Annotated in this window: 55 protein-coding genes (2 of these 55 cut by a window edge); 20 read left to right on the top strand and 35 right to left on the bottom strand. The window is 34.4% G+C overall.

All coding sequences use genetic code 11. The features are described from left to right. Together M666_RS13810 and M666_RS13805 are read left to right on the top strand one after the other, a co-directional pair. Window positions 1-459 carry the 3' portion of a hypothetical protein gene (locus tag M666_RS13810; RefSeq protein ID WP_029446334.1) on the top strand. Its footprint begins 15 nt before the window's first position, so 459 of the gene's 474 nt are visible here — the last part of the coding sequence; its start codon lies off the left edge, out of view; its stop codon occupies window positions 457-459. 12 nt (window positions 460-471) lie between these two features. Further along, the gene (locus M666_RS13805; protein ID WP_024480604.1) at window positions 472-2,946 is read left to right on the top strand and encodes a TonB-dependent receptor; all 2,475 of its coding nucleotides are present in this window, start codon (window positions 472-474) and stop codon (window positions 2,944-2,946) included. 92 nt (window positions 2,947-3,038) lie between these two features. On the opposite strand, the gene M666_RS13800 is transcribed toward M666_RS13805, so the two are convergent. Beyond that, a complete protein-coding gene (locus M666_RS13800; RefSeq protein WP_024480603.1) occupies window positions 3,039-3,218 on the bottom strand; it encodes a hypothetical protein in 180 nt (59 codons plus the stop codon). 144 nt (window positions 3,219-3,362) lie between these two features. Here M666_RS13800 and fumC point away from each other — a divergent pair, with 144 nt between their 5' ends. After that, window positions 3,363-4,760 carry a class II fumarate hydratase gene (gene fumC / locus M666_RS13795; RefSeq protein WP_029446333.1) on the top strand — a complete coding sequence of 466 codons (1,398 nt, stop codon included), beginning with the start codon at window positions 3,363-3,365 and terminating at the stop codon, window positions 4,758-4,760. A gap of 79 nt (window positions 4,761-4,839) precedes the next feature. On the opposite strand, the gene M666_RS13790 is transcribed toward fumC, so the two are convergent. Next, the gene (locus tag M666_RS13790) at window positions 4,840-5,727 is read right to left on the bottom strand and encodes a DUF8428 domain-containing protein (RefSeq protein ID WP_024480601.1); all 888 of its coding nucleotides are present in this window, start codon (window positions 5,725-5,727) and stop codon (window positions 4,840-4,842) included. 152 nt (window positions 5,728-5,879) lie between these two features. On the opposite strand from M666_RS13790, the gene M666_RS13785 reads away from it, so the two are divergent. After that, window positions 5,880-6,344, top strand: a complete 465-nt coding sequence (locus tag M666_RS13785; protein WP_029446332.1) for a GNAT family N-acetyltransferase — start codon at window positions 5,880-5,882, stop codon at window positions 6,342-6,344. A gap of 8 nt (window positions 6,345-6,352) precedes the next feature. Further along, a complete protein-coding gene (locus tag M666_RS13780; RefSeq protein WP_029446331.1) occupies window positions 6,353-7,147 on the top strand; it encodes an MBL fold metallo-hydrolase in 795 nt (264 codons plus the stop codon). A gap of 209 nt (window positions 7,148-7,356) precedes the next feature. Here M666_RS13780 and ettA read toward each other — a convergent pair whose 3' ends face one another. The 3 genes from ettA to M666_RS13765 form a co-directional block, all read right to left on the bottom strand. Next, window positions 7,357-9,048 (bottom strand): energy-dependent translational throttle protein EttA, encoded by a 1,692-nt coding sequence (gene ettA, locus M666_RS13775; RefSeq protein WP_024480598.1) that lies wholly within the window; start codon window positions 9,046-9,048, stop codon window positions 7,357-7,359. A 48-nt stretch (window positions 9,049-9,096) separates the two neighbouring features. Further along, window positions 9,097-9,273 (bottom strand): CAL67264 family membrane protein, encoded by a 177-nt coding sequence (locus tag M666_RS20505; protein WP_091624683.1) that lies wholly within the window; start codon window positions 9,271-9,273, stop codon window positions 9,097-9,099. An 84-nt stretch (window positions 9,274-9,357) separates the two neighbouring features. Next, entirely contained in the window at window positions 9,358-10,341 is a 984-nt protein-coding gene (locus M666_RS13765) for a Gfo/Idh/MocA family protein (RefSeq protein ID WP_029446330.1), read from the bottom strand. Between the two features lie 76 nt (window positions 10,342-10,417). Between M666_RS13765 and M666_RS13760 the strand changes: the two genes are divergently transcribed. Then, window positions 10,418-12,046: an acyl-CoA carboxylase subunit beta gene (locus M666_RS13760; protein WP_025614998.1), complete on the top strand. Its 1,629-nt coding sequence runs from the start codon at window positions 10,418-10,420 to the stop codon at window positions 12,044-12,046. On the opposite strand, the gene M666_RS13755 is transcribed toward M666_RS13760, so the two are convergent. The 5 genes from M666_RS13755 to menC form a co-directional block, all read right to left on the bottom strand. After that, window positions 12,043-13,389, bottom strand: a complete 1,347-nt coding sequence (locus M666_RS13755) for a M24 family metallopeptidase (protein ID WP_029446329.1) — start codon at window positions 13,387-13,389, stop codon at window positions 12,043-12,045. The genes M666_RS13760 and M666_RS13755 overlap by 4 nt on opposite strands. Window positions 13,390-13,484: 95 nt before the next feature. Continuing rightward, the gene (locus M666_RS13750; protein ID WP_158400246.1) at window positions 13,485-13,937 is read right to left on the bottom strand and encodes a TonB-dependent receptor plug domain-containing protein; all 453 of its coding nucleotides are present in this window, start codon (window positions 13,935-13,937) and stop codon (window positions 13,485-13,487) included. Between the two features lie 89 nt (window positions 13,938-14,026). Then, on the bottom strand, window positions 14,027-15,106 hold the full coding sequence (locus M666_RS13745; RefSeq protein WP_029446327.1) for an AMP-binding protein: 1,080 nt from the start codon (window positions 15,104-15,106) through the stop codon (window positions 14,027-14,029). Further along, window positions 15,090-16,049, bottom strand: coding sequence for a CPBP family intramembrane glutamic endopeptidase (locus M666_RS13740; RefSeq protein ID WP_029446326.1), 960 nt, complete (start codon window positions 16,047-16,049; stop codon window positions 15,090-15,092). Before M666_RS13740 ends, M666_RS13745 begins: the two co-directional genes overlap by 17 nt. Continuing rightward, window positions 16,040-17,092, bottom strand: coding sequence for an o-succinylbenzoate synthase (menC, locus tag M666_RS13735; protein WP_029446325.1), 1,053 nt, complete (start codon window positions 17,090-17,092; stop codon window positions 16,040-16,042). The genes M666_RS13740 and menC overlap by 10 nt, the downstream gene beginning before the upstream one ends. A 48-nt stretch (window positions 17,093-17,140) precedes the next feature. Here menC and M666_RS13730 point away from each other — a divergent pair, with 48 nt between their 5' ends. Continuing rightward, on the top strand, window positions 17,141-17,935 hold the full coding sequence (locus tag M666_RS13730) for an SDR family oxidoreductase (protein ID WP_024480590.1): 795 nt from the start codon (window positions 17,141-17,143) through the stop codon (window positions 17,933-17,935). 2 nt (window positions 17,936-17,937) lie between these two features. Here the strand turns inward: M666_RS13730 and M666_RS13725 are convergent, their stop codons facing one another. The 10 genes from M666_RS13725 to M666_RS13680 form a co-directional block, all read right to left on the bottom strand. Beyond that, complete coding sequence (locus M666_RS13725) at window positions 17,938-18,618, bottom strand: metal-dependent hydrolase (RefSeq protein ID WP_029446324.1); 681 nt, start codon at window positions 18,616-18,618, stop codon at window positions 17,938-17,940. 25 nt (window positions 18,619-18,643) lie between these two features. Continuing rightward, window positions 18,644-20,626, bottom strand: coding sequence for a sensor histidine kinase (locus M666_RS13720; protein WP_024480588.1), 1,983 nt, complete (start codon window positions 20,624-20,626; stop codon window positions 18,644-18,646). A gap of 440 nt (window positions 20,627-21,066) precedes the next feature. Beyond that, window positions 21,067-21,831 (bottom strand): LytR/AlgR family response regulator transcription factor, encoded by a 765-nt coding sequence (locus M666_RS13715; RefSeq protein WP_024480587.1) that lies wholly within the window; start codon window positions 21,829-21,831, stop codon window positions 21,067-21,069. 36 nt (window positions 21,832-21,867) lie between these two features. Continuing rightward, window positions 21,868-22,776 carry a 1,4-dihydroxy-2-naphthoate octaprenyltransferase gene (gene menA / locus M666_RS13710; RefSeq protein WP_024480586.1) on the bottom strand — a complete coding sequence of 303 codons (909 nt, stop codon included), beginning with the start codon at window positions 22,774-22,776 and terminating at the stop codon, window positions 21,868-21,870. A 2-nt stretch (window positions 22,777-22,778) separates the two neighbouring features. Further along, on the bottom strand, window positions 22,779-23,378 hold the full coding sequence (locus M666_RS13705) for a sporulation protein (RefSeq protein ID WP_024480585.1): 600 nt from the start codon (window positions 23,376-23,378) through the stop codon (window positions 22,779-22,781). Between the two features lie 158 nt (window positions 23,379-23,536). Next, complete coding sequence (locus tag M666_RS13700) at window positions 23,537-24,367, bottom strand: CvfB family protein (RefSeq protein WP_029446323.1); 831 nt, start codon at window positions 24,365-24,367, stop codon at window positions 23,537-23,539. Between the two features lie 109 nt (window positions 24,368-24,476). Beyond that, window positions 24,477-24,821, bottom strand: coding sequence for a DUF2853 family protein (locus M666_RS13695; RefSeq protein ID WP_024480583.1), 345 nt, complete (start codon window positions 24,819-24,821; stop codon window positions 24,477-24,479). A 39-nt stretch (window positions 24,822-24,860) separates the two neighbouring features. After that, window positions 24,861-26,615 carry a 2-succinyl-5-enolpyruvyl-6-hydroxy-3-cyclohexene-1-carboxylate synthase gene (gene menD / locus M666_RS13690; protein ID WP_029446322.1) on the bottom strand — a complete coding sequence of 585 codons (1,755 nt, stop codon included), beginning with the start codon at window positions 26,613-26,615 and terminating at the stop codon, window positions 24,861-24,863. A 24-nt stretch (window positions 26,616-26,639) separates the two neighbouring features. Next, a complete protein-coding gene (locus M666_RS13685) occupies window positions 26,640-27,746 on the bottom strand; it encodes a chorismate-binding protein (protein ID WP_029446321.1) in 1,107 nt (368 codons plus the stop codon). Between the two features lies 1 nt (window position 27,747). Beyond that, on the bottom strand, window positions 27,748-28,170 hold the full coding sequence (locus M666_RS13680) for a PaaI family thioesterase (protein ID WP_024480580.1): 423 nt from the start codon (window positions 28,168-28,170) through the stop codon (window positions 27,748-27,750). A gap of 117 nt (window positions 28,171-28,287) precedes the next feature. Here M666_RS13680 and M666_RS13675 point away from each other — a divergent pair, with 117 nt between their 5' ends. After that, the gene (locus M666_RS13675; RefSeq protein ID WP_029446320.1) at window positions 28,288-28,932 is read left to right on the top strand and encodes an alpha/beta hydrolase; all 645 of its coding nucleotides are present in this window, start codon (window positions 28,288-28,290) and stop codon (window positions 28,930-28,932) included. Further along, window positions 28,933-29,505 (top strand): GNAT family N-acetyltransferase, encoded by a 573-nt coding sequence (locus tag M666_RS13670; protein WP_029446319.1) that lies wholly within the window; start codon window positions 28,933-28,935, stop codon window positions 29,503-29,505. An 80-nt stretch (window positions 29,506-29,585) separates the two neighbouring features. On the opposite strand, the gene M666_RS13665 is transcribed toward M666_RS13670, so the two are convergent. From M666_RS13665 to M666_RS13635, 7 genes are all read right to left on the bottom strand, one after another. Next, entirely contained in the window at window positions 29,586-29,867 is a 282-nt protein-coding gene (locus tag M666_RS13665) for a hypothetical protein (protein ID WP_316932425.1), read from the bottom strand. Window positions 29,868-30,069: 202 nt separating this feature from the next. Beyond that, window positions 30,070-30,987, bottom strand: a complete 918-nt coding sequence (locus tag M666_RS13660) for a hypothetical protein (protein WP_029446317.1) — start codon at window positions 30,985-30,987, stop codon at window positions 30,070-30,072. 6 nt (window positions 30,988-30,993) lie between these two features. Beyond that, a complete protein-coding gene (locus M666_RS13655; RefSeq protein WP_151198064.1) occupies window positions 30,994-31,662 on the bottom strand; it encodes a hypothetical protein in 669 nt (222 codons plus the stop codon). A gap of 201 nt (window positions 31,663-31,863) precedes the next feature. Next, window positions 31,864-32,805 (bottom strand): hypothetical protein, encoded by a 942-nt coding sequence (locus tag M666_RS13650; RefSeq protein WP_029446315.1) that lies wholly within the window; start codon window positions 32,803-32,805, stop codon window positions 31,864-31,866. Between the two features lie 215 nt (window positions 32,806-33,020). After that, window positions 33,021-34,925 (bottom strand): molecular chaperone DnaK, encoded by a 1,905-nt coding sequence (dnaK, locus tag M666_RS13645; RefSeq protein ID WP_025614982.1) that lies wholly within the window; start codon window positions 34,923-34,925, stop codon window positions 33,021-33,023. A 180-nt stretch (window positions 34,926-35,105) separates the two neighbouring features. Next, window positions 35,106-36,371, bottom strand: coding sequence for a Y-family DNA polymerase (locus M666_RS13640; RefSeq protein WP_029446314.1), 1,266 nt, complete (start codon window positions 36,369-36,371; stop codon window positions 35,106-35,108). After that, window positions 36,368-36,736, bottom strand: coding sequence for a S24 family peptidase (locus M666_RS13635; protein ID WP_024480572.1), 369 nt, complete (start codon window positions 36,734-36,736; stop codon window positions 36,368-36,370). The genes M666_RS13640 and M666_RS13635 overlap by 4 nt, the downstream gene beginning before the upstream one ends. A gap of 120 nt (window positions 36,737-36,856) precedes the next feature. Here M666_RS13635 and M666_RS13630 point away from each other — a divergent pair, with 120 nt between their 5' ends. The 3 genes from M666_RS13630 to M666_RS13620 all read left to right on the top strand — a co-directional run bounded on the left by M666_RS13630 (window position 36,857) and on the right by M666_RS13620 (window position 39,803). After that, window positions 36,857-38,281: an L-serine ammonia-lyase gene (locus M666_RS13630; RefSeq protein ID WP_024480571.1), complete on the top strand. Its 1,425-nt coding sequence runs from the start codon at window positions 36,857-36,859 to the stop codon at window positions 38,279-38,281. Window positions 38,282-38,536: 255 nt separating this feature from the next. Beyond that, window positions 38,537-39,313: a DUF3050 domain-containing protein gene (locus M666_RS13625; protein WP_029446313.1), complete on the top strand. Its 777-nt coding sequence runs from the start codon at window positions 38,537-38,539 to the stop codon at window positions 39,311-39,313. A gap of 4 nt (window positions 39,314-39,317) precedes the next feature. Further along, window positions 39,318-39,803, top strand: coding sequence for a GyrI-like domain-containing protein (locus tag M666_RS13620; protein ID WP_029446312.1), 486 nt, complete (start codon window positions 39,318-39,320; stop codon window positions 39,801-39,803). A 21-nt stretch (window positions 39,804-39,824) separates the two neighbouring features. Here the strand turns inward: M666_RS13620 and M666_RS13615 are convergent, their stop codons facing one another. Continuing rightward, complete coding sequence (locus tag M666_RS13615) at window positions 39,825-40,388, bottom strand: hypothetical protein (protein ID WP_029446311.1); 564 nt, start codon at window positions 40,386-40,388, stop codon at window positions 39,825-39,827. A gap of 195 nt (window positions 40,389-40,583) precedes the next feature. Here M666_RS13615 and panB point away from each other — a divergent pair, with 195 nt between their 5' ends. The 4 genes from panB (at window position 40,584) to M666_RS13595 (ending at window position 43,208) form a co-directional block, all read left to right on the top strand. Further along, window positions 40,584-41,402: a 3-methyl-2-oxobutanoate hydroxymethyltransferase gene (gene panB / locus M666_RS13610; RefSeq protein WP_024480567.1), complete on the top strand. Its 819-nt coding sequence runs from the start codon at window positions 40,584-40,586 to the stop codon at window positions 41,400-41,402. 64 nt (window positions 41,403-41,466) lie between these two features. Further along, window positions 41,467-41,946 (top strand): signal peptidase II, encoded by a 480-nt coding sequence (lspA, locus tag M666_RS13605; RefSeq protein WP_029446310.1) that lies wholly within the window; start codon window positions 41,467-41,469, stop codon window positions 41,944-41,946. Next, the gene (locus M666_RS13600; RefSeq protein WP_029446309.1) at window positions 41,946-42,644 is read left to right on the top strand and encodes an RluA family pseudouridine synthase; all 699 of its coding nucleotides are present in this window, start codon (window positions 41,946-41,948) and stop codon (window positions 42,642-42,644) included. Before lspA ends, M666_RS13600 begins: the two co-directional genes overlap by 1 nt. 30 nt (window positions 42,645-42,674) lie before the next feature. Then, window positions 42,675-43,208, top strand: coding sequence for a DUF4252 domain-containing protein (locus M666_RS13595; RefSeq protein ID WP_029446308.1), 534 nt, complete (start codon window positions 42,675-42,677; stop codon window positions 43,206-43,208). A gap of 1 nt (window position 43,209) precedes the next feature. Here the strand turns inward: M666_RS13595 and M666_RS13590 are convergent, their stop codons facing one another. After that, window positions 43,210-44,073 (bottom strand): DMT family transporter, encoded by an 864-nt coding sequence (locus M666_RS13590; protein ID WP_029446307.1) that lies wholly within the window; start codon window positions 44,071-44,073, stop codon window positions 43,210-43,212. A 10-nt stretch (window positions 44,074-44,083) separates the two neighbouring features. Further along, window positions 44,084-45,628, bottom strand: coding sequence for a hypothetical protein (locus M666_RS13585; RefSeq protein ID WP_025614975.1), 1,545 nt, complete (start codon window positions 45,626-45,628; stop codon window positions 44,084-44,086). Between the two features lie 146 nt (window positions 45,629-45,774). Here M666_RS13585 and M666_RS13580 point away from each other — a divergent pair, with 146 nt between their 5' ends. Continuing rightward, window positions 45,775-46,947 (top strand): 2-isopropylmalate synthase, encoded by a 1,173-nt coding sequence (locus tag M666_RS13580; protein ID WP_025614974.1) that lies wholly within the window; start codon window positions 45,775-45,777, stop codon window positions 46,945-46,947. Then, window positions 46,947-48,065, top strand: coding sequence for a 3-isopropylmalate dehydrogenase (gene leuB / locus M666_RS13575; RefSeq protein WP_029446306.1), 1,119 nt, complete (start codon window positions 46,947-46,949; stop codon window positions 48,063-48,065). Before M666_RS13580 ends, leuB begins: the two co-directional genes overlap by 1 nt. Window positions 48,066-48,128: 63 nt before the next feature. On the opposite strand, the gene M666_RS13570 is transcribed toward leuB, so the two are convergent. After that, on the bottom strand, window positions 48,129-49,367 hold the full coding sequence (locus M666_RS13570; protein WP_029446305.1) for a peroxiredoxin family protein: 1,239 nt from the start codon (window positions 49,365-49,367) through the stop codon (window positions 48,129-48,131). Window positions 49,368-49,643: 276 nt separating this feature from the next. Here M666_RS13570 and pheT point away from each other — a divergent pair, with 276 nt between their 5' ends. After that, window positions 49,644-52,070: a phenylalanine--tRNA ligase subunit beta gene (gene pheT, locus M666_RS13565; protein ID WP_029446304.1), complete on the top strand. Its 2,427-nt coding sequence runs from the start codon at window positions 49,644-49,646 to the stop codon at window positions 52,068-52,070. 38 nt (window positions 52,071-52,108) lie between these two features. On the opposite strand, the gene M666_RS13560 is transcribed toward pheT, so the two are convergent. After that, window positions 52,109-52,660 carry a fasciclin domain-containing protein gene (locus tag M666_RS13560; RefSeq protein ID WP_024480557.1) on the bottom strand — a complete coding sequence of 184 codons (552 nt, stop codon included), beginning with the start codon at window positions 52,658-52,660 and terminating at the stop codon, window positions 52,109-52,111. Window positions 52,661-52,888: 228 nt separating this feature from the next. On the opposite strand from M666_RS13560, the gene M666_RS13555 reads away from it, so the two are divergent. Further along, window positions 52,889-53,605, top strand: coding sequence for a hypothetical protein (locus tag M666_RS13555; RefSeq protein ID WP_029446303.1), 717 nt, complete (start codon window positions 52,889-52,891; stop codon window positions 53,603-53,605). Between the two features lie 65 nt (window positions 53,606-53,670). Here the strand turns inward: M666_RS13555 and bshB1 are convergent, their stop codons facing one another. The 3 genes in view from bshB1 to ccsA are tightly spaced (at most 51 nt apart) and all read right to left on the bottom strand, a layout consistent with a single transcriptional unit that may run on beyond the window. Then, a complete protein-coding gene (gene bshB1, locus M666_RS13550; protein ID WP_025614969.1) occupies window positions 53,671-54,393 on the bottom strand; it encodes a bacillithiol biosynthesis deacetylase BshB1 in 723 nt (240 codons plus the stop codon). Window positions 54,394-54,437: 44 nt separating this feature from the next. After that, window positions 54,438-55,592 (bottom strand): trans-sulfuration enzyme family protein, encoded by a 1,155-nt coding sequence (locus M666_RS13545; RefSeq protein ID WP_029446302.1) that lies wholly within the window; start codon window positions 55,590-55,592, stop codon window positions 54,438-54,440. Between the two features lie 51 nt (window positions 55,593-55,643). Further along, window positions 55,644-57,671, bottom strand: partial view of a cytochrome c biogenesis protein gene (ccsA, locus tag M666_RS13540; protein WP_029446301.1) — the 3' portion only. 1,155 nt of this gene lie beyond the right edge of the window; the window shows 2,028 of its 3,183 coding nt (coding positions 1,156-3,183); its start codon lies beyond the right edge, outside the window — the gene reads right to left on this strand; it ends in the stop codon at window positions 55,644-55,646.

Genomic DNA, 57,671 nt, shown 5'->3' with positions numbered 1-57,671 from the left:
AACTCTTTAATTGCAATTTTAGCTTTAATAGTGTCCTCTGTAGAGGTGAATGCACAATACGGTAATGGTTACGGAAACGGTAGCGGAAATGGTTATGGTAGACAACGAAATTCTATACCACAAGCACAAACGCCACAAGAAGAACCAAAAGCTTTAACTGCAGAAGAAATTGTAGATAATGAAATGCCTAACATCACGGAATCTGTAGGATTAAATCCTTTTGAAGAGGCTATTGTTAGAAGTATTTTAACCAAAAGTGTACAGAAACGAATTGAATTGCAAATTTTAAAATTGGCTCCTGAAAAATCAAGAGAGGCCATGGAGAAAATTGTGAAAGAGCAAGAAGAAGAATTAAGAGCAGGCTTACCGGAAGATAAGTATGAAGCTTTTGAAAAATTACAAAAAGACAGATTCAAAACAAAAAAGAAAAAAAAGAAAAAAAAGAAAAACAAAGATTAACTAAAAAACAGCATGAAACTACTACTACCAATTACCCTTCTACTATCATTATTTAGCTTAACTGCTCAAAGACCACAAGAGCAAAACCCCATTAAAATAACAGGAACTGTAGTAGAACAAGATACAGGACAACCTTTAGAATACGCAACACTTGTTCTGCAAAGTGTTGAAGATCCTAGTAAAATTTCTGGTGGCATTACCAATGAATCTGGAAAATACGAGGTAGAAGCACTACCTGGAAAATATAACGTAAGTATTGAATATATAGGATACAAGACCTATAGACTTCCCAATCAAACGCTTTCAAAATCTATAAATTTAGGAACTATTAAACTAAATCCTGATGTTTCTCAATTAGAAGGTGTTGAAGTCGTTGCCGAAAAAACAACTGTTGAGGTTCGGCTAGATAAAAAAGTGTACAATATTGGTAAAGATCTTACGACAAGCGGTGCTAATGTAAGTGATGCTCTTAATAACGTACCCTCTGTAACTGTAGATGTAGATGGCGCCATTAGCTTAAGAGGGAATGAAAATGTTAGAATCTTGATCAATGGAAAGCCTTCTGCTATGGCTGGTTTTGGCTCTACAGATGCCTTACGCCAACTTCCTGCAGATGCTATTGAAAAAGTAGAAGTAATTACGAGCCCGTCTGCTAGATATGATGCTGAAGGTACCGCAGGTATTTTAAACATCATTTTACGAAAAGAAAAAACTTTAGGATTTAATGGCTCTATAAACACTACTATAGGCCACCCTACTTCTAGTCAAATTAGTAGTAATTTAAACTTACGTACTGACAAGTTTAATATTTTTAACACTTTAGGCTATTCGTACCGTACTTCTCCGGGTAATGCCTATTTTGATAACACCTACACGACGGGCGATTATGATCGTATTTTTGAAGATAGAGATATCACTAGAAAAGATAAATCTTTCAATGCCAACATAGGACTTGAATATTTCTTGACCGAAAAATCATCTATAACGGCTAGCGTTTTTGGGCGTTTTTCTGATGAATCTGATATTACGGAAAACGAAAGTCAGCGTTATGAAGGCACTACCGTGACGAATGAAACCTTCCGTACCGAAGATGAAGGGCAAGATGATAAAAGTTATCAAGTGTCCTTAAACTACACTAATAATTTTAATGACAAAGGGCATAAGTTAACTTCAGATTTTCAATATTCTTATGATGTTGAGGATATCTTGACCACCATAGTAGAAAACAATACTATCCCTGATACAGCACTCTTAGCTAGGGAAAACATATACGAAGATGAAACTCAGAATGAATACTTATTTCAGGTAGATTATGTACTTCCAATGGGCGATGCTCAATTTGAAGCTGGATATCGTGGAAATTTTGAACAAAGCATTACAGATTATCAACTAGACACGTTAAATCAGGAGACCAATCAATTTGCTACCAATTTAGATTTGACAAATAAGTTTACGTATGACGAAAATATAAATGCCTTTTACTCTCAATATGGTAATAAATATGGCCAGTTCTCTTTTCTTTTAGGTTTACGATTAGAAAATACCCAATTAAAAGGTAAGGTAGATTCTGAATACGATGAAGAAGCGTTACAAGAAGTTCTAGGATCTGAGATAGATTTAAATTTTGACAAAAACTACTTAGGCCTCTTCCCTACTGTAAACTTAATCTTCGAATTAAGTGATATGGAAAGCATCTCTTTAGGGTACAATAGAAGAATTAACAGGCCTAGAGGTCGTTATATCAATCCTTTCCCATCAAGATCTAGTAGAACAAATGTATTTCAAGGAAATCCAGACTTAGATCCTGCTTATGCGAATGCATTTGATTTAGGATACCTAAAGCGATGGAAAAAATTAACCTTAACTTCTTCTATATATTATCAAAAGGAAACGAATTCCTTTGAAAGAATCCAAGAGGAGACCGGTGAGCTTACTTCTGATGGTATTAGTATCATAAGATCATTGCCTATTAATTTATCTTCTAACCAACGTATTGGTGCTGAGTTAGGGATCTTGTATAATCCTGCAAAGTGGCTGCGTTTAAACGGAAGCTTCAATTTCTTTCAATTTGAAACAGAAGGAATTTTTAATGAGGTAGATTATGGTGCTAAAAACACAAGTTGGTTTTCTAGATTCAGTTCTAAAGTATCTTTACCTGCTAGTATTGATTGGCAAACTAATGTATTTTACAGAGGCCCATCAGAGAATTCACAAACAGAAAGCAAGAGCATGACTTTTGTAAGTCTTGCCTTTAGTAAAGATGTATTTGGAGATAATGGAACACTATCATTTAACGTAAGTGACTTATTCAATTCTGCTAAAAGAAGATCTTTCACAGAAACAGAATTTTTTACTTCAGAGAGTGAGTTTCAATGGAGAAGAAGACAAATTACACTTGGTTTGGTTTATAGATTTAATCAACCTAAAGGAAAAACGAAACAGCGAGGACAACAAAGAAATGACGATGATGGTGGGGATGAATTTTAAAAACCACCTCACCTATAGAAACAAAAAAAGAAGCCAAATGGCTTCTTTTTTTTATGATAAAAACTAAGAATTTAGAAATGAATTGAAGTTTCTTATTCCTCGTTATTTAATTTTGCTTTTCTAGCATCACGCTTTTCTTTGAAAAATTCTATAAGATTTCCTCCTAACCAGTAAGGTATTACAAAAGTTAATAAGAAAATCATTAGCCAAAAACCGATTGTTAAGATGGTTAAAAACGCTAAAAAACCTAAATATTGGTCAAATTCAAACATGCTATTAATTTTTATTATTGCAAAGATACTTTGAAAATGATGAATAGTACAAATGAATTTAAAAAAAATCTATAAAAAATTTCTAGAGACTCCAAAAAAAAATCACAATACAATATCTTTGTACTATACATTAATAAATTTCTTATGAGTTATAGAATAGAAAAAGATACGATGGGCAACGTAGAAGTCCCTTCCGACAAATACTGGGGCGCACAAACACAACGCTCAAGAAACAACTTTAAGATAGGTCCTGTAGGCTCTATGCCATTAGATATTGTCTATGGTTTTGCTTATTTAAAAAAAGCTGCTGCCTACGCCAACCATAAATTAGGTGTTCTTACTGAAGAAAAAAGAGATCTAATCGCAAAAGTCTGTGATGAAATTCTATCTAAAAAACATGACGATCAATTTCCTTTAGTTATTTGGCAAACAGGTTCTGGTACCCAAAGTAATATGAACGTTAATGAAGTTATTGCCAATAGAGCGCAAGAACTTGCTGGTAAGGTTATTGGTGAAGGCGACAAGGTAATACAACCCAATGACGATGTTAACAAATCTCAATCTTCTAATGATACGTTTCCTACCGGGATGCATATTGCCGCTTATAAGAAAATAGTTGAGGTCACTATTCCTGGAATTACACAATTAAGAGATACGTTACATAAAAAAACTATCGAATTTAAAAACGTTGTAAAAATTGGACGTACCCATTTAATGGATGCCACTCCCCTAACCTTAGGACAAGAATTTTCTGGATATGTATCTCAATTAGATCACGGATTAAAAGCATTAAAAAATACATTACCACATTTAGCAGAACTTGCTCTTGGAGGAACTGCTGTAGGAACTGGTTTAAATACGCCGGAAGGATATGATGTGATGGTGGCAGATTTTATTGCAGAGTTTACAGGATTACCTTTTGTAACTGCTGAAAATAAATTTGAGGCTCTAGCTGCGCATGATGCTATTGTTGAAAGCCATGGTGCCTTAAAACAATTAGCTGTTTCTTTAAATAAAATTGCTAATGATATTAGAATGATGGCATCAGGACCACGCTCAGGTATTGGAGAAATCATTATCCCTGCTAATGAACCAGGAAGTTCTATTATGCCAGGAAAAGTAAACCCTACGCAATGTGAAGCACTAACTATGGTTTGTGCACAAGTTATGGGTAACGATGTTGCTATTAGTGTTGGTGGCACTCAAGGACATTATGAACTTAATGTTTTTAAACCTATGATGGCTGCAAACATTTTACAATCTGCCGAATTAATTGGAGATGCTTGTGTAAGTTTTGAAGAAAATTGTGCGGTAGGTATTGAGCCAAATCATGAAGTTATTAAGCAATTACTTAATAATTCATTAATGCTCGTTACGGCTTTGAATACTAAAATAGGATATTACAAAGCTGCTGAAATCGCGAACACAGCTCATAAAAACGGAACTACTTTAAAAGAAGAAGCCGTTAATTTAGGTTATGTATCTGCTGAAGACTATGATGATTGGGTAAAACCAGAAGAAATGGTTGGAACATTAAAATAGTAACTAAGAAATATAGTATAAAAAGAAAGGGGTACTCTTATGAAAGATTACCCCTTTTTTGTTAATGGTTAGTCTAAGACTATTTTAAAGTGAACTTGCTAGTTCCTAATAATTTAAGCTTGTTGTCATAAACATTAACCATATAGTTTCCTTTTTGGAAATCACCTGATGGCTTATTGATATAATCACAAACATCTAAAGCTTTGTTCTCATAGTAGAAAGAAGTTGCTTTACTATACGTTACAGAAGCTCCAGCATCACTAGTTTTAGTAAAACTCTCTCCTAATACATTTCCTTGAGGATCTAATACCTCAATATAAAAAGCTTTATCACCTGCTTGAGCAATGGTATTGTTTGTTAATGTAAAACAAACTTTAAATTTATCTGTTGCACCAGCTCTAGAAGTAGATACTAATTTACCACTATTACGCTCTTTTACTGCATCTACAGCTAATTTAGAAATGTTTAATGCTGAACCTCTTTCAACAACATTTGCTAATTGTGTATTTTGAACTACTAAAGAATCGTTGAAAACTGTTTGCTTTTCTAATTCTGTGAAAGTACTATCTCTTTCCATTACTAATCTTCCGTTAGAACGTGTAAGAGAATCTACTTTTCTGATTAATTGTTGTCTTTCTTTAGTTAAAATACTCACTTGTCTTCTGTATTTTCCTAAAGCAGAAATATCAAGTTTCATCGTTTTTACAGAATCTATGTATTTTGCAATATTATCTCTTGCACTAACTAATTCTTCATTAGTTGCATTGCTTTCTAAAATTGCTTTGTCATATTCAGAACGTAAGCTTGTTAAATCTTCAACAACTAATTCTTTTTCTTTGCTAAGCTTGTCTGTGTTGTCTTGCTTTTCTTTATAAAGACTCACGGTATAAATTACCAATCCAACCAACAATACTAGTAATAGACCAGCTATTACTTTTAATCCATTGTTACTTTTTGTTTCTGCCATAATTTAAAAAATTAAAGTTCTTTTTAGTTTTCCTCTTACGAGGGCGTTTGTTTGTATCAGAAATATATACGTTTTAAACTTATTTTTAGATTTTTTAGGCAAAAAATAGTTCACAAATGCCTTAATTTTAAGGTGTTTTAAAACAATAAAATATGGCAATCACTATAATACCCTATGAACCAATACATTCCAAAGCCTTTCACGATTTGAATGTAGAATGGTTAAAAAAATATTTTTATGTAGAAGAAAAGGATAAAGAACTTCTTAATGATTGTGAAAACACTATTCTGAAAAAAGATGGTCATATTTTCTTTGCAAAGTATGAAGGAAAAATCGTTGGCTGTTTTTCGTTTCTTAAAATTAATACTAGCACTTTTGAGTTAGGAAAGATGGCGGTTAGCGAAAAATACCAAGGACTTGGAATTGGACAAGAGCTTTTAAAATTTGCTATAGCTTTTGGAAAGGAAAGCAATTGGGATAAAATTATATTGTATTCAAGTACAAAATTACCACACGCCCTCTACCTTTATGAAAAATATAATTTCGAAATAGTTCCTATAGAAAAGGACTTACCGTATGAACGAAGTGATATTAAAATGGAATTACAATTAAAATAAAAACACTTATGAAAAAGTTAGTTACCCTAAGCCTTTTAGGACTTTTAGCAATAGCTTGTAAAGAGAATAAAAAGAAAGATCCTGTTTCAGAAACGCCACCTGAAGTAACAGAAACAATAGCAACCACTAAGGAGGTGGTAAACGTAACACCCATAGAACATGCTTCTGCTGTTTTGCAATGGGGAGAAACCACCATATACATTGATCCCGTTGGAGGAGCAGCCGCCTATAGTGATCAAAAGAATCCAACTATTTTACTGATTACAGATATACACGGAGATCATTTAAGTGTTGAAACTCTAGATTCTTTAGACCTCTCTACTACTAAAATAATAGTTCCACAGGCTGTAGCGGACAAACTACCAGAAAAATATGCTGCTCAGCTACATATTTTAGCAAATGGAGCTACACAAGAATTTGACGGTATTACGATAGAAGCTATACCAATGTACAACCTTAGAGAAGAAGCTTTACAATTCCATACCAAAGGGAGAGGAAACGGTTATGTATTAAGTAAAGGTGATGAGCGCATTTATTTCTCAGGAGATACCGAAGACATACCAGAAATGCGTGCGTTAAAAAATATTGATAAAGCTTTCATTTGTATGAACCTACCCTATACGATGACAGAAGAAAGTGCTGCCAGTGCTGTTTTAGCGTTTAAACCAAAACAAGTATACCCATATCATTATAGAGGGAAACCAGAGGTGAGTGATGTTGTTAAATTCAGAAAATTGGTCAATGAAGGTGACCCAACTATTGAAGTAATTCAATTGGATTGGTACCCGAAAATGGATTATTAAAAATCCTGCAGCATCAGAAAATATTCTAGGCACCGTAGTAATTACATTGATTATATGTCTCAGCTTATTAGTAGATAACCTTATGAAAATGTCAAAAGAATTGCATTTTTAATAGACCGCGTTAACAAATTATAACGATTTACAAAATATCAAAATAAAAAGGCCTTCCACATTTTGGAAGGCCTTTTTAAAGTCAAACAATTCGATACTTAACGAATCAGTTTTTTGTACTTGATACGTTTCGGCATTAAATCGCCACCCAAACGTTTCTTCTTGTTCTCTTCATAATCAGAGAATGATCCTTCAAAGAAATATACCTGAGAATCTCCTTCAAAAGCTAAAATGTGGGTACAAATACGATCTAAAAACCAACGGTCGTGAGAAATAACTACCGCACAACCTGCAAAATTCTCTAAACCTTCTTCCAAAGCTCTTAAGGTGTTTACATCAAGATCATTCGTAGGCTCATCCAAAAGAAGTACGTTGCCTTCTTCCTTCAATGTCATGGCTAAGTGTAAACGGTTACGTTCACCTCCAGACAACATGTTCACTTTTTTATTTTGTTCACTTCCTGAAAAGTTAAATCTACTTAGGTACGCACGAGAATTTACTTGACGGCCACCCATCATAATCATTTCTTGTTCGTCACTAAAGTTTTGCCAAATAGTTTTTTCTGGATCTATATTAGAGTGACTCTGATCTACATACGCAATTTTAGCAGTTTCTCCCACTACAAATTCACCCTTATCCGCATTCTCTTCTCCCATGACCATTCTAAAAATGGTTGTTTTACCGGCACCGTTTGGACCAATAACACCTACAATACCTGCTTGAGGAAGTTTAAAATTAAGATCTTCATATAACAGCTTATCTCCGTAAGCTTTACTTACACCAATAGCTTCAATTACATTTGTCCCTAAACGAGGTCCGTTAGGAATATAAATTTCTAGTTTTTCATCAAGTTGTTTTTGATCTTGACTCATTAACTTATCATAGTTATTCAAACGCGCTTTTTGCTTTGTTTGACGTCCTTTTGCTCCTTGACGTACCCATTCTAATTCCCGCTCTAAGGTCTTTTGGCGTTTAGAAGCTACTTTACTTTCATCTGCCATACGTTTAGATTTCTGATCTAACCAGCTAGAATAGTTCCCTTTCCAAGGAATACCTTCACCTCTATCCAATTCTAAAATCCAACCGGCAACATTATCCAAAAAGTACCTATCATGCGTTACGGCTATAACAGTACCCTTGTATTCTGCTAAATGATGTTCTAACCAATGTACAGATTCTGCATCCAAGTGGTTCGTAGGCTCATCTAATAATAAAATTTCAGGTTCTTGTAATAATAAGCGACATAAAGCAACACGTCTACGCTCTCCTCCAGATAATACTCCTATTTTTTTATCTGGCTCTGGCGTGCGTAAAGCATCCATAGCAATTTCTAGTTTCGTATCTAACTCCCAAGCATTAGAAGCATCTATCTGATCCTGTAATTCTGCTTGGCGCGCCATTAGCTTATCCATCTTATCTGCATCAGAATATACTTCTTCTAATCCAAACATATCATTTATCTTATTGTACTCATCAAGAATAGCGACCGTATCGGCTACACCTTCTTTTACAATTTCTAGAACCGTCTTTTCTTCATCTAATTGTGGTTCTTGCTCTAAATAGCCTACGCGGTATCCTGGAGAAAAAACAACATCGCCTTGGTAGTTTTTATCGGCACCCGCTATAATTTTTAGAAGTGTTGATTTACCTGATCCGTTGAGACCTAAAATTCCAATTTTAGCGCCGTAAAAAAAGCTAAGGTAAATATTTTTTAATACTGGAGTATTTGCCGTTTTAAAGGTTTTTGTAACCCCAGACATGGAGAAAATTACTTTCTTATCGTCAGACATATGTGTTTAACTATATTTAATTGTTTGTACTTTATTTTGTGGTAAAATTTAAACTCTTCCTTTTAAAGCATTAAAAACCCAAGCAATTGCTAAAAATCCGATTCCAACAGCTGCAAAACCATAGCCTGCAACCTCGTAGTACCTAAAAGCTCCTAAAGCTATTAAAGATAATCCTACAAAAATCATTATAAAAGTAGCCCATGCGAGTACCGTGTTTTTATTCATTCCCATAATATCTTGTAATTTTAGTTCGTTGGTGGGGTCAAATATCGTTATTTTAAGGAGTTTTCTATTTAGAAACTGCAACTTTTATTCTTCAAAAGGAAAAACAATTCCCGCTTTTGCTCTTATTGTATCTAATAGTCCTATTAAATTCATGCTATCTTCATGACTCCAATATGTGCTTTCTATAGCTTCGTTTGCTAAACAGTTTTGAACTTCTAAAATCTCATAATAATACCCCCTACCTTCCGTAGGTAAGTCAAATTTCGTAATTTCTTGATTAAGTTCCAACTCAAAACCTTGCGCTTCATGCCATTTCGGGTCTATAAAAATGGTTCCTTTAGTTCCTGAAATTTCAGCTTTCATTTCCGATTTAGAATTTAACCCACTATACAGAACAGCCTGAGCATCTGGATAGTCAAAAATCATAGCCGTTTGCATTTCTATTCCCGTTTTATAAAATTTAGAAGAAGCCATAATGGCCTCAGGATTCCCTAAAATTAAATAGGACAAAAAAACAGGATAAATCCCTATATCTAATAAAGAACCTCCTGCTAAATTGGGGTTTAATAACCTATTCTCATCATCTCTATGCAAGGCTGGGAATGCAAAATCTGCCTGTATATATTTAATAGCACCTAAAACACCCTCGGCAATTAATTCTGTTACTTTCTGGATGGTAGGATTAAAACGGCTCCATAAGGCTTCCATCAAAAAAACATTATTCTCCTTCGCTGCGGCAATCATTTTTGTAACCTCTTCCGTATTCACCCCTAAAGGTTTCTCACATAAAATATGCTTCCCGTAATACATTGCATCAATAGCCAATTTAGCATGAAAAGAATGTGGTGTTGCAATATAGATCACATCTACTTCTGGACATTTAAATAGCTCTTCATAACTACCAAATGCATATTTTGAGGCGTAATGTTTTGAGAATTCCTCCGCTTTTTCAATACTTCTGGAAGCTACAGCTACCAATTCAGAATCTTCAACTAAAGCTAAATCTTTCACAAAGTGATTTGCGATACTGCCCAATCCTACTATTCCCCAACGTAGTTTTTGTTTCATTTTCTCTTTATATATTATCAAAGTTAATCAATAATTACTCCTTATATTTATACCCATTAAAGAAATTTTAATACGTATGGATATCAACTTCAATAAAAACGAAGATCATAATAAATTACTTTTATCAGCATTAAAAAAAAGACTGACTGCCGTTAAATTAGGAGGCGGAAAAAGTAGAATTGAAAAACAACATGCTCAAGGGAAAATGACTGCCAGAGAGCGTATTGATTATTTATTAGATGATAAAGCAGATGCTATAGAAATTGGTGCATTTGTTGGCGACGGTATGTATAAAGAGCATGGCGGATGCCCTTCTGGAGGGGTTGTTGTTAAAATTGGATATGTAAAAGGTAAACAATGTATTGTGGTAGCCAATGACGCTACTGTTAAAGCAGGAGCTTGGTTTCCTATTACTGCCAAGAAGAATTTAAGAGCTCAAGAAATTGCCATAGAAAACAAATTACCAATTATTTACTTGGTTGATAGTGCTGGTGTTTATTTGCCCATGCAAGATGAAATTTTCCCAGACAAAGAGCATTTCGGGCGTATTTTTAGAAATAACGCCGTGATGAGCAGTATGGGGATCACACAAATATCTGCCGTTATGGGGAGTTGTGTTGCTGGTGGTGCTTATTTACCAATTATGAGTGACGAAGCACTAATTGTAGACAAAACTGCAAGTATTTTTTTAGCAGGAAGTTATTTGGTGAAAGCTGCTATTGGCGAAAGTATCGATAACGAAACATTGGGCGGTGCTACTACACATTGTGAAATAAGTGGCGTAACCGATTATAAATCTAAAGATGATGCTGATGCCTTAGATACCATTAAAAACATCATGAGTAAGATTGGTGATTTTGACAAAGCTGGCTATAACAGAATAAAGGCTGAAAAACCAAAAGAAAATCCGCAAGACATTTACGGGATCTTACCTAAATCAAGATCTGACCAGTATGATATGGTTGAAATTATTAAACGGTTAGTAGATGATTCTGATTTTGAACAATATAAAGAAGGGTACGGTAAAACCATATTAACAGGTTATGCACGTATTGATGGTTGGGCTGTAGGTATCGTAGCTAACCAACGTAAGGTGGTAAAAACCACCAATGGAGAAATGCAATTTGGAGGCGTTATTTATTCCGATTCTGCAGATAAGGCAACCCGTTTTATTGCCAATTGCAACCAAAAGAAAATTCCGTTAGTCTTTCTACAAGACGTTACCGGCTTTATGGTAGGCAGCAAAAGTGAACATGGCGGTATTATAAAAGATGGTGCTAAAATGGTGAATGCTGTGAGTAATTCTGTAGTCCCTAAATTTACGATTGTTATTGGAAATAGTTATGGCGCTGGTAATTACGCAATGTGCGGTAAAGCTTATGACCCACGATTAATTGTTGCATGGCCTAGTGCTGAACTAGCCGTAATGAGTGGTAATTCTGCCGCTAAGGTATTATTGCAAATAGAAAAAGCTTCTTTAAAGAAAAAAGGAGAAGAGATTACTCCTGAGAAAGAGGCCGAATTATTTAGCAAGATAAAGAACCGATATGATGATCAGGTTTCTCCATATTATGCGGCATCGCGTTTATGGACCGATGGCATTATTGACCCGTTAGATACTCGTAAATGGATTTCTATGGGAATTGATGCTGCGAATCATGCTCCCATAGAAAAACCTTTTAATTTAGGCGTTATTCAAGTTTAATTCCCTTGATGATTTTTTATACGCGGAATAAGAAGTAATTCCGTTTGTCTGCCATTTACATATCTAAATCCGTTTTCGCCATAGAAACCTGCTTCTTCAAGCATAATACGAATATCTCTGTTCCATTCTGGAACTGTAATCGTGGTATTCAATTCTATAGCGTAAACGGTATTTTTGTTTAAGGGGTATTTATCTCCATCGTCTTTCATTACTCCATCTTGAGCATCCCACATGCCTATCGTTGTTCCTGCCGAATGACCATACAAACCTAAAGGATGTGTATAAATTGAGGGCCTAAGACCGGCAACCTTAGCTTCCTGTAATGATTTCGCTAAAATTTCATTTCCTGTTCTCCCTTCAATCATATTATTTGTCAGAAAATCTTGAACGATATTCCCGTCTTTTAAGCCTTCCACCAAAAACTTGGGCGCTTGTTTTTCTTCTGGTTGTAACACATAAGCCAATTCTTGACAATCAGTATTTAACCTTAAATACGTAATGCCAAAATCGCAATGCAACAAGTCTCCGGGTACAATAGTCAGGCCATCAGGTCTTCCTGAAAAGGAATACAAATGATCTACTAATTTTTCACTACTGCGTTGCACATCTACCGTAGGATGAAACCAAGTTTCCAAGCCTAAATCTGTTACCTTTTGACGCATCCACCACTCCACTTCTGTTGTGGTCGTAACCCCTGGAGTAATTACTTTTTCTGAAAATGCTTCTGCGATAATATCATGTGTTATGTCTACCAATTGATTGTAAATAACCATTTCACGAGGCGTACGCGTTTCTATCCAACGCACTGCAAGTTGTTCTGCAGAGATTACTTTGGAATGCATTTTCTTAGGTAAATAGCTCATGAACTCATCATAATCTGTTTTATCTAAACCATCAGCGATATTATGATCTTTAGAGAAATTTAACCCAATCTTATTTGGGTTACGTTCTTTAATTAATTCTATAAGTCTTTTCCATTGGTCTGGTTGCTTTTCTTTATCCCAAGCAGAAACAATACTTTTACCCACATCATAACGTGCCACGGCTAGTTTTTCAATAGTATTTTTTGATTTGTTCCTGTAGAAAAGAAGTATTGTTCTTCTACGCGCATTTAACCAAGTAGCAGGGAGCATGGTTTTAAGAACAGGATCTTCATTGTATTCTCTAGAAATTACCACCCACATATCAATAGCTGCAGTATCCATCAATTCTGGAAGTAAAACATTAAAGCGCTCTTCTAAAATTTCGTCTACTACGGTAGCTCTTTCTACTTCTGGGAGAATTTGTTGCGCAAAACTACATACAACACAAAATAATGCAAAACTTAACATGGTTATTTTCATAGTGGTCGATTTAAAATCAAGCCTGAAAATACAAAATATTAAAAAAGAATAAAGTGTCTTTCGACACTTTATTAAAATCTACCAGGTAACACGTTCTAATTTAATGTATACCCCAAATAATTATTTGAAATACTACTTGTAGCCACACTAATGTGCTCTATATCTTGAGGGTTAAGCGTATGTAATATAGACGTATCATAACGAACACCATCAACAATTACTACCGTATTAGGATCACCACGCATAGTAATCACCGGTATTTGTCCCAGCTGCGTATTGGCGATACTTACTCCCGGCGCTGCACGCTGTATTGCGGTATAAAGATCTTGTTGACTATTTAAGTGTGCGCTATCAATCTCATACAGCTTAAACGGGTAAATGTCATCAGCTACTGCAACTCCATGGACCAAGCCGTTTGAAAATTGTACCGACGCATTACAAAATCCAGAAATACCAGCGAGGTTATTTTCTAAAACCGGATCTGAAATTACTTGAGCATTCAAGGATAACGTTAATAAAATAATTGGTGCAAATAAACTATTTTTCATCATTTTAGTTTTAAGTTCCTATAAACTTACGCCACTAAAAGACAATTAGAAACCTTAACTTAGGGATGTGTACGTTTGAATGAGCCAGACTATTTAGAAATTAAGGCTACTGTTTTTGCACGCTGAATTTTTCCATTAGCTGTTTTGATAAAAGATGTTACAGCGTAAATTTCTTTGGGCATCTCAAATTTGTCTAAAGTGTCCAAATTCTGAAGCGTGTTCCATAACTGTGCCTTATCCACATTCCCTTCGGTTATCAGCACTAGCTTTTGGCCTAATACTGTATCATAAATTCCTGCTACGAAAAAATCAACATTAATTACTTTAGAAATTTTGGCTTCAATTTTTTCTGGAAACAATTTAATACCCCCGGAGTTAATTATAGCATCATACCTACCTATCCACTCAAATTCTGTTGAAGAAACTAACGCCACCAAATCATTTGTCACCACTTCTTCATCAGAAATATTGGGCGCATTTATAACCAAACACCCTCTAGCATCTGTACTAAATTCTACTTTGGGTAATGCCGTAAAATTAGTATTGGTGGAATCTTCTAAATGGTTCACTGGTTTTAGTGCAACATGGGTAATAGTTTCCGTCATACCATACGTTTCATACACCTTACAAATATTGTTAGTCACTGCGACTTTTAATGAATCTGACATTTTAGCACCACCAACAATTAATAGTTTGAGTTGCTTTAGTTTTTGCAAGGAATTCTCTAGCTGCAGGGGTATCATCGCACTAAAATCATAAGATTTAGTAATACTTTCTAAAGGATTAGAATTTGGAGCCACATAATCCAATGCCAAGCCTATAGCCATAGCCCGCACCAACATCATTTTACCTGCTATAAAATCAACGGGCAAACAGAGTAAAGCGGTATTACCCCCTTCAAGACCAAAGAAATCACCGGTAGCCATCGCAGAATTTACCATGTGTTGTTTTCTTAGATTTATAATCTTGGGTACACCTGTGGAGCCGGAAGTAGCAACTTCCAAGTATTCATCCTCATTCACCCAATCTAAAAGAAAACTTCCAATAGGTTTTTCATGGGGTAGCCCTTCTTTAATTAAGCAATAGGCTACTTCTTTTAGTGCTTCATATGAAAACGAAATTCCGTTTAACCTAAAACTTGGATGAACAAACTTATGATTCAAATTCATTATTTTCTTGTGCTAAAAATGCCTCTTCCGTTAATACGCTCCCTGTTAATTTCTCTTTCCAATTGGTCCAATTATAGACTTTAGAAAAGATAAATAAAAGCGCAGGATAGATTACAATTACCGGTATAAAAACGTCCCAACCCAATGCTGGTTCTGACACATCTCTATACATAGAATCTGTTTGAAAAGCGGTCCAATCTGCTGTAACTAATAACGCCGTAACTAAATTATTTGCTGCATGAAAACCTAAAGAAAGCTCCAGACCTTCATCCATCAATGCTAAAATACCTAAAAAGAAACCTGTGCCAATATAATACACCATAATGCCATAGCCTAACTCCTGTACCTCTGGATTAAAAATATGCATCAAGCCAAAAATAGTTGAAGTAACGACTAAAGGTATCCATCTGTTCTTCGTTAAGATCCCAAGACTTTGCAGGAGGTAACCTCTAAATAAATATTCCTCAAAGCTTGTTTGTAAGGGCACTAAACAAATAGCTATTACAGCCAATATCAAAAATTTGTTTACATCAAAATTCCATACATAATTATCTGGCGACATATAGATGTCAACCCCAGTAATTAAAATAGTAATTACCGCCCAGAAAGTAAAAGCAAAAAAGATACGTTTCCAATCTATTTTAGCTCTGGATGTTGTGAATGCTGTGATAGATTGCCGGTGCAGAAAAAGCACTACTAAAAATAATACCAGTAAGCCTATCGCAAAAGAGATAAGCATAAGAAAAACAAACATATTATTTCCAAAAGCTTCTGCCATTTGTGGAATAGTAGCTACCATTCCGCCACCATTTACTGCATGAACGGCCATGGCTATTAGTAACGGGATCATCCCCAAAATTTGCCATCCTATTAGTACAATTATAAACCCTAATACATACCTCCAAGAATCCTTTAATCCTTTATACGCCTGCTCTATATACATAAATCACTTATCAAATTAGCTTTCCAATTTTTATTCTTTCTATAATACAAATTGCCATTCTCCACAGTCAAAGGGCTATCTAAATTATTGGTATACAAACTTCCTGTTCCCAAACCTTGTGGTAACGTACTCCGTAACGTAAATGTCCACTGTGCTATCGCGTTCAAACCTACGTTGCTTTCTAAAGCACTAGTAATCCACCATTTTATTCCCAAACCTTCTGCTATGGCAATCCACTCTTCACAGCCTTTTATACCACCTACCAAACTAGGCTTTAAAATAATATACTGTGGTTGTATTGTTTGTAGCAGTTCTTGCTTTTTTGTTACATCAAAAACACCAATTAATTCTTCATCTAACGCTATTGGCAAAGGTGTATCACTGCATAACATTCTCATATGATGCGGATTACCTTGCTTTATAGGTTGTTCTATGGAATGAAGATTAAAAGTTGCTAATTTTTTTAATTTCGTCAAAGCCTCCTCTTGTTTAAATGCACCATTGGCATCTACTCTAAGTTCTATTTCTTCAGGAGCGTATTTTTTTCGAATAGAAGCCAATAATTTTAGTTCTGTTTCAAAATCTATGGCGCCAATTTTCATTTTTATACATCGAAATCCACTAGCTAATTTTTGTTGAATCTGCTCTAGCATAAAAGCTTCATCTCCCATCCAAATTAAACCGTTAATAGGTATAGGAGCTTTTTTTTCAATAAAATCTGAAGGAAATAATTCAAAAGAATTGGATGAAGCTAGCGATAAAAAGGCTTGTTCTATGCCAAATTGAATGCTTGGAAATGCTATCAAAGCATCCCACAGCGCATCCTTTCCTAAATGAATATTGTCACATGTCCACTTTAACTTTGCTTCATATTCAGGAACATCATCAATACTTAAACCTCTTAAAATTCCACATTCCCCGATTCCTATTTCATCTTTAGATTTAAGGATAATAAACCAGGTTTCTTTTTGTTTTAACACCCCCCGAGAAGTTCCGCTCGGGCGTTTAAAATCTAAAATATATTTTTTATAGTTTGCTTCCATAATTTAGAATTCAAATTTAACTATATTTTGGGTCTAAATAGAATGGAAATGGGATTGGGTCAAGAAAAAGTGGTTTGGATTACAGGAGCGTCATCGGGTATTGGAGAAGCGTTGACGTATGCCTACGCCACTTCTGGAGCCAAAGTGGTAATTTCTGCTCGAAATATAGAAGGACTGCAGGCGGTAAAGCAAAAATGTCCTAGACCTAATGACATCTATATCTTACCCCTAGATCTCTTAAAACTTGAAGAATTTAATATAAAAACTAATGAAGCATGGAATGCTTTCGGAACTATAGATCTTCTGATAAATAATGCAGGCGTGAGCCAACGTTCTTTAATTATAGAAACGGACATGGAGGTTTACAAAAAACTGATGGATATTAACTATTTAGGAACTGTTGCCCTATCTAAGGCTATACTGCCCAAATTTCTATTACAAAACAAAGGTCAGTTTGCTGTAGTAAGCAGCTTAATGGGTAAATTTTCTTCTCCCTATCGTTCTGGATACTGTGGGGTTAAACACGCTTTACATGGCTTTTTTGACGCTTTACGGATGGAGCACGAAAAAGATGGGATTACCGTTACCATCATCTGCCCGGGATTTATACAAACCGATGTCGCAAAGAATGCGCTTGTTGGAGATGGCTCTAAAAATAACACCGAAGACAAAGCTACTGAGAATGGTTTAGCGGTGAATGTATTTGCTGCCCGAATGAAAAATGCTATCGAAAAGAAAAAGTTTGAGGCTTATATAGGAAAAAAAGAAGTTTTAGGAATTTATCTAAAGCGATTTTTCCCAAAACTCCTTCATAAAATTGTTTTAAAAAGCGAGGTACGCTAATTTTAAATTAAAATAGACTTCCCTATTTCTAATAAGTGTAATTTTTTATCTGCTTCTGAGAATTGTTTTTTAGCTGCTTCTTGATCTATTTTAATAAAACCAAAAGTATCATAGTGATATCCCAAAACTGTATCACAATCTACAAAATCTGAAGCAAAAATAGCATCTTCTATTCCCATGGTAAAATTATCTCCGATAGGTAAAATGGCAAGATCCAACTCACAAGTATATGGTATCAATTTCATATCCATATGCAAAGCAGTATCTCCTGCAATATAGATGTGTTTATCGTCTGCCGAAAGTATAAAGCCACCTGGTTGCCCACCGTACGTACCGTCTGCAAAAGACGAAGTATGAATAGCATTGACATACTTTAATTTTCCAAAATCAAAATTCCAACTTCCCCCATGGTTCATAGGGTGTGTTGTAAAACCTTTGTTTCCGTAATAAGTAGCAATTTCATAATTACTAACAATCGTGGCTCCAGAATTTTCAGCAATAACTTCTACATCTAAGACATGATCTTGATGCGCATGTGTAAGTAAAATATAATCGGGCTTTAAGTCGTTTATATCTATTTTGCCTATTGCTAAATCATTTCCTGAAATAAAAGGATCTACCAAAATAGTCGCTGTTGTGGTCTTTATCAATAAAGACGCATGACCCAGAAAAGTTATTTTCATATTTTTAAGCTATTTTTAATTTGACTTATTTAAAATTAAACCAAAATTTAACTCCCTCTTCAACTTTATCAATATTTAATGTTGACTGTAACTGATTTACCAAACGGTTCATTAATCTAATCCCCATAGATTCTCCTGCACGTTCTTCCATATCTGAAGGCATTCCTACTCCATTATCAGAATACTCAAAATAACCACCGCCTTCTTCTGTTGTTTTTCTCAAGTGAATATAGATTTTTCCATTCCCATCATCTTCCGGGAAACCATATTTAAAGGAATTGGAAACTAGTTCATTTAAGATCAAACCAAAAGGTATTGCTCTATCAATATCTAGTTCTACCGCTTCTGCATCAATATTTATATTAATCTTATGTCCGCCTTTCTTATAAACAGATTGTATACTGTTTACAAGGCTTTCAATATAGCCCTGCATTTCAATTACCGAAAGATCATCATTTTGATATAATTTCTGGTGAATTAATGCCATAGCCTTCACCCTACTTTTTCCTTCTTCTAAAGCTTCAATGGCCGCTTTACTCTTCGTGTTTTTAGTCTGCAAACTCAACAAACTAGATACCATTTGAAGGTTGTTTTTAACCCGGTGGTGTATTTCTTTAAGAAGTGAATCTTTTTCTACCAACGAAGCTTCAATAATATGCTTTTGCTGTACAATTATGCGCTGTACTTTAATACTTCTAAGGTAAGCGTATACCAAACCTGCAAAACCCAATAAAGTAAATACTAAAGAGATATACACATAGGATATTTCATTATCCAACGCATCTAACTCTCTACTCTTTAGCTCTAAACTTTCTTTAGACTCGCGATACATTGCCTTAGAATTCTCTAAATCTGATTGCACTAAGGCCTCTAATTGTTGACCAGTAATAAGTCGTTCATTAGACGCTATGGAATCTGAAAGTCTTATATTTTTTTTATAATAGAAAGACGCAGTAGAAAAGTCTGCCACTTTATCATAATATGCAGCTAACAATCTGTTTCTTTTTAACTGATGCTCTGCTTCAACATATTTAAAATCTTTATCTAATAGTTTTTTTGCATCTTTAAGCTCATTAGTTTGAAGCAAACAATCTGCTAAGTATAAGGTATTCTCTATAAGGTTAGAAGAGTAGGAACCCATCTTATATTTATAAATAGCCTCAATGCTATTCTCCAGATAAAAAACAGCGTCTTCAAAATTTTTCAAATCAGCATAACACTTCCCAATATTACCGGCAATGATACCTTTTAGCAAACTTCCCTTTATAATATCATTTTCTGTTTTTGCCAACATCACATCGCCTAAATACAGATTTACAAAAGATTCTGCACTCTTAAATTTAGTAATCGCTGTTGGCGGAGATTTATCTAACCATAAATAATGTCCTACATTATTGTTATAAACGGCATTGGCATAGTAATCTTTTGGATCTATTGTTTTACTTACTTCTTCAATATAATCTCTCATTGCCTTATTCGGCAAGCCCATATTAGAATAGATATCGTAAAAAATTATATCTTTTGAAATACCAAGTTCTTTTCGTTCTTTGCGTACTTCAGATTGTTTTACATAAAGTTTAAGCTTTTCATAACTTTTATCTAAAAGTTCTAATATGATTTTTTTCTCAGTCACAGACATATTTTCATTTGTCTGATATAAATCATTGGCTAAGGCTACGCATTTAGAATACTCTCCTAAATCAAACATCACCTGACTCTGCATGGTCTTGTACTGAAAGATAGCTGTGGTATCGCTTGAGTTTTCTGCATCTACCAGGTATTCTTCTAATGTCTTTTTCCAATCAAAAGGAGAAGTCTGATTGTACCGGTTTGTAGAATTAAAAAATAATTTAAATCTTGCTGAAGCGTTACTTGCACTCTGAAATACTTTGTATGTATTTACATCTTCATTTACATCCTCTTGACCGATCGCAGCGGCAAACAAGAAAAGAAATAAAAACTGTACAAGTGTTTTTCTAGAAAACAGTTTTATAAGGTTAGAGTGCATCCGCTTCTTAATATTATAGGTTTATGGTCTTATGTGTTATTCAAACATAGCGTAATTACTATTAATTACGGGCAATATTGTTGTCAATTGAAATCATGCTGTTGTATACCAATGTAAACAATTTACAAAAAAATCAAAATTAGCGCATATTCCCTTAAACTGGAAATAGATTTGCCCTAAATTAAAAAGACCGAACAACGCATTGCTCGGTCTTTGTATTTGATTATGAAAATGATAAGATTTGGGATCTTTATTTAATCATGCCTCAAAGGTATGTCTAAGATTCAAAGCTACCATCATTTTGTTGTGTACTCTTAAATTTATGTGGTGAACAAACCATTTAAGTTTACATCATGTATTTCATCCTCTTTATGGATATAAAAAAGGCTGGTTAATTTTCATTGACCAGCCCTACGTATTAATTTAATAAATTCTTGTATTTAAGAATTCATCGCCGAAATTATAAACTCCTTAAACTCTTTAGAGATCGGTATTAAATTATTATTTATCAAAATATCTTTTGAATTAATCGCTTCTATATGATCTACATTCACAATGTAAGACTTATGCGCTCTATAAAACTTATTAGAAGGTAACTTCTCTAAGTAATCTTTTAAAGGAGAACGTACTAAGAATTTTTTATCTACTGTATTTACTTCTAAATACACATTATCAGCTTTTATAAACTGAATATCACCAAACTGAATTCTATAATACAGATGCTGTTTTTTTACGAAAATTGAGTCTTTAAGTACGCTGTTTGAAACCAACTTATCATCCGTAACTTCTTCTGTAGGAGCGCTAGTCGTGCCCGCCGCCTTCTCATTATAATTAAAACTGGATAATGCAATTTCTATAGAAGTATATAAGTCTTGTTGCTCAAAAGGCTTTACAAGATACCCGTTTGGTTTTACGGTCTTTGCATTTTCTACGGTGGCTCTATCTGAGTTTGAGGTTACGAAAATGAAAGGGATATTGTACTTTTCTCTAATGTGTTTTCCTAAATCTATCCCTGTCTTATCGGAAGCAAGAATAATATCGATCAAAACAAGATCTACTTGCTTAGTTTTCAGTACTTCTATCGCTTGTTCATAAACGATGACATTATCAACAATCTCATAACCAATCTCTTCTAACATTGATTGCATATCATCAGCAATGATAACGTTATCCTCTACGATAAGAATTTTAATGGGCTGCTCCAAATTTGGTTTTAGTTTATTAAGTTATGTAAGCCAAAGCTACGAAAAAATATTAAAACTTAAATAAAAGATAACAGCAAGAAAAAATGTACTTAATGCTACCTTTTTTAACTCAGGATCTAATAAAAAGGGTTCTTTTGTTTTTGACACTCTCAGGGCGTGTACGCCAAGCGGAATAAATATTATTAAATGTATAAAATTACACCAAGAACTATAATTTAGCATCGTAAAAGCTACCATGCTTACGAAAGAAATAGCCAAAAGTACATAATGGTATATTTTTCCATTTTCAAAACCCATTTTTACGACTAGAGTGTTTTTACCTGCGTTTTTATCTGATATGGCATCTCTTAAATTATTTAAATTTAAAACTGCCGTACTCAATAAACCTATTGCTATTGCAGGTAATATGGCAGTGAGCGTTAAGAATTTAGTAAATAAAAATAGTGATCCTAACACCCCTAATAATCCAAAAAAGATAAAAACAAAAAGATCTCCTAAACCCTTATAGCCATAGGCTGAAGTTCCTACTGTGTATTTTATTGCAGCCCAAACACTTGCGAGTGCAAGAGCAAAAAACAATAAAATTAAAGGATAGTTTTCAGTGCCAAAAGAATAAACTAATAAGGTGATGGCAAGGATTAAATCGACAATTATGGAAATGATAATCCCATTTTTTAATTCTGCTCTAGTAAGTATACCACTTTGCAATGCCCTTTTAGGCCCTACTCTTTCCTCATTGTCTGTTCCTTTAACTCCGTCTCCATAATCATTAGCAAAGTTAGAGGTTACCTGAAAACCAATGGTGGTGCACAAAGCAAGGATAAAAATAATCCAATTTTGATGTCCATAAAAGTTTCCTAATGCAGCACCCACAATAATTCCGGAGATAGATAATGGTAAAGTACGCAATCTTGCTGCGTTAAGCCAGGCTTTAAATTTTGTCAATGCTAGTAGGGATCTTCTATTTGTATGCGTTTTCCATTTTGATACGAAGCCACAAAGGCATCTTCAAAGCCCATTTTCACTAATTGGTATCTAAATGATCTTGCTTCTTCTATAGTTTCAAAGTTACCCAAAGAATACGAATAGAACGGATTTGTTTTAACGAACAGGGTATTTGATAAGGATTCTGATGCTAAGGTTACATTATTATCTACGAACGATTTAATTTGAACCGAATATATTTTTTCTCTTTCTAGGAATTCTTTAGCCAAGTAAAATTCCTTTACATTACTGAGTTCCTCGTTCTTTAACTTTAAGTTATCCATTCTAGACTTAATCACTTGTAAGCTATCTAAGTCATACACCACCAAATTATTATTGGTTTCTGGCGCACTACTTCTTCTGCCTGCATTGAAGACATATAAGGCAAAAACTCCTAATAAAAATACACTGGTAACCCCTGCAAGAATATTTCGTTGAATCTTATTTCTTTTAAGCTCTTTATTTTTAAACTTAATCTGGTCTAAAAGTCGCTCATTAAGTATTTGAGCTTTATCGATATCTTTATGTAAATCAAGTAAATCGCTTTCTTCAATAAATGGCATATTAAACTTGGATTAGGGGACGTTATTTGTAGTTAAAGTATAAATTTCATTAGCTGTCTTGTAAATGTATATATTTCTTAAAAATAAATGAAACATTTCGCCCTATTATTTAATTGAATATCATGATATTGTGGTTCTAATACGACTTAAGTTTCGTTTTAAAGTAGATAAATGCCATCTGGCTTAATAGTGATCTTACGATCCTTGTATAAAGTACCGATACTCTTCTTAAAAACTTTCTTACTCATTTGCAGTTTAGCCGTAATTTCATCTGGAGAAGATTTATCGTGTAAATTTAAATACCCACCTTCCTTTTGTAATCTAGCATAGATCACATTAGCTGCTGGCTCTATACTTTCATACCCAATTGGTTTTAAGTTTACATCAATCTTATTATCCGGTCTTATGTGCTTTATATAGCCTTTAATAACATCTCCTACAGCTACCTTTTTAAATACTTGATCACTATAGACTAAACCTTTGTGCTTATTATTAATTATAACATCCCAACCAAGGTCATTTTGTCTTGTTACAATTAAATCTACTTCTTCATTAACTACTATGGTAAGCTCCTCATTATCTAAAAATTTATCTAACTTATTTGAGGCTACCAGTCTAAAAGATTTCTCATCGAGGTAACAATACACTACATACCACTGCCCTTCTTGCATACGCTCTCTTTGCTCTCTAAAAGGAACTAAAAGGTGCTTTTCCAAACCCCAATCTAAGAAGGCGCCAATATTATTTACTTCTACTACCTTTAATAGTTTAAAAGTATTTCTAAAAATATAAGGTGTCAATGATGTTACAACAGGGCGCTCATCAAAATCTAAATAACAGAAAACGGTAAGTTTATCACCAATTTCGTAGATTTCTGGTACATATTTATTGGGCAATAATACATCATTACCTTCTTCATCGCCTAAAAAGAGTCCTACACTTGTATCTCTTAAAATTTCTAATGTGTTGTAATTCCCTAATTCTATCATGCTGCAAAAGTACGTTTTATAACATAATTTTTATTAAAACATTCGTTGTTTCTTAGAAACAAAAAAGCCGTTTCATTTTCATGAAACGGCTTTTTATATTGTAGCTTACTTATTTGTTATAAACATCTTGTTTTTTAAAGTGTTTCGCTAGCATATAATAAACAACCGCTCTATGCTTGTTACGGTTAGAAGAACCGTACTTTTCTAAAACGCTTTCAATTGCTGGCATCATGTCATCACTCTCTGTCATTCCTAATTTTTTAATTAAGAAATTATTTTTAACAGTGTCTTTCTCTTTTTGATCCCCTCCAGATACTTTAGAAGCATCTGCATTGTATATTGCTGGACCTAATCCTATCGCAACTTTTGTTAATAAATCCATGTCAGCCGCTTCACCAAATTTATCTTTAATGTCTGCTGCGTACTTTACGATTAATTCGTCTCTTTTACTCATAATTGTTAGTGTTCTTTTATTTAAAATATTAATGTTTGCCTAAGATATAAAATCAAAATAACTAAGCAAAATTTTATCATTAATAAGTCTAGGTGTTTTTATCTCTAACAATTTAGGCTTTTTACTGCTTTTATAAAAATTAATTAAGGCTTTTTCTAAGATTTCCTCAGTATCAACTTTTTCATGAATAACATCAAAACTACTGCATAGTTTTGCAATATCTACGGTATGTGTAGTTTCAAAAAATGTTTCAAAGTTCACAGTATCTTCTTGCCCTGGTAAAATTCTAAAAATTCCACCACCATCATTATTAAATACAATAATTCTAAAGTCTGGTCGTATCTTTTTGTTCCACAAGCCATTACTATCGTATAAGAAACTGATATCACCCGTAATTAAAAGCGTTGGTTCCTTATTATAGATAGACGCCCCTACAGCTGTAGAGGTAGAACCATCTATACCACTAGTTCCCCGGTTGCAAAAAACTGTAATACTAGGATCTATTGAAAATAATTGCGCGTATCGCACTGTAGAGCTATTCGCTAAATGTAATTGATAGTTCTTAGGAATAGTCTTCGCAACGGTAGAAAAAGCCAACATGTCAGAAAAAGGAATTTGCTTCAAATATTGGTTTCTTTTCTCTTCATACTTGATTTTCACTGTTGACCAGTATGCGTAATAATCACTTTCAATAGGAGTAAGTAGCGGAATAAAGGCTTTAAAAAACGTATTTTCAGAAGTTTTAAAATGATGCGTAATCGAAAAAAAAGTATCGTAGGCTTTTTTAGCATCAATATGCCAGTGTGCTGTTGCTTTATATTTTCGTAAAAAACTTTTTATTTTTTTTGATACAATGAGTCCTCCAAAAGTCAGAATAACCTCTGGTTGTAATTTTTTAAACAGCTCATCACTGTTGGCTGATTTTTCTATAGGCGCAATAAGACTATCAATACTTGTAAAAAAATTAGGGTGATGTAAATTTGATGTTGTTTCTGTTAATACAATAACCGATGCATCATTCGCTAAAAAATTAAGATATTCTTGAGCTACCGCGTTAGGATACTCTACGCCCACCAAAACCAATTTGCGCTGTGACTTATTCCAGGTCGCTGCAAAGGATGTCAAATCTTCTACATCATCTATAACTGGTTTTTGATAGCTTAGTACAGGTTGCTGGTTAGGTGTTGTAGTCGTATTATACAAAGGCTCTTCAAAAGGAACATTTATATGAACAGGAGACATCTGTTCAATTGCCAGTTGAAAAGCATGCGCCAATTCTTTATCGTTATATAATTCTATTTTTCTCTGTTGCTCTGCAATGGTACTATTAGCCTCTAATAAGCCTTTTCCTTGCTTTCGTATGGTTTCTGTAGCGTGACTTACATCTAATTTTAAGTTTGCTGAATATCCAATATGACGATCAAAAACATGATCCTGACGAATGGTTTGCCCATCTCCAATATCTATCTTATAAGGTGGCCTATCTGCAGAAATTACCACCAATGGAATATCACTATAAAAAGCTTCTGAAATAGCAGGATAGTAGTTTAAAAGTGCACTACCTGAAGTACATAATACAGCTACAGGTTTTTGTTGCTGCTGTGCCATACCTAAAGCAAAGAATGCCGCACAACGCTCATCTACGACACTAAAACAATTAAAATAATTATCTTCTGTAAACGTTATGGTTAACGGTGCATTACGGGAACCCGGAGAAATAACAATATCTTTTATGCCATATGTTTTACAATAATGGGCAACGGTTTGAGCAGAGGGTATTGTAGCGTATTTCAAATTAATAATTTTATAGGTGCAAAATTACAATACTACTTTGAGCATTGTATTACTTTTTGCTACCGTTTCTTCCCATTCTTTTTCAGGATCTGATTCTTGCGTAATTCCCCCACCTACATACACCCATGCTTTATCATCTTTCAATTGCATACATCTAAGGTTTACATAGAGCGATGTGGTGTTTTTGACGGTTCTATAGGCTTGGTTTTCTCTATTTCGTCTATTGCTAGATCTAAAATTTTCTTCTTTAAAATTCAATTCCCCCAAAAATCCAGTATAAAATTCTCGAGTGTAATTTTCATTTTCTAAGATAAAAGCTTTCGCTTCTTTCTTGGGTAAGCCACATACTGCAGGTGTAGGGTGTAACGCTGCAATAATTTCCTTTAGATTATAGTTAGATAAGCCTCCCGAAACCGAGGTTCTTAAATGCCAGAGGTTTCCCGCTCTTACCGATTCTGTTTCTGAAATTGTTAACTTAGAAACCGTTTCTTTTAAAGACGAAGCAATATAATCTGTAACCATTTGCTGTTCTTCTAATTCTTTTGCTCCCCAAACTGGTGCTTGCGCTCCTTCTGCTTTATTTGTTCCTGCTAAAGACATGGTTTTAAGCTGCCTATTTTCGGTTCTTAGCAAAATTTCTGGAGTTGCTCCTAACCACAAACCTACTTTTGGATGGTACCATAGATAACAAAAGGCATTAGAATAGTTATCTAGCAATGTTTTAAACAAAGTGAATGCAGATTTAGATGTTTTTACCTCTATTTTTCTAGAGAGTACCACCTTTCTTAAGCCATACTGCGCTATGGCATCGATTCCTTTTTGAACTAAATTGATATGAAATTCTTGATCTTGATCTTCTGTAATAGACTTAAATATACCTGTCGCAGAGTTTACTTCTTTCGCTATATACTCTGTTACTGTTTTCTCATCAACCTGCAATAAAATTGTTTTTCCGTCCGAATCAAATGGAGCAAAAACAAAGCCTGTTTTAGAAAAATCAGTCACTACATGAAGCGCATCTGTTGATTGAAACAACCCAGTAATGGTTGTCTCTAACGGCTTACGGTACAAAACAAAAGGTTTTGAAGCATTAAGATGGTTCTTAGCTTTCTGAAAAAAATCGTGTTGCATATTACTTTTTAGGTAATGATATGGTCGTAAGTTTACAGATAGAGATTAGATTATCATTAGCATCTGTAAGTTTAATATCCCAAACTTGAGTAGTTCTCCCTTTATGAATGATAATCGCTTTAGCATACACATACCCTTCACGAATACTTTTTACGTGATTTGCAGATATTTCTAAGCCACGAACGGTTACCTCTTGTGCATTTAGAAATATATAAGAAGCAGCGCTCCCTACACTTTCTGCCAAAGCCACCATAGCACCACCATGCAAAACACCATCTGGCTGGAACACTTTTGATGTTACCGGCATTTTACCTACCAAAAAATTTTCTCCAACATCAACATAAGTAATATCTAAAGTTTCCATCAAAGTACCTTTGCAGGTTTCGTTGCAAATCTTTAATATTTTCTCTTTATAATCTTCCATGAAATCATTTTATGTAAAATTAACGATTCCTAGAAAAACAAAAGCCATGATTAGAAGCTCAATTTGAATATTCTTTTTAAATTTCATGACTGAATACCTATTCTAGAAAAAACTACCATGAACTCTACCGAAAAGCACGTTTCCTACACTACAAAAAACACGTATGAAACACTAAATACACTTACATCGAAGACAAAAAATATTTGGATTGTTTTTCACGGTATCGGTTATTTAAGTCGATATTTTCTTAGGTATTTCAACGAATTACCTCCTGAAGAAAATTACATCATTGCTCCACAAGCACCTTCTAAATATTATTTAAACGGAAAATATACCCATGTTGGCGCTAGTTGGCTTACCAAAGAAAACACCCTTGCAGAAATGGAAAATGTTTCTAGCTATTTAGATGCTGTTTTTGCTGCGGAACAATTACCAGAAAACACCAACCTTATTGTTTTCGGCTTCTCCCAAGGAGTTTCTATTGCTTCTAGGTGGACTGCCTTGAATCGCGTAAAATGTAATCAGCTCGTACTTTATGCAGGAGGAATACCGAAGGAGATGACTCCTGAAGAATTTAAATTTTTAGAAGGGCAACACACGCAAGTAAAAATTATTGTTGGTACAAAAGACGAATACTTAAATGAGGAGCGTATGAAATCTGAGTCCAAAAAAATAGCGACTTTATTTAATAATAAAGCAGAAATCACCACTTTTGAAGGCGGACATGAAGTGAGAAAAGAAATTATTAATAGTTTAGTCTAAATGAAAACAAAAGCCATTACACTAGAAAACGATGTTGTAAAACTCACACCACTGAGCTTGGAAAATTTTGAATACCTCTGCCCAATTGCCGAACAGCCTAAATTAGTACAGTACTCGCCTTCTGCCATTGAAACTCTGGTAGATTTAGAAAACTATGTGAAGATTGCTTTAAAGCAACAGGAGGCAGAAACTAGTATTCCGTTTATCATATATGATAAACGAATCAGCAGTTATGCTGGTAGCACCCGTTTTATGAACATCAATTGGAAAAATAAAATACTAGAGATTGGCGCTACTTGGATTGGCCGGGAATTTCATGGCTCAGGATTAAATACGCAAATGAAAGCCTTAATGCTCCAGTATGCATTCACAGAATTGCAGATGGAAAAAGTAGAATTTAGAATAGATGAGCGCAATACCGCTTCCCGTAAAGCTGTGGAAAAACTAGGCTGTGTCCTAGAAGGAGTTTTACGTAAGAATGTGTATTTATTAGATGGGTTTAAACGAAATACGTGCTGTTACGGACTCTTGAAAGAAGAATGGATTGATAGTAACTTCAAAAATTCGATTTAAAAAAAGAAAATCCAAATAATTAAGTCCTGAAATAAAGTATACTATCAGTTCGAGTGGTCTAGCAAACCTTATTGGAACGCTTATAATTTTAATTTTGAGACTTCATCAACCGATAGTCTTCTCCCTTCTTCAAACCCTAAATAATCATCATCACCAAATTTTTCTGACCAAAAGCCATCTAGAACATTGTCATTTATCATCTTGTACACCACAACACCCTTAAAAGTTTTAGGTCTGTTTTTTAATTCTCCACGATAAGAAAAGTTAATGACTAAAACGTCGTCCTTGAAGAACCCTTTTCCCGTTTGCGTTTGTTCACCTCCAATCGTCCAAATAGCATCCACACGATTTTTACTAGTCACAATTAATCGTAAATAACCAGTATAACCAGATTGGTCTCTGTCCTGATTAAAACCTATAATTTGATATACACCTTCTAATGTTTTGATGGCAATAAAATTAACAATTAATAAATTTCACAAATAAGGTCTCGCTATAATAAGTTTTTTTGCCTATAAAAACACCCTGTTTTTTATGTAGCCAAAAGAAAATAAAATAACAATATCATCTTTCAAACTTTGTTCTTTTGTCTATATCACGAACCTCCCAATCTTCTAGTCTTATCCACTTCGAAAAATTAAATTCCCTACTCTTGGTCAAATTACGAGGGGTAGGACCCGTATATCCAAATTTTGCAGGGTTATGATTATAGACTATTTCATTTCCAATTATTAATTCGTAAGCAGGAAAATCGTTATGCCACCCTGAAATATTTATTGTTATATTTCTTGAGGTCAAATTTTTTGTTAATTGAATTTCTAATTCAAAATCGATATTTGGTGATAATGGTTCTGCAAATGGATATCCCGCAGAGGCAGAAATCTTAAATACTGTACTATCCTTAGGAATTATTGCCCCTGACTGATGAAAATAAGTACCTAATAATTTATTTTCAAAATTCATTGTAAGAGGCTCTTCTTTAGATCGTTTTGCTGCTATTTTATCTTTACAAATCCCTGTATAAATATAATCTCCAGATTCCATAAAAGCTGTTCCCGTATCAATATAGCTGACAGGCTCTCTTTTAATATATGCCTTAACTTGGTGACTCTCACCTGAGTGCTGACTATTTACACCACCCCATCCATTACCATGTTTAGCATGCTCAAAAACATTATCCATATAACTAAAATCCCCTATTTTTTCAGCTTCAATCTGCATATGAAACCCCAAACGTGTGTCATGAAATAAACTTTCATCATGCAGGTCGATATTATCTGTTGCGAAATAATTATCAGTAATACTACCCCCTGGTTCCGGTAACCAAGTATAACCATTAGAATCGAGAGCCTTCAGTTTTTTAGTAAATTCAGCTCTATTTTTAATTTTATTAAAATGCTTTTGATTTTTGAAATAATCGAAAATAGGTTTCCCTAAAGAGTTTGGAATGAAACACTGAAATTTGATAGTTAATGGAGGCATAGCTTTTTATAAAATTTTATTATCTCTTAAAAACTCAATGCTTTTTGCATTTAATTTATGGGTTGGCTGTTCTATATAAGAATTAGGATACTTCTTCTTTTCTCCTGCTACCCAAATTTCTATTTCTTTCGCTGTCATAAAATAATCGAAATAATTCTCTGGTTGTACCACTACAAAAACCATCAAGGGATAGTAGCTATACCCTGTACTGTAGATCTTTTTTCCACCTCCTCCGGCGTAATCATTAATAAACCACGTACCATCAAATCCTTCTACTACTTCATCATCAAGATTATGTTCATAATAAATTTTTAATCCCCCTCGATTGTAATTCATCTGCCTAATTCCGAGAAGCGGAACTGAATTGTCATGAAACTTAAAAGAAGTTCTTGCAATACCAGAAGTATCAACTTTTATCAATCTAGAACCACATAAACCAAAAAATGAACTGGTCCAGATTTCATCTTGACCATTAGCTACATTGTATTTTACAGCAACAATACCTTCGTAATTATTAGGTAAAATAACAGTCTGCCTATAAGGCCTCCAAACATACCAAGAAATTAATGCGACATATATGAAGGGTAGCGCTATGAGTAAAACATCTAATAATTGTAGTGCTCTCTTATTCCAAGAGAAAGCGAAGGATGCTTCTTTAAAGAAATATTTTAACACTAAAAAAATTAACAAAAGCAATACACCCAAAATACTAATTGGCCATAAATTGCTAAAAACATAACTGACTGCCAATAAAATACCGAAGATCAAGTAGTAAATTCCAGTATTCCGTAATCGTTTCATCGCGTTAAATAAGATACTTATTATACTAGTTTTCTGTGTAATTAATTAATGATAAAGAAAAATACTAAAAAAAATCTACTCTTCAAGTACCGTGGCCTCATAATATTTTATCTTACGGCTGATAAATGTGTTATCAGGGGTTATAATCTGTTTGATCCAATTCCCCTTTTCTCCGTTATCATACTGATAAATATATTCTTTTGCACGTATTAACTTACCCTGCTGTGTTTTTACTCCCGTACGCATCCCTAAGGCATTATAGCTGTAGGTCTTCAATTCTTTAGAATAGAACGCATTTGTTTTGGTATCAAAATCAAAAAAGTTTTCAGAAACTAACTTATCGTTTTCATTAAAAATTTGCTCTAGCGCTTTTGACGGCTTCCCCTCCACAAATTCTTTGGTCAGCTCAATACGCTGTATTCCTTTTGTTTTTGTTTTACGTTCAGATGTACGCACCGTTTTCTGTACCTCTTCATTTATAGTATACGTCGTGGTAGTCTCTCCTTTATCCGTAGCATAGGTAACTAGCGTACTTTCAATACCGTTATCATTATTTCTTTTAATTTCAATAAGCTTATCTTCTGCATCATAGAAATACTCATATTGATCTAAGAATTCTTTGGTATATGAAATTATCTTTTCGGTTATTTTTTTTCCGGAAGGTATGGTATCCGTGCTATAGAAGTTGGCTATAGATGTCGTTTTATCAAAAACGCCATCGCGGTAGTTCTCAACACGTTTTTCACTGATGGCCTCATTTACAAATCTATAATATGTAATGTCATAATCAGCTTCATTATAGCGTGTGGTAAGTTTTGTAAGTACGCCCTTTTCATTAAAGTTAAATTCTTCCTTCCCATAATCGGTGATCACTAGGCATGTCTTAACTTTTCCTACTAAATCGAAATCTGCAAGTGTAAAAATTTTAGCTTTTTGTGCCTTCGCTGTAAAAGCGACACACATTAAAGTTGGTACTAGAAAAGTTCTTACAAGGGTTGAAGGGTAGTTTTTCATCATAGTACAAATTTAGTAGTTATTCTATGAAAACTATTTAGCGAATAGTAATTAATTGTGATAATTCTAAAACTAGCACTTATATAAACAAAAATTACCTTAGATATGGTGATTTCAATTCTAGTACAAAATAAAAAACTCCGACTGTACTAGTCGGAGTTTTTTGTTATTATGTATTCTTAAAAGATCCCTACTTGCGTTGGGAAAAGCTTTTGGGCTTATTTAACTTCTTCGAAATCTACGTCTTCAACGTTATCACCTTCAGCTGTATCTGCACCTGCAGCAGCATCTGGTCCTGGAGCAGCTCCACCTTGTGCTTCAGCTTGCGCTTTGTACATTTCTTCAGAGGCAACTTTCCAAGCTTCATTAATTTTATCTAAAGCTGGAGTAATTACAGCGATGTCTTTAGACTCGTATGCTGCTTTTAACTCTGTTAAAGCATCTTCGATTGGTTTTTTCTTATCATCAGATAATTTTTCACCAAATTCAGTTAATTGCTTTTCTGTTTGGAAGATCATTCCATCAGCTTCATTTAACTTATCTGCAGTTTCTTTCGCTTTTTTATCAGACTCCGCATTAGCTTCTGCTTCTGCTTTCATTTTCTTGATTTCTTCTTCTGTTAAACCTGAAGAAGCTTCAATTCTAATATCCTGAGTTTTATTAGTCGCTTTATCTGTTGCAGATACTTTAATAATTCCGTTTGCATCAATATCAAAAGTTACTTCAATTTGAGGAGTACCTCTTTGTGCTGGTGGAATACCATCTAAATGAAAACGTCCGATGTTTTTGTTATCTGCCGCCATTGGTCTTTCACCTTGTAAAACGTGAATTTCCACTGAAGGCTGATTATCTGCTGCTGTAGAGAATACTTGAGATTTCTTTGTAGGAATCGTAGTATTCGCTTCAATCAACTTAGTCATTACACCACCCATAGTTTCAATACCTAAAGATAATGGCGTAACATCTAATAATAATACATCTTTAACATCACCCGTTAATACACCACCTTGAATTGCAGCACCTACCGCTACAACTTCATCAGGGTTAACACCTTTTGATGGTTTTTTTCCGAAGAATTTCTCAACAGCCTCAACAACTGCAGGGATTCTTGTAGAACCACCTACTAAGATAATTTCATCAATATCACTCTTAGATAAACCTGCATTTTTCAATGCTGTAGCACAAGGCTCAATAGTTCTTTTTACTAAGTCATCAATCAATTGATTAAATTTAGCTAAAGTCAACGTACGTACTAAGTGCTTTGGTCCACTTGCAGTAGCCGTAACATATGGTAAGTTAATTTCTGTTGAAGCAGAAGATGATAATTCGATTTTGGCTTTTTCAGCAGCCTCACGTAAACGTTGTAATGCCATAGCATCATCACGTAAATCAATACTTTCTTCTCCTTTAAATTCATCAGCTAACCAATCGATAATTTTTTGATCAACATCATCACCACCTAAGTGTGTATCACCATCTGTAGCTAATACTTCAAAAACGCCATCTCCTAATTCAAGGATAGAAACATCATGTGTACCTCCACCAAAATCAAAAACAACAATTTTTTGATCGGTATCTTTCTTATCCATACCATATGCTAAAGAAGCAGCTGTTGGTTCGTTAATGATACGCTCTACAGTTAAACCAGCAATCTCACCAGCTTCTTTTGTTGCCTGTCTTTGTGCATCGTTAAAATAAGCAGGAACTGTAATTACCGCTCTTGATACAGACTGACCTAAATAGTCTTCTGCTGTTTTCTTCATTTTCTGAAGAATCATTGCAGATAATTCTTGTGGTGTGTATAAACGACCATCAATATCTACTCTTGGAGTATCATTATCTCCTTTTACTACCTTATAAGGTACTCTTTTAGCTTCTGCGCTAGATTCTGAGAATTTGTTCCCCATAAAACGCTTTATAGAATAAATCGTTTTTGTTGGGTTTGTAACTGCTTGTCTCTTTGCAGGATCTCCTACTTTAATCTCTCCACCTTCTACAAATGCGATAACTGATGGTGTAGTTCTTTTTCCTTCTGCATTCGGGATTACTACAGCTTCATTACCTTCCATTACAGAAACGCAAGAGTTTGTAGTTCCTAAATCAATTCCTATAATTTTACTCATCTCTTATTTAGTTTAATTATTAGTGCTTTTTATATTCTCTTACTATTTGGCAAACAATATGCCAAGAGAACAAAACTGACAGGATGTCATTTTTATAAACTAATCAAGATAAATAGTAGTCCTTATTTGCCATAGCTGACATAAAAAAGACTAGAATACAAAATTGTTACTGCAACTATTTCAGCCTTTTATCCGCAACATCTCATTCCACTGAGTGGTATACCTTGGGCTACGTTCTTCTTTTATCAATTCCCACTCTTTAATCCGAGTTCCGACTAAGGCAGAAGAAACCTTAGATTTCCCAAATTTGAGATTTAAACGGTCTACGACTTGTGCCAACTTGTTATTTGATGTAGAAGGAAGCTCAAACAAATTGCCTTGTACATAGTGTTCTGGAATAATCCCTAATAAATTAACCCCAACTTTTTTATAACGGTAGCCCGCCTTATATATAAGGTGTAAGGCCTTTTTAGCTTCTTTGATTAATACAAAGGTATCATTGGTAGGTAATGCTAGTTTTACCGTTATACTATTAGCATACTGCTGGTCCCTATCACTATGGTAATTGGTTGTAATAAATACCTGTAACGCACTTGCACAAGAGCCCTGTGCACGCAAAACTTCTGTTACCTCTCCTACATAATAAGAACAGGCCTCTTCTATAATATCTAGGTTCACCAATTTTTTACCAAAAGATTTTGCGGTACCAATGGCTTTTTTCTTTTTAAAATCCGTCGTAAAATCCATTGCTACTTCTCCATTTAATTCGCGCCATGTGCGTTCTCCTACTACCGTCATTTCTTTACGCACCCATGCCAAAGGCAGCTTAGAAAAATCATAAGCGCTAGCCACGCCAATATTCATAACACGCTCCCTATGTTTTTTTCCAATACCCCAAACATCTTTAACAGCACACCACTTTAATGCTTCTATCCGATCTGCTTCAGAACGAATAACACATACATAATTATTTTCTGGTCTTTTTTTAGCCATCTTATTTGCCAGTTTGGAGAGTACCTTTGTTGGCGCAATACCCACTCCAACAGGCAAACCTGTATATCTTAGAATAGTATCTTTAATTTGATGTGCATAGGCTTCTAAGGTCTCTTCTGGCATATCACTCAAATCTAAAAAAGACTCATCGATACTATACACCTCTACACGATCAGAAAAAGTCTTTAGAATATTAATCACCCGTTGCGACATTTCGCCATACAAAGTATAGTTAGAGGAAAAGAAAACAACCTTGTGTTCTAGCAATTGCTTCTTAATTTTAAAAACAGGCTCAAACATCGGGATATTCGTCAAAGCCTTAGCTTCTTTATTTGCAGCAATGATACAACCATCATTATTACTTAAAACAACCACTGGCCTCCCCACAAGATCTGGTCTAAAAACCAATTCACAAGAGGCATAAAAACTATTACAATCTACTAATGCAATCATTTACAAGAATGTATAATATAGGTTATGACACCCCATAAAGTAAATGTGGTAGATTTTTCTTTTGGTGGAATACGAATGACCTTAAACTCCCCTTCTACAACTACCATAGCCAAATTATTTTCTTTAGGATATAAAGAGCGGTCTATAATTAAAACATCATTCTTATAGATAAGAAAATCTGCCAGTTCATCACTATCTATCCGTACAAAAAAAGTAGCATCACGATTGGTGATTAGCTCCTGATCAAGATGAATAGAAGGTTCTAAATAATGCGTAGCGGGACTCGGAAACCCGGTCTGTTTTGAGACTTCTGGTGCATGCCGCTGTTCTACTTTTTTAATTTTTCCGTGAGAAAACAATTCCATGAAACAAAAATATGGATATATTCCTAATTAATGGATAATATCCTTAAATAAATAAATTTAGAAATTGTGAAATTAGTCAGTACATTTACCCTTGAAAGTTGTATTTATAACAAATTATTTATGGAGTCAATCAGTACTTTTGATATGCTTAAAATTGGGGTGGGACCCTCAAGTTCACATACCCTAGGACCTTGGCGTGCTGCTGAAAAATGGATTAAAGAATTACATGCCAATGAAAACTTCATAGATGTTGTTGAAATCAATGTATCTATTTACGGTTCGTTATCACTCACAGGTAAAGGGCATGCTACCGATTATGCCGTGATGTTAGGTCTGTCTGGTCAGGACCCTGAATATATTCCTATAGAACACATTTCTAGCATAGTAAAACGCATTAAAGAAGAACAAAAAATAGAATTTGACGGGAAACTAACCCTTAGCTTTAACCCTGATAAAAATATTATATTCAAAAAAGAATTCCTTCCTTTTCATGCCAATGGGATGACATTCGAGGCCCTCTTGAACACAGGAAAAAAAATTAAAAATACATATTACTCTATTGGCGGCGGATTTGTAGTAAAAGAAGAACGGAAAAGAGCAAAGAAGAATTTAGAAATTTTTAAAGCTTTTCCCTTTCCAGTAACCAATGGCGTAGAATTGTTAGCTTTCTGCGCTAAAGAGCAAAAAACAGTATCAGAAATAGTTTTAGAGAATGAACGCTCCTTGCGTACAGACGCTGAGATAGACCATGAATTACATCGCATCTGGGATACCATGCTTGAATGTATGTATACCGGTTGCCATACAGAAGGTTCTTTACCGGGCGGATTAAATGTCCGCAGACGTGCTTTTGACATGCATTTAAAATTAAAAGATAGCGAGCCCTATACTACCCCACAGGAATGGCTTTCTGCTATACGAAAAACCGAAGTTAAATTCAGACAAATTTTACAATGGGTAAGTTGTTTTGCTTTAGCCGTTAATGAAGTTAATGCTTCATTAGGACGAGTTGTTACAGCCCCCACCAATGGTAGCGCAGGAGTAATTCCTGCCGTTTTGATGTATTATTTGGTTATTGAAGATCATACCGCAGGTTTTGAAGATATCAAAAAATTCTTGTTGGTTTCTGGTGAAATAGGAAGCATCTTTAAAAAGGGCGCTACTATTTCTGCCGCTATGGGCGGGTGCCAAGCAGAAATTGGTGTATCTTCTGCCATGGCAGCAGGTGCATTAACAGAACTATTAGGCGGTACTCCAGAGCAAGTATTAATGGCCGCAGAAATTGCTATGGAACACCACTTAGGATTAACCTGTGATCCTATTGGTGGTTTGGTACAAATACCCTGCATTGAACGTAATTCTATGGGCGCTATTAAAGCCATTAATGCGGCAGAATTAGCCCTAGGTTCAGACCCTAAAGATGCTAAAGTACCGTTGGATAAAGTGGTACAAACGATGTGGGAAACAGCAAAAGATATGAACTCTAAATACAAAGAAACCTCTGAAGGAGGTTTGGCTGTAGGGGTGTTCTTGAGTGATTGTTAATTATATTAATTTCTAAAAAAAAGAACCATGGCAAAAAGTAAAGACGCAAAAAAGAATGTAAAAAAAGAACCTCTAAAAACAGCTAAAGAAAAGAAAGAGGAGAAAAGAGCCAAAAAAAAATAACCTTATGCTAATATCTCTGAGAGGATCATCTTCCAGAGATTTTTTCTTTTCTATTAAGTTTATTCCTATATAAATAGTTTTAATTTTATTTTCGACGATTTTCTTGTTTCTTCGTAAGAAAATTCCAGAATCATGAATAAATTAGACCATATAGAGAATGAGCTTGCCGACTTAAGGCTACAATTAAAATCTCATGCCCTCTATAAAAATCTTAATGATTTAGATGATGTTAAGGTTTTCATGGAACATCATGTTTTTGCTGTTTGGGACTTTATGTCGCTTTTAAAAGCATTACAGATTGACCTAACCACAACCACAACCCCTTGGATTCCTAGAAAAAACGCCACTTTAGCTCGTTTTATCAATGAAATTGTTCACGGCGAAGAAAGTGATGTGAACGAAGAAGAAATCCCAAGAAGCCATTTTGAAATGTACTTAGAGGCCATGGATCAAATTGGTGCTAGTACCGCAACTATAGCCTCATTTATTAAAGCGATTGAAAATGGTACTGCTGTGACAAGCGCATTAGAAGCAAGTGCAATTGACTCCTCTGTTATTAATTTTGTCAACTTTTCATTTGATGCTATTGCTACTAAAAAAACGCATGTAGTGGCTTCTGCCTTTACTTTTGGCCGCGAAGACTTAATTCCAGATATGTTTTTTGAAATCTTAAAGCAAGCTGACAAAGAGAATACACATTATAATAAATTGAGGTACTATTTAGAGCGCCATATAGAATTAGATGGCGATGAACACGGTCCGCTTTCTTTAAAAATGATTTCAGAATTATGTGGGGATGATGAGACAAAATGGAAGGAAACATTAGATAGCGCTAAGGAGGCCTTGCAAAAGCGGATTGAATTATGGGATGGAATAACTAAAATAATTCTAACGAAAAAAGACGCTTAGAAAAATGAACTACCGCATTGAAACACTTCCTGAAATAAAACTAGCAGGCAAACAATTGACCATGTCTTTTGCTCATGACAGAACTCCTGAACTCTGGAAGAGCTTTATGCCTTTTAAAAAATTGATTTCAAATAGTGCTGCTCCAGATTTATACAGTATGCAACGGTATACAAATACTTTCAGTTATCAAGATTTTGATCCTAACACCCCCTTTACCAAATGGGCGGCTATAGCCGTTACTAGCTTTGACAATATACCTGACATTTTTGAAACCTACACCCTTCAGGGTGGCTTGTATGCCGTGTTTAAACACGTAGGGTCTGCCATGGAGTTTAGAAAAACTTTTGATGCTATTTTCTTAGCATGGTTACCTACCTCAGATTACCTCATTGATGATCGGGAACATTTTGAATTATTAGGTGAAAAATATAGCAATACGGCTCTAGATTCAGAAGAAGAAATTTGGATTCCTATCCGATTTAAAAACTAAATTAATTTACCCCGTAAAGAATTAGAATCTATAACCAATCCTTAGATGTAAATTTACAGCAACCTCACCTTCGTTCTCTAGGTAGCCCGCCTGTTTAGCAAAAGTGTATTGATAACCAATACCTATCCCTGTCTCATACATAACATGTTTACCAATAGGTCTTCTAATACCCCAAGTAGGAATAATTGATATATCACTAATAACCCTAATATTTTCGTAATTAGAGATGACAAACCAATCTGGATGATAGGACGTTTTTAAGCCGATAAAATTTCCGCTGTTTCCATCAATTCTTCGTGATTTATGCATTCGTTTATTCAAATTATAATACAATCTTGGCTCTAAGGTCAACACCGGTGTTAATAAAAACCCTGTTTCATCATAAAAATCTCCTCCCCAAATTCCTGTATCAAAACCTATTTCGGAACGTAAGGCTATTATAGTTGATAATTTTGATTCGTTTTGCACCCAAATTCCAAGAAATCCTGTTTGAATGCCGTAGGTAGATTGCTCCACACTTGCACTTTGAGAATGCACTAGTAAACTAAAGCTACAGAAAGCTAATGTTGCTAAAAATATTTTCATTTTCTATGTTTTAAGAGGGTTATGATGAGTCTATCCTTAGGACACAAGAATTATGCCGAATTTAATCTATGAAAAAGTATACACCATTCTTAGCATTTACTTTTTACACCGTAATAAAAAATTAAAACTGAAATACATCAAGCTCATAAAACCGAATCAATTTCCTTACTTTTAACGCACCAAATAAAAGAACTAATGTCTGTTGCAAAAAAAGAATACAAAAGAGTGACTGTTAAATCTCTTGTAGAGATGAAAAAGAACGGTGAAAAAATTTCAATGTTAACAGCCTATGATTATTCTATGGCTAAAATTGTTGATGCCGCCAATGTAGATGTTATCCTTGTTGGAGACTCTGCTAGTAACGTAATGGCAGGACACGAAACTACCCTACCTATTACTTTAGATCAAATGATTTATCATGCATCATCTGTAATAAGAGCTGTAAATAGAGCTTTAGTTGTTGTAGATATTCCTTTTGGAAGCTACCAAAGTGATCCTAAAGAAGCTTTGCGTTCTGCTATTAGAATCATGAAAGAAAGTGGTGGTCATGCCGTTAAAGTTGAAGGTGGTTTAGAAATTAAAGAATCTGTAAAGAGAATATTAAACGCAGGGATTCCTGTCATGGGGCATTTAGGCCTAACCCCTCAATCTATTTATAAATTTGGAACCTATACCGTACGTGCTAAAGAAGAGGAAGAAGCTAAAAAGCTAAAAGAAGACGCCCTAATGCTTGAAAAAGCTGGGTGTTTTGCTATTGTTTTAGAAAAAATTCCCGCAACTTTAGCAAAAGAAGTAGCTGAGTTAGTAAATATTCCTGTTATAGGAATAGGCGCAGGTAATGGTGTAGATGGCCAAGTTTTAGTAGTTCATGATTTAGTTGGACTTACTCAAGAATTTAATCCAAGGTTCTTACGTAGGTATATGAATTTATTTGAAGAAATGGGGAAAGCTATTTCTGACTACGTTTCTGATGTAAAAAGCAGAGATTTTCCTAGTGATGATGAGCAGTACTAGATTTTAAACAATATAACAGTAGCCCCATACAAATAGTAAACTTTTTAATATTTTATTTAATTTTTTGAAAAAAATAGCCATTCTCATTCTCGTTCTTTTAAACATTGGTTGTGATCAAATCAGTAAAAAGATGGTCCGTAACACCGTAGACAAAAACGATTATATTCAATTAGTACAAGACAATTTTATTCTTACAAATGTAGAAAATACGGGAGCTATGCTTGGTTTTGGACAAAGCTTCCCTCCCCTATTAAAAATAATTTTGTTGCAAATTTTACCCGTGCTCGTTTTAGTGTTTATTCTTATCAATATCTTAAGAAAAACGCATTTAAATAAGTGGTTAATTGTTGCTTTTTCTTGCGTCATTGGTGGCGGAATTGGAAATTTAATGGATCGGATTGCTTTTGGTAGTGTCACCGATTTTTTCATCATAAAACTAGGCTTCTTCAAAACAGGGATCTTTAATATGGCCGATGTTTCGGTCACTGTTGGCGTTATTCTTATTTTTATTTTAAGCATGCGTCATAAAAACCTTCAATTTTAGTGGATAATAAAACACTTTCTACCGCCAAAAATCTTCTAGTCATCTACGAAGACAATCATTTAATTGCTATAAATAAGCGCCCTGGAGATATTGTTCAAGGAGATAAAACTGGCGACGTTCCTTTAAGCGATGTGGTCAAAGAATACATCAAAATAAAATATACTAAACCAGGTAATGTATATCTCGGTGTTGCCCACCGCTTAGACAGGCCCACTTCAGGCATTGTTGTATTTGCTAAAACATCGAAAGCATTACCTCGATTAAATAAGTTGTTTGCAGAAAAAGACGCAAAGAAGACCTATTGGGCTGTGGTAAAAAATCAGCCACCAAAACAAAAAGATTTGCTTACCCATTGGCTAAAACGTAATACCAAGCAGAATAAATCTTACGCAAATACTAAAGAAGTTCCGGAAAGCAAAAAAGCCATTCTAAGTTATACCGTTGCTAAAAAACTTGATAATTATTTTCTTTTAGAGATTGATCTACATACCGGAAGACATCATCAAATTCGTGCACAACTAACAGCAATTGGTTGCGTAATTAAGGGCGATTTAAAATACGGTGCAGATCGCAGCAATAAAGATGGAAGAATTCACCTACATGCAAGAAAACTATCGTTTATACATCCTGTAAAAAAAGAAGCCATCACCATTCTTGCCGAACCACCTAATGAGCCTATCTGGAATGCATGTTTGTAAATTTTCTTACTTTTAAAAAAATACGACACTATGATCTTCTTTAGAAAAATTACCCTAATCGTAATTATTACATGCTTTGCTTCTTGTGGCAGTCACAACAGTATGGAAAGTTTCTATGCTGCCCATAAGAATGACAATCAAGTTAGTGCCGTGAGAGTGCCACAATTTATGCTTAGCCTCTTGAGTGGTATTTCTCCTGAAACTGAAGCCCTAATCGGAGACACCAAGGATCTTCGCTATATTAAGTTTCCAAGCACCACTGCAGATAAAACTGATTTTCTCAATACCCAAATGAATATCATAGCGGGATCTAAATTTATTGAAATATACCGTAAAAATGATGACTTAAAACGTAGTGTGATTGCTGTGAGAGAACGCAAAAATGTGGTCAAAGAAATATTGATTTACAACAACAATGCACAGCAAGCTACTTTCCTTTATTTTAATGGGAACTTTGACCCTATAAAAGTGCGGGAAATGGCTCAGAATGCAATATTCGACGAGCTAACCAATGGTTTAATTCAACAATTCAATATCCAGAGCTCTGCAATTAGAAATGATTAAGCTACGCTTTTTTTGAGGAGCGGATACTTTCAATCACTACAGAACTTAGAATTAAGACACCCCCGATAAGGGTGTTTATTTTAGGAAATTCGCTTAGAAAAATTGCCCCTAAAAGAATTCCATAAATAGGCTGAACGCTACTCAAAATACTTACGGTGGTAATCGAGAAGTTTTTAAAACTATTCAAAAATAAGGTATGCCCTATAGCGGTAGTTAGTAATGCCAAAGCAGCCAATCCTTTCCATTCACTCAACACCACATCTAACTGCACCGTACTATAGAACGGAGATAGCAATACACTAATCACTAATAATTGATAACACATTAACATGGAGCCATTATATTTGGCTGCTTTCGCTTTTAGCAATAAATTCCGTAGCGAATAAAATAAGGCTGACAAGGTTCCTACACCAACCGCAAGGGTATAATCATTGCCCACATCAAAACTAGGCACTAGAAAATAAATTCCTGCTAAAACAAGTAGCGCCAAAACCAAATGTATTTTTTGAAATTTGGTTTTCAGTAATAAGGGTTCTAGAAAAGCGGTTAATATTGGATAGGTAAACAGAGAGATCATCCCTATAGCGACATTAGACAAGCGCAATGCATAGAAATAGGTAATCCAATGAAGTCCCAATAGAACACCACTAACGAAGACCGCTCCCAAATCTTTCTTTGGCACCCGAAGCGATATCTTCTTCCACTTACAAAAAAGGAATAATAACACCACCGCAATGACCGCTCTTACCCCAATAGTTACCGGTACTGGTAAATTCACATACCTTCCTAGAGCACCAGAAGTACTCACAAAAAGCATGGCTAAATTTAATTCTACTAAATGATTAAGATGATTGGGATTCTTCAAAAAATGTGATCTATCGCGTTAAAGTAGCAGCTTTCTCTTTTATGATTTGTGCCACTGGTTTATTCTCTAAATGACTTTCTAACCACGATAATATATCTAAATATAAAAAGGCCCTTTTCTCATAAGGATGATCCTCATATTTTTTAAGTGAATCATATAATTTCTGAAACTCATTTCGCAATTCGTTTGGATAGATATCACCTAAACCACGTAAAAATTTAATCATCTCCTTCTGAACAGCATGCAAATCGTTCATTTTTAATAAAAACTTATACGTACTTTTTAATTGCACCTCTAAATGATAATCCATTCCTGCTTCATAATGAGCCACCAGACTTAAAACACGTGCAAAGCACATTAAGTCCTCACGCATTTTAAGGTTTTTATTATTTATAATTTTCTTCAAATAAGAAATACAGGTCTTATTATCTCCCATTCCAAAATACAAACAAGCTATTTTGTAATAGAATAACATGATGTGGTGTTCATCGATACGGTCTTTGTGTTTTACAATTCCGTATTCAATAATTTTCACCAAATACACCCCTTTCTCAAAGGTACCTTCTAAGAAATGAAGGTTTAATTTATTGCTATTGATGTATAAAAAAGCTAAGGAGGTTACATTGTCATTTTGAGGGAAATCTTTCTCATTGATAGTAACTTCTAAATGCTCTAAAACTTCTTTAAATTGAGAACTGTAGCGTACATAAAAAAGCGACTCTAATAAATAATTATTCCCCTTTAAATAAAATACAGGGTTTAAATAGATCATTTCTTTATGTTCATAAAACAAATCTGACCATTTACTAGCATATTTATAACAAGATAAAAAATCCTGTATTAAAAAACTATACCATAAATGTGCCTTGTACAACCATAATTTTTCCCGAAAACCTAAATTTTCAATTTTATACTTAGGCAAATGACTCTCAAAATATTTTTTTACAAATTGATAATCTTCATCACTACGTACGTAGCCCATCTTTAGCATTTGACCATACAGTTGCAAAGACAAATTAGACAACTTACTCGTCATCACATTCTGAGCAGAAAGTTCTTTAGCTTGTACCGCTAGTTCATCTGCACGATCTGGAATACTACGTGTAATATATTGAGTTTCAATAATTTTCTCGAGCTCCACAATTTCATAAGCTATATTCTTTTCTTCATTCTCTATAGCTGTAGCTTTTGCTTTATCTAAAATTTTAAGACTCTGCTTATACAAGCCTTTTTGATAAAGAATAGTGGCAAAATCTAATTGTTCTCTAATTTGAACACGTATATTTTGGTTTACAGGGTTTAACCGAAGGCTTATTAAAATTTGTTTATATAGGTGTGCTTTTAAGTTGGAAAGCTGCGCTTTTTTAACAATTCCTGTTTCTAGAATAACTTTTTCATCATATTCCCTTACTTTATCTAACAAATTAAACAATGCTAGAAATTTAGCATCGGTATTCACCCCTAAACGACCTACATATAATTTAAACTGTCGTTTTTCTGACTTAGAAAGTGATTTTATAAGAACAAATAAAGAATCTTTATTGGCATTTGTCATCGTAAAATATATTATTTAACTACCTGTTTATCAAATACTTGAATATCCTCAAAACCATCTAAACGTTGTAAATGATTTTATACCTCTACTTTAATTAATAAGAGTACGTCTATATTCGTATTGACTAGTAAAACTACGCAAATATAATGAGCAAAGATATAGTACAAATATTTGATACCACACTAAGAGACGGAGAACAAGTTCCTGGATGTAAATTAGACACCACCCAAAAATTGGTGATTGCAGAACGTCTTGAGCTTCTTGGCGTAGATGTCATAGAAGCAGGCTTTCCTGTTTCTAGTCCTGGTGATTTTAAATCTGTTCAAGAAATCGCAAAACTTGTTAAAAATGCAACCGTATGCGGATTAACAAGAGCTGTAAAAAAAGATATAGAAGTTGCTGCAGAAGCTTTAAAGTTTGCTAAGCGACCAAGAATACATACGGGAATAGGAACTTCTGAATCTCATATAAAATTTAAGTTTAACTCTAACAAAGATGCTATTATAGAACGTGCTGTAGAGGCGGTTTCTTATGCAAAATCTTTTGTGGAAGATGTAGAATTTTATGCTGAAGATGCCGGTAGAACAGATAATGAGTTTTTAGCTCGAGTCTGTGAAGCGGTGATTAAAGCTGGAGCAACGGTACTTAACATTCCTGATACAACAGGATATTGCTTACCAGATGAATATGGTGCTAAAATTAAGTACCTATATGAAAATGTAAAAGGAATTGACAGAGCCATTCTTTCCTGTCACTGTCATAATGATTTAGGTTTAGCTACAGCAAACTCTATTGCTGGTGTTATTAATGGTGCAAGACAAATTGAATGTACCATAAACGGTATTGGCGAACGCGCTGGTAATACCGCTTTAGAAGAAGTTGTCATGATCTTAAGACAACACCCTACCCTAGGTTTAGACACCAATATCAATAGTAAATTATTGAACGATACAAGCCGTATGGTCTCTCAGAAAATGGGAATGATGGTACAGCCTAACAAAGCAATTGTAGGCGCAAATGCCTTTGCACATAGTTCTGGTATTCACCAGGATGGTGTGATTAAAAATAGGGAAACCTATGAAATCATTGATCCTTTAGATGTTGGCGTTGATGAATCTTCCATTGTACTAACAGCAAGAAGTGGTAGAGCTGCTTTGGCGTATAGAGCAAAAATTGTCGGTTATGAATTAACCAAAAAACAATTGGATATTGTTTATGAGGAGTTTTTGAAATATGCGGATAAAAAGAAAGAAATAGTTGATGAAGATATTCATGAAATTATTGAAACAAGTAATATTAATATTGAAAGCGTCGCCTAATGAATATTAACATTGCTCTTTTACCAGGAGATGGTATTGGCCCAGAAGTTATCGCACAAGCAGTAAAATGTTTAAAAGCGGTAGAGGAAACATTTGGCCATCAATTTTCATTTACTACAGAACTTATTGGCGGTGCGGCTATATTGGAAACCAAAAAAGCACTCCCAGAAAAAACTATAAAGCTTTGTTTAGAATCTGATGCCGTACTTTTTGGAGCTATTGGCTTACCAGAATATGACAACAATCCTGACGCCAAAATTAGACCAGAAAATGGTTTATTTGAATTGCGTAAGGCATTAGGCGTTTTTACAAATATTAGACCGGTAGCTGTGTTTCCTACCTTATTAAAAAAATCTCCTTTAAAAGAAGCCGTTTTAAAAGGAACAGACTTTGTAATTTACAGAGAACTTACTGGCGGAATTTACGGAGGTGAACATTCATTAAGTGATGATGGCACACAAGCTACAGACATAGCTTCCTATACCGAAAGTGAAATTAGTAGAATTACCCATTTAGCATTTAAAGCTGCTAAAAAAAGAGGAAAAAAAATTACGCTAATCGATAAGTCCAATGTATTAGAAACTTCTAGATTATGGCGTAGAGTGGTAAAGCGTATTAGTGAGAGTTATCCTGAAGTAGCCTTAGAGTGTATTTATTTACATAATGCTATTATGCAGATGATTTTAAACCCTAGTAGGTTTGATGTAATTTTAGCTCCTAATCTTTTTGGAGATATTATTTCTGACCAAGCCAGTGTCATTGGAGGCTCTATAGGCCTATTGCCTTCGGCATCTATAGGAGATGGTATTGCTATGTTTGAACCTATTCACGGATCATATCCGCAGGCTACAGGAAAAGATATTGCCAACCCAATAGCTGCTATACTTTCTGCCGCCATGTTATTACAACATTTTGGATTAGAAGAAGAATCTAGAGCAGTCGTATCTGCTGTAAATAAATCATTAAAGAAAAATATAGTTACCCCCGATATAAATTCAAAAAGCAAATATGGCACCAACGATGTGGGCGATTTTATTGCGAACAATATTGTTGATACCGATGACAGTCTTAATATGAATTATGAAAATATTGGATTGGGTAAATCCACTATTATTTAAAAATACCCAGAATTAGTCCGTTAAACGCCTTTCAAATTAAATTTTGAAAGGCTTTTTCGGTTTTTACTCCTGAGCTAAACCTTTTACGAGCTCCGTAAACTCTGCTTTAAATGCAGCATACTTTTCCCCCGTTGCAGGCCCATTGAACCCTGTTTTTATTTTACGAACTACACCCTGCTTATCTATAAATAAGGTCGTTGGATAGGACAAGACATGGTTCAACATTGGCAATTTCTTTTGCGCTTCTTCTTTATCTGCAGTACCATATTGCGCCAACAATACTGGATAATCAATACCTACTCGTTCTTTTAAACGCTTTATAGCCTTAAAAGCATCTTCTTCTGTTTTGGCATATTCAAAGGATAGCGCTACTACTTCCAATTCTAAATCCTGATTGTTTTTTACAAAATCTACCAGAAATTTAGTTTCATCTAAACAATTAGGACACCAAGTACCCATGATCTGCACCAAAACTGCTTTATTTTTAAATTTAGCATCTGATAAAGACACGATGTTTCCTTCTGCATCCGGAAACGAAAAACTAAATTCATCATAACCCTCCTTTAAATAGGTAAGAGAATCTTCATCTGGCAGTTCAAATACCTCATTACGAACGGCAGTAAATGGTTCTTTAAAATGATTTCCAGAGTAAAATGTTCCATTTAATGTACTATCACTCACTTTAGCAGTAAACAAAAAAGCGTGCGCCCCATCAAAGGCAGATAGCTTCAGGGAATCGCCATCTAGAACACCATCTAAATACCGGTAATCTCCTGTTGTGGTTCTAAAAGTACCATGAACCTTATTATTTTTCTGTAGAAAGATACCTTTGCCAAGGTAAAAATCCTCAGTATCTGGACTAAATTTTGTTTCCCAAACACCAGACATAGACGCTTTACTATCTGTATTGACAACAAATCTATCGGTTTTACCAAAAGTAGCCATGAATGGCACTACCCGGTCTAAACTTTCCTTTATAAAATTACCCTTAATAGTATCTCCTTCAAATGTTCCTTGTAAATACCCTTCAAATACAGGAAATTTAATGGTAACCGAATTTCCCGAAATTGTAATTTCATCGGTATGAATTAATTCTTCCGCATTATAAATATCAGCGGTATAAGAATCATCCGGCTCTCTGTTAATACTTAAATTGAACGGTAATTTTTGATGATCCATAACTTGCAATTCCACGAGCCATTTTCCATCTTTCAGTATTTCATGATTTACTTTAGCCGCTTTATCCTCTTTACAAGAAAATAATAAGACAAAAACTCCAGCAATAAGCACCAACTTCTTCATAATTCCTTCTTTTTCAAAGCCGAAATAACAATTAATTTGTTACAATTAAAAATAAAAATCAATTCAATTAAATAGCTATTGAATGTCTTGACACATTGTTTTATATTTGTGCGCTGTTATCTGCAAATTATTAGAAGCTAATAATAGCAAGGTTTACTAAAACAAAAATCAAAAACCAACACTAACGATCCGATAAGGATACTTAAGTATTGCAGTATGGTTCTAAGAATTAGAACAGTACAACTTACTTAAACTCGGAATTGAAAATATTATTAAATGAAAATATCTTACAACTGGCTAAAACAATTTTTACAGATTAGCTGGGAAGCGGAACAAACTGCGGAATTATTAACCGATCTTGGTTTGGAAGTAGAAGGAATTGAAGCATTTGAATCTACTAAAGGCGGTTTAAAAGGGATTGTTGTAGGTCATGTTTTAACTTGTGAGAAACATTCAAACGCAGATAAATTAAAAGTTACCACTGTTGATATTGGATTAGAACAACCAATTCAAATAGTCTGTGGCGCAGCTAATGTTGCTCAAGGACAAAAAGTACCCGTAGCTACTATTGGCACTAAACTTTACACCAAAGAAGGGGAAGAATGGGTTATTAAGAAAGGTAAAATTCGTGGTGAAGAAAGTCACGGAATGATTTGCGCTGAAGACGAAATTGGCGTGGGAGAAAGTCACGATGGCATCATGGTATTAAGCGATGATCTAAAACCAGGAACTCCTTGTGCTGCAATTTTTGAAGTAGAAACTGACACTGTTTTTGAAATTGGCTTAACGCCGAACAGAGCAGATGCCATGAGTCATTTAGGTGTTGCTAGAGATTTAAAAGCGGGACTAAAGCAAAAAGATATTCAGCTAGAACTAATTACCCCTTCCGTTAGTAATTTTCACATTACCAACAGGTCTTTAAAAATTGATGTTAATGTTACAGATAATAAACTAGCTCCAAGATATGCCGGGGTAACCATTAACAATCTAACGGTACAAGAGTCTCCTAACTGGTTAAAAAATAGATTGAAAGCTATTGGTCTAAGCCCAATAAATAATATTGTAGATGTTACTAACTATGTACTTCATGAATTAGGACAGCCTTTACATGCTTTTGACGTTAACAAAATAAAGGACCATAAAATACAAGTAAAAACTCTTGCTACAGGCACTAAATTTAAAACTTTAGATGGCGTAGAGATTGAGTTGCATGAAGATGATTTAATGATCTGTGACTCAGAAAAACCACTTTGTATTGCTGGTGTTTACGGAGGTTTAAATTCTGGTGTTACAAAAGATACAACCTCTATATTTTTAGAAAGTGCCTATTTTGATCCAATTTCTGTACGAAAAACATCAAAAAGACACGGCTTTAATACAGATGCATCTTTTAGATTTGAAAGAGGTATAGATATTAATAGTGTAGAATACTGTTTAAAAAGGGCTGCTATTTTAATACAACAAATAGCCGGCGGTGATATCACTTCTGATATTATTGATCAGTACCCGAATAAACAGAACGATTATCAGGTGTTCTTGACCTATAAGAAAATCAACAGATTAATAGGACAAGAAATTCCTCAAGACATTATAAAATCTATACTCGCTTCTTTAGATATAAAACTTAATAACGTTACAGAAACAGGGTTAGGCTTAACTATTCCTTTCTATCGCGTTGATGTGCGTAGAGAAGTAGATGTTATTGAGGAAATCTTAAGAGTATACGGCTATAACAATATTAATTTTAAGCAAAAATTAAACGCCTCTATAGCTACTACGAGTCCGTTTGAAGATTATAAAATTCAGTCTATTATAGGTGATTTCCTATCTGCAAAAGGTTTTAATGAAATCATGACTAACAGTTTAACTGCTCCTACTTATAACGAGCAGCTAGACAAATTAAACGAAGACCACACGGTAAAAATCATTAATCCTTTGAGTAATGATCTTTCCGTAATGAGAAGAACTTTATTATTTTCTGGTTTAGAAGCCGTATTATATAATAGTAATAGAAAAAGACAGAATTTAAAATTCTTTGAGTTTGGAAAAAGTTACCACAACTACAATGGGCAGAAAGAAGAAAATAAACACTTAGTGCTTTTCTTAACAGGAAATAAGAATGAAGACTCTTGGATTGCTCCTGCAGCCAAAACAAGCTTCTTTACATTAAAATCTCATGTGGAAAGTATCTTAGAACGTTTAGGTGTGAAAAACATAGCCACCGTGATTTCTAAAAGCGATGAATTTTCTGAAGCCATAGCATTAAAATCTGGAAAATTAGAGCTAGTAAACTTTGGAACCGTTAAAAAATCAATCCTTAAAAGTTTTGATTTGAAAAATGAAGTGTTGTATGCCGACTTTAAATGGGATGAAATCTTAAAACTTATAAGCAATCATGAGATAGCTTACCAAGAAATTTCTAAATTCCCTGAAGTAAAAAGAGATTTTGCTTTGCTTATTAATGATGAGGTGTATTTTAAGGACATACATAACATTGCCTTTGAAACAGAAAAATCATTACTAAAAGAAGTGAGTCTTTTTGATGTATACACAGGATCAAAATTACCAAAAGGGAAAAAATCTTATGCGGTTAGCTTTACTCTTAAATCAGAGAAAGCAACATTGACAGACAAGCAGATTGAAAAGATCATGACAAAATTCAAGCAGAATTTTGAAACTAAGCTTGGAGCAGAATTAAGATAATAATATCATCGTATTGTAAACACAAGTAAAGCTTAAAACTAAGCTTTACTTGCAATATGACTTACACTATCAATCACATGAATAACACCGTTACATTGTGTAGCATCTGCTTTTGTGATGATAGATTGTTGACCGTATTTATCCGTCAATACAATATCTAAACCTTTCATCGTAGCCACAAGAGTATCTCCTGAAATGGTCGTGAAAGTAGCTCTACCTTTTCCACTACAAAGTGCTTTTAATATTCTTGAAGCAGTTAGTTTCCCAGCAATTATATGGTACCCTAATATAGATTGTATTTCCTTTTTATTTTTAGCAAGCACTAAATCTGTTATTCTTGCTTTCGTGGAAGAGTCAAAATTAGCATCACTAGGCGCAAAAACAGTAAATTGAGCTTCGCCATCTAATAATGTTTCCAATTCTGAAACATGTACTGCCGCCATAAGTAATTGATGATTTCCGGAGTCTTCAGTATTTTTTAAAATAGATTTTTCAGGATCCATTTTAGCAGTACTATTTTTTTTCTGCGCATTAACACTAAGCATAGCAAGGGTTAACAGCACTAAAAGAGGGGATTTTAGTAACTTCATAATTCAGTGTAGGTATTAAAATTTAATCAATTTAAAAAATCTGGGAAGGTAGTTCATCGTTGAAATACCAAATAATAACGACAAGATACATCTATTATCGGGTAGTTCGTAGGTAATAAGATGCATTTCATAGAAATTAACATTTATTTAACATACGTTTAGGAAAAATTCTCAATAAAACTAAAGCTACAATTTTGTAAATTTGAGATGATCTCAAAAATTATTCAAATGCTATTGAAAAAGATTAACCTTGAAGATCAACTCAAAAAACAAAAAAAGAGGTCCTCTTTCTCCTCTAATACTTTGATTGATCAATTCTACCACACATTAGAAGAAGACCACAAAACTTCCTCAAAAATCCGTAGGAATACTATTGAAAAGAATCAAGAAAATTACAATCACTTTAAGCCTGACCTATTAGATACTGACAAAATCTATCATGTAACAGAGATAAAAAAAATCTGTATTGATTATCGACTTCGGTTTTTAGACAGTTCTTATTTCAAAGGTAAAATCCCGAAAGAGGCTATTTTAAAAATTAAAAAGCTAGAACAGGAGCATCATACCGAAGTAAAGAATTTTAAAATTATAGCCCCGTCAAAGCTCTTTAAATTAGAAGATAAAGACGATCCGTTATTATTTGCGTGCTTAGGCAATGACTATTATTATCTCATACACAAATGGGGGAATGACATGAGCGCATTCCGAAAGTTAGTAATGTTGCCTTTTAAAAGCATCATCAACCTATTACTTCTCATTATTGTTTTGAGTTACGGCTTAACCTTATTAGTTCCGTCTGGCCTATTTTCTAAGTCTGAGTCTAGTGCTCAATTTTGGATTATGTGCTTCTTTATGTTTAAAACCATTGCCGCAATCACCATTTTTTATGGATTTGCCAAAGGAAAAAATTTTAACCCCGCTATTTGGAATAGCAAGTTTATATAAAATTTGTATTACAAAAAACAGCGGCAAAATGCCGCTGTTTTTTTAATTGTATGTAGAAAAATCTATTAAATAAGATCTCCTAATTGTCCTACTGCAGGAAGACGTTCTGTAGTAAAACCTTCTGCGTACTCTACTCCTATTAATCTACCTAAATCTCTAGCCCTATAATTAACACTATCTGTAAAATTCTTACTACTGATGGGCGTTTCTGGCTCAGAACTTTTTGGGTCATAAAATTGAGAACCGTATGCAAAAATAGCCTCCGTCTTTTTTTCTATATAACCTGATACATCCACTAAGAAATCTGGATTCAAATTTTTCCATTGTATGTAATGATACACTACTTTTGGACGCCAAGGGTCTTGCCAATGCTCATCACCATCAAACTTCGTATCAATCTTAATCAATCCACTTAAAAAACAAGCATCACTTACAAGCTTACTCCCTTTTCCGTGATCTATATGACGATCATCAATAGCATTACAAAGTACTATTTCTGGTCGGTATTTCCGTATCATCTTTATTACCGCCAATTGATGCTCCTTATCGTTGGTAAAAAACCCGTCTGCAAACTCCAAATTTTCACGAACAGCAACGCCTAAAATTTTTGCAGCAGCATTCGCCTCTTTATCCCTAATTTCGGCACTACCGCGGGTACCTAGTTCTCCCCTAGTTAAATCTACGATGCCAACTGTTTTACCGTTTGCAATTTCCTTAGCTATTGTTGCTCCTGCACCTAATTCTACATCATCAGGATGCGCTCCAAAAGCAAGTATATCTAATTTCATAATTCTATTTTATAATTCCTCAGTCGCACACCGCAACCAATTACTTACTTTACCGCAACAGCAATTGCTTGTTCTATATCTGCAATAATGTCTTCTACATCTTCAATCCCTAATGAAAAACGAATTAACCCATCTACAATGCCTTGGTTTGCCCGTTCTTCTGGACTCAATAAAGAGTGAGATGTTTTTGTTGGCGATAATACTGTACTTTCAACTCCAGCCAAACTCATCGATGATTTGATTAGCTTCAAAGCTTGTTGGAAGGTATAGGAATCTATCCCATCTTTTAATTCAAAAGAAAGCATTCCACCAAAACCACGCATTTGAGTTTTTGCCAATTCGTGGTCAGGATGACTTGGCAATCCCGGATAATACACTGCTTGAATAAACTCATTCTGATATAAGTATTCTGCCATTTTTTGCGCATTCTCATTCTGCGCTCTTACCCGCAAGCCCATTGTTTTTATACTACGTTCTAATAACCATACCGTATAATCACTTAAACTTCCGCCAAAATTCTTCGCCAATTGAAAAATACGCTCCATATGTTCTTTTGTAGAAGCTACAGCTCCTGCTAAGATATCTGAATGACCTCCCATATATTTAGTAGCACTATGTATAACCACATCAATTCCAAAATCTATAGGATTCTGATTTACGGGGCTCGCAAAAGTATTATCGATCATGGAAACCAATCCGTGCTTCTTTGCAATAGCGCTTACAGCTTTTAAATCTGTAATAGTCAATAAAGGATTCGAAGGAGTTTCTATATAAATTACTTTCGTATTCTCTTTTATTTTTGCCGTGAAATCTTCTGGCTTTAATCCGTCTGTAAAAGAGTAAGAAATTCCAAATTTCTCAAATTCTTCCGTTACTAAATTATATGTACCACCATACAAAGTTTTCTGAAGCACAACATGATCTCCCGCTCGCAAAAAAGCCATTAATGCCGTACTTACTGCCGCCATACCACTACCAAAAATCATCGCTGCTTCTGCATGTTCTAATGCAGCTACTTTTTCCGATAATGCTACTTGATTTGGTGTATTAAAATATCTTGGATACCGTTTTACTTCCACATCATCAAAAGCATAAGAAGTACTCATATAAAGAGGAGAAACTGCTCCTTTATATTTTTCATCTTTTAATTCTCCAAAATGTGTACAAATAGTATTGAATCCTGCTTTTTTGTTTTCCATGCTGCTTCCTGCGTATTTTTTATTTGATAACTAAATTAAGGAATCTATGCCTTATTTTTTAGAATAATACTTTCTATATTTCCAAAAACTTAATCCGCCTAACAGCAAAACTCCCGCAACGGTATAATATATAAAAGTAGGCGTAATTACTTGTGCACCGCTCGCATAACTATGCAAACCAGCTAGATAGAAGTTCACGCCAAAATAGGTCATCATAATACTTCCAAAAGCAACAACACTGGCAAAATTAAAGGTCCATCTACCTCTTAACCCTGGCACAATACGCATGTGCAAAACAAATGCATAAACCATGATAGAAATTAATGCCCAAGTTTCTTTAGGATCCCAACCCCAATATCTTCCCCAACTCTCATTAGCCCATTGCCCTCCTAAAAAGTTTCCAATGGTTAGCATTACTAATCCTGCAGTTAAAGCTATCTCATTAACTATGGTAATTTCTTTAAGACTGTATTCTATTCGCTTTTTATTTTTTTCATTAGTCATTAAAATCAGTACCAAACCAACTACTCCAAGAATCATCCCTACAGTAAGCGGACCGTAACTCCCAACAATTACTGCTACGTGAATCATTAACCAATAGCTATCTAAAACAGGCTGTAAATTTGCTACCGCAGGATCTATCCAATTCATATGTGCTATCCATAACAACATAGATGTTACAAATGCTGTAGATGCTATGGTTAAGTTACTTCGACTACTAAAGGCCAAGCCTATCCCTATTGTAGCCCAAGCCACATATAAAATACTTTCATACGCATCACTCCAAGGTGCATGACCAGAAATATACCAGCGTAAAATAAGACCTGCTGTATGTAAGATAAATAGCACCCAAATAATCCCCTTAAAAGTAGTAACTCCAATTCTAAGTCCTTTTCGATCTTTAAAAATTTGAAAGATTAGCATGAAGAACATTATGATCCCAGCAAGGGCATAATATTTATACAGGTTGTTGAAAATATCTATTTTGTTGTAAAAAACTTCTGCCTTTATTTTATTATCTGAAGGCAATACAGCCGCTCCATGATTTTTTTGGTTTTGTTTAAAGGCCTGGAGTAATTTATCTGCTTGACTATAATCTTTCGTTGCTATTGCTGTTTTGAGTGTCATTAAATAAAATGGCAATGCATTACTTACAAAATTGCCATACAAGGAATCCGTTACTTGATATTTTCCAGAACGGTATTCTACTGCTGAAATCCATTTATTATTCTCATCATCTAACAACGGAAAAACTTTGATAATATCTCCTCCTAAAGCTCTATTCAATAAACCTAATCGTAAATAAGTATCTTTTATATCGGTCTGAAATTTATTCGGATTTGTCGTATTAAAAGCATCATCTAAAAAAGGTTCAAACTTTGTTTGTCCGTTTGCATCAAAGAAATCTGTTGCCTTTACATAGCGCTGATCGCTAGGCACCTTAATTATTTTACGGATACTATCATTTATTCCCTTTTTATCTAAGGCTATAAATTCTGTATTGTACCAAATAGCAGGATTCAACATCATGGATAACAATACCTGATCTGAATTTAAATCCTTAAATTTATTCTTAAAACTTAGTTTTCGTAACAACTCAGAAGAATACGTATTTATAGGCTTCATACGCCCACCATCATCTTGAATGACTAGTTTTCCAAAGTTTTCTGCATGTTCTTTAGACACAATGGTTTCTTGCATCATAGAATCTATCTGCTGTACAGTAGGCGCTGCGGTATGACCATGGCCATCATCTTCAGAATGGCCTGTTTGTGCAGACATCCCTAAACTTAGGCCTAAAAATAAAACTATTGTAGCGGTTACTTTCTTTGCATTTAATTTTTTCAAGGATGCCGTTAAATCTTTAAAACGGGTATCACCAAAAAACATAATACCCATCAACCCAATATACAGAAGAAAGTAACCAATGTAGGTAATACGTGTTCCCCAGAAATCATGATTTACAGAAAGCCCAGTTCCTTTTTCATCCGGATCAAAATTTGCTTGAAAAAAACGATACCCTTTATGATCTAACACGTGATTCATATAAATATCATAATCAAATGGACGCTCATCTTC

The sequence above is a fragment of the Cellulophaga baltica 18 genome (assembly GCF_000468615.2).
GTDB lineage: Bacteria > Bacteroidota > Bacteroidia > Flavobacteriales > Flavobacteriaceae > Cellulophaga > Cellulophaga baltica.
Note: the sequence above shows the minus strand (reverse complement) of the source record. Positions and strands in the feature narration are given on the sequence as shown.

Excerpts from the sequence above, each read along its gene's own strand:
- M666_RS13805 (WP_024480604.1), top strand. The coding sequence starts at position 472 with ATGAAACTACTACTACCAATTACCCTTCTACTATCATTATTTAGCTTA.
- M666_RS13800 (WP_024480603.1), bottom strand. The coding sequence starts at position 3,218 with ATGTTTGAATTTGACCAATATTTAGGTTTTTTAGCGTTTTTAACCATC.
- fumC (WP_029446333.1), top strand. The coding sequence starts at position 3,363 with ATGAGTTATAGAATAGAAAAAGATACGATGGGCAACGTAGAAGTCCCT.
- M666_RS13790 (WP_024480601.1), bottom strand. The coding sequence starts at position 5,727 with ATGGCAGAAACAAAAAGTAACAATGGATTAAAAGTAATAGCTGGTCTA.
- M666_RS13785 (WP_029446332.1), top strand. The coding sequence starts at position 5,880 with ATGGCAATCACTATAATACCCTATGAACCAATACATTCCAAAGCCTTT.
- M666_RS13780 (WP_029446331.1), top strand. The coding sequence starts at position 6,353 with ATGAAAAAGTTAGTTACCCTAAGCCTTTTAGGACTTTTAGCAATAGCT.
- ettA (WP_024480598.1), bottom strand. The coding sequence starts at position 9,048 with ATGTCTGACGATAAGAAAGTAATTTTCTCCATGTCTGGGGTTACAAAA.
- M666_RS20505 (WP_091624683.1), bottom strand. The coding sequence starts at position 9,273 with ATGAATAAAAACACGGTACTCGCATGGGCTACTTTTATAATGATTTTT.
- M666_RS13765 (WP_029446330.1), bottom strand. The coding sequence starts at position 10,341 with ATGAAACAAAAACTACGTTGGGGAATAGTAGGATTGGGCAGTATCGCA.
- M666_RS13760 (WP_025614998.1), top strand. The coding sequence starts at position 10,418 with ATGGATATCAACTTCAATAAAAACGAAGATCATAATAAATTACTTTTA.
- M666_RS13755 (WP_029446329.1), bottom strand. The coding sequence starts at position 13,389 with ATGAAAATAACCATGTTAAGTTTTGCATTATTTTGTGTTGTATGTAGT.
- M666_RS13750 (WP_158400246.1), bottom strand. The coding sequence starts at position 13,937 with ATGAAAAATAGTTTATTTGCACCAATTATTTTATTAACGTTATCCTTG.
- M666_RS13745 (WP_029446327.1), bottom strand. The coding sequence starts at position 15,106 with ATGAATTTGAATCATAAGTTTGTTCATCCAAGTTTTAGGTTAAACGGA.
- M666_RS13740 (WP_029446326.1), bottom strand. The coding sequence starts at position 16,049 with ATGTATATAGAGCAGGCGTATAAAGGATTAAAGGATTCTTGGAGGTAT.
- menC (WP_029446325.1), bottom strand. The coding sequence starts at position 17,092 with ATGGAAGCAAACTATAAAAAATATATTTTAGATTTTAAACGCCCGAGC.
- M666_RS13730 (WP_024480590.1), top strand. The coding sequence starts at position 17,141 with ATGGGATTGGGTCAAGAAAAAGTGGTTTGGATTACAGGAGCGTCATCG.
- M666_RS13725 (WP_029446324.1), bottom strand. The coding sequence starts at position 18,618 with ATGAAAATAACTTTTCTGGGTCATGCGTCTTTATTGATAAAGACCACA.
- M666_RS13720 (WP_024480588.1), bottom strand. The coding sequence starts at position 20,626 with ATGCACTCTAACCTTATAAAACTGTTTTCTAGAAAAACACTTGTACAG.
- M666_RS13705 (WP_024480585.1), bottom strand. The coding sequence starts at position 23,378 with ATGCCATTTATTGAAGAAAGCGATTTACTTGATTTACATAAAGATATC.
- M666_RS13700 (WP_029446323.1), bottom strand. The coding sequence starts at position 24,367 with ATGATAGAATTAGGGAATTACAACACATTAGAAATTTTAAGAGATACA.
- M666_RS13695 (WP_024480583.1), bottom strand. The coding sequence starts at position 24,821 with ATGAGTAAAAGAGACGAATTAATCGTAAAGTACGCAGCAGACATTAAA.
- M666_RS13685 (WP_029446321.1), bottom strand. The coding sequence starts at position 27,746 with ATGCAACACGATTTTTTTCAGAAAGCTAAGAACCATCTTAATGCTTCA.
- M666_RS13680 (WP_024480580.1), bottom strand. The coding sequence starts at position 28,170 with ATGGAAGATTATAAAGAGAAAATATTAAAGATTTGCAACGAAACCTGC.
- M666_RS13675 (WP_029446320.1), top strand. The coding sequence starts at position 28,288 with ATGAACTCTACCGAAAAGCACGTTTCCTACACTACAAAAAACACGTAT.
- M666_RS13670 (WP_029446319.1), top strand. The coding sequence starts at position 28,933 with ATGAAAACAAAAGCCATTACACTAGAAAACGATGTTGTAAAACTCACA.
- M666_RS13660 (WP_029446317.1), bottom strand. The coding sequence starts at position 30,987 with ATGCCTCCATTAACTATCAAATTTCAGTGTTTCATTCCAAACTCTTTA.
- M666_RS13650 (WP_029446315.1), bottom strand. The coding sequence starts at position 32,805 with ATGATGAAAAACTACCCTTCAACCCTTGTAAGAACTTTTCTAGTACCA.
- dnaK (WP_025614982.1), bottom strand. The coding sequence starts at position 34,925 with ATGAGTAAAATTATAGGAATTGATTTAGGAACTACAAACTCTTGCGTT.
- M666_RS13640 (WP_029446314.1), bottom strand. The coding sequence starts at position 36,371 with ATGATTGCATTAGTAGATTGTAATAGTTTTTATGCCTCTTGTGAATTG.
- M666_RS13635 (WP_024480572.1), bottom strand. The coding sequence starts at position 36,736 with ATGGAATTGTTTTCTCACGGAAAAATTAAAAAAGTAGAACAGCGGCAT.
- M666_RS13630 (WP_024480571.1), top strand. The coding sequence starts at position 36,857 with ATGGAGTCAATCAGTACTTTTGATATGCTTAAAATTGGGGTGGGACCC.
- M666_RS13625 (WP_029446313.1), top strand. The coding sequence starts at position 38,537 with ATGAATAAATTAGACCATATAGAGAATGAGCTTGCCGACTTAAGGCTA.
- M666_RS13620 (WP_029446312.1), top strand. The coding sequence starts at position 39,318 with ATGAACTACCGCATTGAAACACTTCCTGAAATAAAACTAGCAGGCAAA.
- M666_RS13615 (WP_029446311.1), bottom strand. The coding sequence starts at position 40,388 with ATGAAAATATTTTTAGCAACATTAGCTTTCTGTAGCTTTAGTTTACTA.
- panB (WP_024480567.1), top strand. The coding sequence starts at position 40,584 with ATGTCTGTTGCAAAAAAAGAATACAAAAGAGTGACTGTTAAATCTCTT.
- M666_RS13595 (WP_029446308.1), top strand. The coding sequence starts at position 42,675 with ATGATCTTCTTTAGAAAAATTACCCTAATCGTAATTATTACATGCTTT.
- M666_RS13585 (WP_025614975.1), bottom strand. The coding sequence starts at position 45,628 with ATGACAAATGCCAATAAAGATTCTTTATTTGTTCTTATAAAATCACTT.
- M666_RS13580 (WP_025614974.1), top strand. The coding sequence starts at position 45,775 with ATGAGCAAAGATATAGTACAAATATTTGATACCACACTAAGAGACGGA.
- leuB (WP_029446306.1), top strand. The coding sequence starts at position 46,947 with ATGAATATTAACATTGCTCTTTTACCAGGAGATGGTATTGGCCCAGAA.
- M666_RS13570 (WP_029446305.1), bottom strand. The coding sequence starts at position 49,367 with ATGAAGAAGTTGGTGCTTATTGCTGGAGTTTTTGTCTTATTATTTTCT.
- pheT (WP_029446304.1), top strand. The coding sequence starts at position 49,644 with ATGAAAATATCTTACAACTGGCTAAAACAATTTTTACAGATTAGCTGG.
- M666_RS13560 (WP_024480557.1), bottom strand. The coding sequence starts at position 52,660 with ATGAAGTTACTAAAATCCCCTCTTTTAGTGCTGTTAACCCTTGCTATG.
- M666_RS13555 (WP_029446303.1), top strand. The coding sequence starts at position 52,889 with ATGCTATTGAAAAAGATTAACCTTGAAGATCAACTCAAAAAACAAAAA.
- bshB1 (WP_025614969.1), bottom strand. The coding sequence starts at position 54,393 with ATGAAATTAGATATACTTGCTTTTGGAGCGCATCCTGATGATGTAGAA.
- M666_RS13545 (WP_029446302.1), bottom strand. The coding sequence starts at position 55,592 with ATGGAAAACAAAAAAGCAGGATTCAATACTATTTGTACACATTTTGGA.